Annotated in this window: 53 protein-coding genes and 1 pseudogene (1 of these 54 only partly in view); 28 read left to right on the top strand and 26 right to left on the bottom strand. The window is 74.4% G+C overall.

Translation table 11 applies throughout. From position 1 onward, the window contains the following. Positions 1-786, bottom strand: partial view of an NAD(P)-dependent alcohol dehydrogenase gene (locus HNP84_RS42550; protein ID WP_246519354.1) — the 5' portion only. It extends 228 nt beyond the left edge of the window; 786 of the gene's 1,014 nt are visible here — the first part of the coding sequence; its start codon is at positions 784-786; the stop codon falls past the left edge of the window. 99 nt (positions 787-885) lie between these two features. After that, positions 886-1,824, bottom strand: a complete 939-nt coding sequence (locus tag HNP84_RS42545; RefSeq protein WP_185055772.1) for an aldo/keto reductase — start codon at positions 1,822-1,824, stop codon at positions 886-888. A gap of 107 nt (positions 1,825-1,931) precedes the next feature. Here HNP84_RS42545 and HNP84_RS42540 point away from each other — a divergent pair, with 107 nt between their 5' ends. After that, positions 1,932-2,945, top strand: a complete 1,014-nt coding sequence (locus tag HNP84_RS42540; RefSeq protein WP_185055771.1) for a TlpA disulfide reductase family protein — start codon at positions 1,932-1,934, stop codon at positions 2,943-2,945. A gap of 12 nt (positions 2,946-2,957) precedes the next feature. Here HNP84_RS42540 and HNP84_RS42535 read toward each other — a convergent pair whose 3' ends face one another. From HNP84_RS42535 to HNP84_RS42525, 3 genes are read right to left on the bottom strand one after another with little or no spacing between them, the layout of a single operon-like run. Next, positions 2,958-4,262, bottom strand: a complete 1,305-nt coding sequence (locus HNP84_RS42535; protein WP_221337445.1) for an ABC transporter substrate-binding protein — start codon at positions 4,260-4,262, stop codon at positions 2,958-2,960. A gap of 18 nt (positions 4,263-4,280) precedes the next feature. Then, a complete protein-coding gene (locus HNP84_RS42530; protein ID WP_185055769.1) occupies positions 4,281-5,171 on the bottom strand; it encodes a carbohydrate ABC transporter permease in 891 nt (296 codons plus the stop codon). After that, positions 5,168-6,079: a carbohydrate ABC transporter permease gene (locus HNP84_RS42525; RefSeq protein ID WP_221337444.1), complete on the bottom strand. Its 912-nt coding sequence runs from the start codon at positions 6,077-6,079 to the stop codon at positions 5,168-5,170. The genes HNP84_RS42530 and HNP84_RS42525 overlap by 4 nt, the downstream gene beginning before the upstream one ends. Positions 6,080-6,269: 190 nt before the next feature. Between HNP84_RS42525 and HNP84_RS42520 the strand changes: the two genes are divergently transcribed. Next, a complete protein-coding gene (locus tag HNP84_RS42520; protein ID WP_185055767.1) occupies positions 6,270-7,196 on the top strand; it encodes a carbohydrate kinase family protein in 927 nt (308 codons plus the stop codon). Next, positions 7,193-8,497 carry an alpha-glucosidase/alpha-galactosidase gene (locus tag HNP84_RS42515; RefSeq protein WP_185055766.1) on the top strand — a complete coding sequence of 435 codons (1,305 nt, stop codon included), beginning with the start codon at positions 7,193-7,195 and terminating at the stop codon, positions 8,495-8,497. The genes HNP84_RS42520 and HNP84_RS42515 overlap by 4 nt, the downstream gene beginning before the upstream one ends. Here HNP84_RS42515 and HNP84_RS42510 read toward each other — a convergent pair. After that, on the bottom strand, positions 8,490-9,281 hold the full coding sequence (locus tag HNP84_RS42510; RefSeq protein ID WP_185055765.1) for a DeoR/GlpR family DNA-binding transcription regulator: 792 nt from the start codon (positions 9,279-9,281) through the stop codon (positions 8,490-8,492). The genes HNP84_RS42515 and HNP84_RS42510 overlap by 8 nt on opposite strands. After that, positions 9,278-10,594 (bottom strand): family 4 glycosyl hydrolase, encoded by a 1,317-nt coding sequence (locus HNP84_RS42505; RefSeq protein WP_185055764.1) that lies wholly within the window; start codon positions 10,592-10,594, stop codon positions 9,278-9,280. Before HNP84_RS42505 ends, HNP84_RS42510 begins: the two co-directional genes overlap by 4 nt. 1,412 nt (positions 10,595-12,006) lie before the next feature. On the opposite strand from HNP84_RS42505, the gene HNP84_RS42500 reads away from it, so the two are divergent. Both HNP84_RS42500 and HNP84_RS57095 read left to right on the top strand, forming a co-directional pair. After that, entirely contained in the window at positions 12,007-12,897 is an 891-nt protein-coding gene (locus HNP84_RS42500; protein ID WP_185055763.1) for an SIS domain-containing protein, read from the top strand. Further along, on the top strand, positions 12,894-14,669 hold the full coding sequence (locus HNP84_RS57095; protein WP_246519353.1) for a hexose kinase: 1,776 nt from the start codon (positions 12,894-12,896) through the stop codon (positions 14,667-14,669). The genes HNP84_RS42500 and HNP84_RS57095 overlap by 4 nt, the downstream gene beginning before the upstream one ends. Positions 14,670-14,687: 18 nt before the next feature. Here HNP84_RS57095 and HNP84_RS42485 read toward each other — a convergent pair whose 3' ends face one another. The 5 genes from HNP84_RS42485 to HNP84_RS42465 all read right to left on the bottom strand — a co-directional run bounded on the left by HNP84_RS42485 (position 14,688) and on the right by HNP84_RS42465 (position 19,528). Continuing rightward, positions 14,688-15,386: a 3-oxoacid CoA-transferase subunit B gene (locus tag HNP84_RS42485; protein WP_312926936.1), complete on the bottom strand. Its 699-nt coding sequence runs from the start codon at positions 15,384-15,386 to the stop codon at positions 14,688-14,690. Next, positions 15,383-16,072, bottom strand: a complete 690-nt coding sequence (locus HNP84_RS42480) for a 3-oxoacid CoA-transferase subunit A (protein ID WP_312926934.1) — start codon at positions 16,070-16,072, stop codon at positions 15,383-15,385. Before HNP84_RS42480 ends, HNP84_RS42485 begins: the two co-directional genes overlap by 4 nt. A 221-nt stretch (positions 16,073-16,293) precedes the next feature. Further along, positions 16,294-18,144: a hypothetical protein gene (locus HNP84_RS42475; RefSeq protein WP_185055760.1), complete on the bottom strand. Its 1,851-nt coding sequence runs from the start codon at positions 18,142-18,144 to the stop codon at positions 16,294-16,296. Beyond that, positions 18,132-18,884 carry an ABC transporter ATP-binding protein gene (locus tag HNP84_RS42470; RefSeq protein ID WP_185055759.1) on the bottom strand — a complete coding sequence of 251 codons (753 nt, stop codon included), beginning with the start codon at positions 18,882-18,884 and terminating at the stop codon, positions 18,132-18,134. The genes HNP84_RS42475 and HNP84_RS42470 overlap by 13 nt, the downstream gene beginning before the upstream one ends. Next, positions 18,881-19,528, bottom strand: a complete 648-nt coding sequence (locus HNP84_RS42465; RefSeq protein WP_185055758.1) for a TetR/AcrR family transcriptional regulator — start codon at positions 19,526-19,528, stop codon at positions 18,881-18,883. The genes HNP84_RS42470 and HNP84_RS42465 overlap by 4 nt, the downstream gene beginning before the upstream one ends. Positions 19,529-20,017: 489 nt before the next feature. Here HNP84_RS42465 and HNP84_RS42460 point away from each other — a divergent pair, with 489 nt between their 5' ends. From HNP84_RS42460 to HNP84_RS42450, 3 genes are all read left to right on the top strand, one after another. Beyond that, positions 20,018-20,404 carry an STAS domain-containing protein gene (locus HNP84_RS42460; RefSeq protein ID WP_185055757.1) on the top strand — a complete coding sequence of 129 codons (387 nt, stop codon included), beginning with the start codon at positions 20,018-20,020 and terminating at the stop codon, positions 20,402-20,404. Between the two features lie 85 nt (positions 20,405-20,489). After that, the gene (locus HNP84_RS42455) at positions 20,490-20,903 is read left to right on the top strand and encodes an ATP-binding protein (protein WP_185055756.1); all 414 of its coding nucleotides are present in this window, start codon (positions 20,490-20,492) and stop codon (positions 20,901-20,903) included. Between the two features lie 29 nt (positions 20,904-20,932). Then, complete coding sequence (locus HNP84_RS42450; protein ID WP_185055755.1) at positions 20,933-21,181, top strand: hypothetical protein; 249 nt, start codon at positions 20,933-20,935, stop codon at positions 21,179-21,181. A 208-nt stretch (positions 21,182-21,389) separates the two neighbouring features. On the opposite strand, the gene HNP84_RS42445 is transcribed toward HNP84_RS42450, so the two are convergent. Then, entirely contained in the window at positions 21,390-21,572 is a 183-nt protein-coding gene (locus HNP84_RS42445; protein WP_185055754.1) for a hypothetical protein, read from the bottom strand. 6 nt (positions 21,573-21,578) lie between these two features. After that, positions 21,579-22,334 carry a TetR/AcrR family transcriptional regulator gene (locus HNP84_RS42440; RefSeq protein ID WP_185055753.1) on the bottom strand — a complete coding sequence of 252 codons (756 nt, stop codon included), beginning with the start codon at positions 22,332-22,334 and terminating at the stop codon, positions 21,579-21,581. Positions 22,335-22,396: 62 nt separating this feature from the next. On the opposite strand from HNP84_RS42440, the gene HNP84_RS42435 reads away from it, so the two are divergent. Continuing rightward, positions 22,397-23,173 (top strand): alpha/beta fold hydrolase, encoded by a 777-nt coding sequence (locus HNP84_RS42435; RefSeq protein ID WP_185055752.1) that lies wholly within the window; start codon positions 22,397-22,399, stop codon positions 23,171-23,173. A gap of 72 nt (positions 23,174-23,245) precedes the next feature. Here the strand turns inward: HNP84_RS42435 and HNP84_RS42430 are convergent, their stop codons facing one another. Continuing rightward, positions 23,246-24,598 (bottom strand): FAD-binding oxidoreductase, encoded by a 1,353-nt coding sequence (locus tag HNP84_RS42430; protein ID WP_185055751.1) that lies wholly within the window; start codon positions 24,596-24,598, stop codon positions 23,246-23,248. A gap of 71 nt (positions 24,599-24,669) precedes the next feature. On the opposite strand from HNP84_RS42430, the gene HNP84_RS42425 reads away from it, so the two are divergent. From HNP84_RS42425 to HNP84_RS42390, 7 genes are all read left to right on the top strand, one after another. Beyond that, positions 24,670-25,578: a LysR family transcriptional regulator gene (locus HNP84_RS42425; protein WP_185055750.1), complete on the top strand. Its 909-nt coding sequence runs from the start codon at positions 24,670-24,672 to the stop codon at positions 25,576-25,578. 82 nt (positions 25,579-25,660) lie between these two features. Continuing rightward, a complete protein-coding gene (locus HNP84_RS42420) occupies positions 25,661-26,647 on the top strand; it encodes a response regulator (RefSeq protein WP_312926931.1) in 987 nt (328 codons plus the stop codon). 147 nt (positions 26,648-26,794) lie between these two features. Further along, positions 26,795-27,130: an ArsR/SmtB family transcription factor gene (locus HNP84_RS42415; protein ID WP_185055749.1), complete on the top strand. Its 336-nt coding sequence runs from the start codon at positions 26,795-26,797 to the stop codon at positions 27,128-27,130. A gap of 1 nt (position 27,131) precedes the next feature. Further along, positions 27,132-27,647: an SRPBCC family protein gene (locus tag HNP84_RS42410; RefSeq protein WP_185055748.1), complete on the top strand. Its 516-nt coding sequence runs from the start codon at positions 27,132-27,134 to the stop codon at positions 27,645-27,647. A 122-nt stretch (positions 27,648-27,769) separates the two neighbouring features. After that, a complete protein-coding gene (locus HNP84_RS42405) occupies positions 27,770-28,441 on the top strand; it encodes a DUF998 domain-containing protein (protein ID WP_185055747.1) in 672 nt (223 codons plus the stop codon). A 74-nt stretch (positions 28,442-28,515) separates the two neighbouring features. Continuing rightward, complete coding sequence (locus HNP84_RS54250; RefSeq protein ID WP_246519352.1) at positions 28,516-30,069, top strand: NUDIX domain-containing protein; 1,554 nt, start codon at positions 28,516-28,518, stop codon at positions 30,067-30,069. Between the two features lie 37 nt (positions 30,070-30,106). Further along, complete coding sequence (locus tag HNP84_RS42390) at positions 30,107-31,042, top strand: phosphotransferase (protein WP_185055746.1); 936 nt, start codon at positions 30,107-30,109, stop codon at positions 31,040-31,042. Between the two features lie 76 nt (positions 31,043-31,118). On the opposite strand, the gene HNP84_RS55590 is transcribed toward HNP84_RS42390, so the two are convergent. The 3 genes from HNP84_RS55590 to HNP84_RS56510 all read right to left on the bottom strand — a co-directional run bounded on the left by HNP84_RS55590 (position 31,119) and on the right by HNP84_RS56510 (position 33,177). Continuing rightward, a complete protein-coding gene (locus HNP84_RS55590) occupies positions 31,119-31,250 on the bottom strand; it encodes a hypothetical protein (RefSeq protein WP_281396449.1) in 132 nt (43 codons plus the stop codon). A 207-nt stretch (positions 31,251-31,457) separates the two neighbouring features. Then, on the bottom strand, positions 31,458-31,817 hold the full coding sequence (locus HNP84_RS56515) for an STAS domain-containing protein (protein WP_185055745.1): 360 nt from the start codon (positions 31,815-31,817) through the stop codon (positions 31,458-31,460). Between the two features lie 136 nt (positions 31,818-31,953). Beyond that, positions 31,954-33,177, bottom strand: coding sequence for a cytochrome P450 (locus tag HNP84_RS56510; RefSeq protein WP_221337442.1), 1,224 nt, complete (start codon positions 33,175-33,177; stop codon positions 31,954-31,956). A 188-nt stretch (positions 33,178-33,365) separates the two neighbouring features. Between HNP84_RS56510 and HNP84_RS42375 the strand changes: the two genes are divergently transcribed. The 5 genes from HNP84_RS42375 to HNP84_RS42355 are packed head-to-tail and all read left to right on the top strand — an operon-like array spanning position 33,366 to position 37,652. After that, the gene (locus HNP84_RS42375; protein WP_185055743.1) at positions 33,366-34,517 is read left to right on the top strand and encodes an LLM class flavin-dependent oxidoreductase; all 1,152 of its coding nucleotides are present in this window, start codon (positions 33,366-33,368) and stop codon (positions 34,515-34,517) included. Beyond that, a complete protein-coding gene (locus HNP84_RS42370; protein WP_185055742.1) occupies positions 34,514-35,383 on the top strand; it encodes an amino acid ABC transporter permease in 870 nt (289 codons plus the stop codon). The genes HNP84_RS42375 and HNP84_RS42370 overlap by 4 nt, the downstream gene beginning before the upstream one ends. An 8-nt stretch (positions 35,384-35,391) precedes the next feature. Continuing rightward, complete coding sequence (locus tag HNP84_RS42365) at positions 35,392-36,144, top strand: amino acid ABC transporter ATP-binding protein (RefSeq protein ID WP_185055856.1); 753 nt, start codon at positions 35,392-35,394, stop codon at positions 36,142-36,144. Positions 36,145-36,201: 57 nt separating this feature from the next. Next, the gene (locus HNP84_RS42360; protein ID WP_185055741.1) at positions 36,202-37,191 is read left to right on the top strand and encodes an ABC transporter substrate-binding protein; all 990 of its coding nucleotides are present in this window, start codon (positions 36,202-36,204) and stop codon (positions 37,189-37,191) included. Beyond that, complete coding sequence (locus HNP84_RS42355) at positions 37,188-37,652, top strand: GNAT family N-acetyltransferase (RefSeq protein ID WP_185055740.1); 465 nt, start codon at positions 37,188-37,190, stop codon at positions 37,650-37,652. The genes HNP84_RS42360 and HNP84_RS42355 overlap by 4 nt, the downstream gene beginning before the upstream one ends. 52 nt (positions 37,653-37,704) lie before the next feature. Here the strand turns inward: HNP84_RS42355 and HNP84_RS42350 are convergent, their stop codons facing one another. From HNP84_RS42350 to HNP84_RS42325, 6 genes are all read right to left on the bottom strand, one after another. Beyond that, positions 37,705-38,157: a cupin domain-containing protein gene (locus HNP84_RS42350; RefSeq protein ID WP_221337441.1), complete on the bottom strand. Its 453-nt coding sequence runs from the start codon at positions 38,155-38,157 to the stop codon at positions 37,705-37,707. A 131-nt stretch (positions 38,158-38,288) separates the two neighbouring features. Next, positions 38,289-39,320, bottom strand: coding sequence for an ABC transporter ATP-binding protein (locus tag HNP84_RS42345; RefSeq protein ID WP_185055738.1), 1,032 nt, complete (start codon positions 39,318-39,320; stop codon positions 38,289-38,291). Then, the gene (locus HNP84_RS42340; protein ID WP_185055737.1) at positions 39,317-40,171 is read right to left on the bottom strand and encodes an ABC transporter permease; all 855 of its coding nucleotides are present in this window, start codon (positions 40,169-40,171) and stop codon (positions 39,317-39,319) included. The genes HNP84_RS42345 and HNP84_RS42340 overlap by 4 nt, the downstream gene beginning before the upstream one ends. A gap of 4 nt (positions 40,172-40,175) precedes the next feature. Further along, positions 40,176-40,970: a molybdate ABC transporter substrate-binding protein gene (gene modA, locus HNP84_RS42335; RefSeq protein ID WP_376772037.1), complete on the bottom strand. Its 795-nt coding sequence runs from the start codon at positions 40,968-40,970 to the stop codon at positions 40,176-40,178. 14 nt (positions 40,971-40,984) lie between these two features. Then, entirely contained in the window at positions 40,985-41,398 is a 414-nt protein-coding gene (locus HNP84_RS42330) for a TOBE domain-containing protein (protein ID WP_185055735.1), read from the bottom strand. A gap of 349 nt (positions 41,399-41,747) precedes the next feature. Next, positions 41,748-42,683: an ornithine cyclodeaminase family protein gene (locus HNP84_RS42325; RefSeq protein ID WP_185055734.1), complete on the bottom strand. Its 936-nt coding sequence runs from the start codon at positions 42,681-42,683 to the stop codon at positions 41,748-41,750. 86 nt (positions 42,684-42,769) lie between these two features. Between HNP84_RS42325 and HNP84_RS42320 the strand changes: the two genes are divergently transcribed. From HNP84_RS42320 to HNP84_RS42290, 7 genes are all read left to right on the top strand, one after another. Beyond that, entirely contained in the window at positions 42,770-43,636 is an 867-nt protein-coding gene (locus HNP84_RS42320; RefSeq protein WP_185055733.1) for a LysR substrate-binding domain-containing protein, read from the top strand. Positions 43,637-43,890: 254 nt separating this feature from the next. Next, positions 43,891-45,606, top strand: coding sequence for an ABC transporter substrate-binding protein (locus tag HNP84_RS42315; RefSeq protein WP_185055732.1), 1,716 nt, complete (start codon positions 43,891-43,893; stop codon positions 45,604-45,606). A gap of 24 nt (positions 45,607-45,630) precedes the next feature. Continuing rightward, positions 45,631-46,560, top strand: a complete 930-nt coding sequence (locus tag HNP84_RS42310; protein WP_185055731.1) for an ABC transporter permease — start codon at positions 45,631-45,633, stop codon at positions 46,558-46,560. After that, positions 46,557-47,402, top strand: coding sequence for an ABC transporter permease (locus HNP84_RS54235; protein WP_185055730.1), 846 nt, complete (start codon positions 46,557-46,559; stop codon positions 47,400-47,402). The genes HNP84_RS42310 and HNP84_RS54235 overlap by 4 nt, the downstream gene beginning before the upstream one ends. Next, positions 47,399-49,087, top strand: coding sequence for a dipeptide ABC transporter ATP-binding protein (locus HNP84_RS42300; protein WP_185055729.1), 1,689 nt, complete (start codon positions 47,399-47,401; stop codon positions 49,085-49,087). The genes HNP84_RS54235 and HNP84_RS42300 overlap by 4 nt, the downstream gene beginning before the upstream one ends. Beyond that, complete coding sequence (locus HNP84_RS42295) at positions 49,084-49,866, top strand: SDR family NAD(P)-dependent oxidoreductase (protein WP_185055728.1); 783 nt, start codon at positions 49,084-49,086, stop codon at positions 49,864-49,866. The genes HNP84_RS42300 and HNP84_RS42295 overlap by 4 nt, the downstream gene beginning before the upstream one ends. Positions 49,867-49,903: 37 nt before the next feature. After that, a complete protein-coding gene (locus HNP84_RS42290) occupies positions 49,904-50,320 on the top strand; it encodes an ester cyclase (protein ID WP_185055727.1) in 417 nt (138 codons plus the stop codon). Between the two features lie 98 nt (positions 50,321-50,418). Here the strand turns inward: HNP84_RS42290 and HNP84_RS42285 are convergent, their stop codons facing one another. Both HNP84_RS42285 and HNP84_RS57090 read right to left on the bottom strand, forming a co-directional pair. Further along, positions 50,419-54,933 carry an SDR family NAD(P)-dependent oxidoreductase gene (locus HNP84_RS42285; RefSeq protein WP_446697329.1) on the bottom strand — a complete coding sequence of 1,505 codons (4,515 nt, stop codon included), beginning with the start codon at positions 54,931-54,933 and terminating at the stop codon, positions 50,419-50,421. A 15-nt stretch (positions 54,934-54,948) separates the two neighbouring features. Then, positions 54,949-55,239, bottom strand: a pseudogene (locus HNP84_RS57090) (ketoacyl-synthetase C-terminal extension domain-containing protein); the annotation flags it as partial.

Here is a 55,239-nt window from a genome sequence, read left to right as displayed (position 1 = left end):
GCCCTGCAGCCATCGGCCCTTGCGCACCCCGCCCACGATGACCAGGGTGCCCGTGGGCGTGAGGGCGCGGCGCAGCAGCGACAGCGGGCGGTTGCCCGCGGTGTCGAGGATCAGGTCGTATCGGTGCGGCCGGTCGGTCACGTCCTCGCGGGTGTGGTCGATGACGTCCTGCGCGCCGAGCGAGCGGACCAGGTCGGCCTTCGTGCCGCGGCACACGCCCGTGACGTGCGCGCCGAAGGAGCGGGCCAGTTGCACCGCGAACCCGCCCACGCCCCCGCCCGCCCCGGTGACCAGCGCCTTCTGCCCGGCCCGCACGCCCCCGGCGTCGCGCAGCCCGTGCAGGGCGGCGCACGCGCTGGTGGGCACCGCCGCCGCCTGCTCGAAGGTGAGGTTCGCCGGCTTGGGCGCGAACGCGTCCTCGCCGCCGCGGGCGTACTCGGCGAAGGAGCCGTCGCAGGCCCCGAACACCTCGTCGCCCGGCCGGAACCGGGTCACGCCCGCGCCGACCGCATCGACGATCCCCGCGAGGTCGCGGCCGAGGACAGGGGTCTTCGGCCGGAACAGGCCGTAGCCGGCCAGCCGGACCGGGTAGGGCAGCCCGGTCAGGAGATGCCACACCCCCTGGTCGAGGCCGGCCGCCCGGACCCGGACGAGCACCTCGCCCGGCCCGGGGACCGGCCTGGCCACCCGCTCCGTACGCACCTCGCCGGGGCCGCAGTACCGCTCGCGGACCGCGGCCCTCATGGTCGCCGTCGCGGCCGTCGTCATCGTCGTCGTCATCGCCATCGTGGTCTCCGCCTCTCGCCGATGTCAAAAAAACCAGACATAGGCAAGGTAAAGCGAAGCGGACATGATGTCAATGATTTTTTACTTCGCCGGCCCGGCTCAGCTCGCCGCGTCCAGGCGGGCCCGCTGGTCCTCCTCCAGCTTCAGATCGGCGGCGGCGATCATCTCCTCAAGCTGCTCCAGCGTGCTCACCCCGACGATCGGCACGATGGCCGGGTCGCCGCCGATCAGCCAGGCCAGGACCACCTGGTTCGGCGTGGCCCCCAGCTCCCCGGCCACCTCGCGCAGCACGGCCATCCGCCGCGTCGTCCCGGGGTGGTCGAAGATCTCCTGGATCGGCCGGTCGGGCCGGGTGTAGGCGCCGAACATCAGCGTGTTGTACGCCCACAGCGTCAGGTCCGGCTCGGAGCGCACGTAGTCCAGCGCCTCGTCCGAGACCAGGGTGTGCCCGGCCTCCGGCAGCCGCACCCACGGGCGCGGGCGCAGGTAGGTGTGCCGGAGCTGGAGGTGCGTGTACGGCGCCCAGCCGTTGGCCCGCGACAGCGCGCGGGCCCGCTCCAGCCGCCAGGTGGGGATGTTGCTGGCCCCGATCTCCCGCACCACGCCCTCGCGGACCAGTTCGCCGAACGCCCCCAGCGTCTCCTCCAGGGGGACCGACCGGTCCTCGATGTGCGCCCAGTAGACGTCGATGCGGTCGGTGCGCAGCCGGCGCAGGCTGCCCTGCGCCGCCTCGCGGATGACGCGGGCGGACAGCCCCTCGGCCGAGTCCAGCGTCCGGTCCCCTGGCACGGTCGGCCGCGCGCCGCACTTGGTGCCGAGCACCATCGCGTCGCGGTTGCCGCGCGAGGCGAGCCACGCGCCGAGGGTGGCCTCGCTCTCGTCGCCGGTGCGGCCCTCGTTCCAGAAGGGGTAGTTGTTCGCGGTGTCCAGCATCGTTCCGCCCGCCTCGGCGAACCTGTCCAGGATCGCGAACGAGGTGCGCTCGTCCACGGTGGTGCCGAACGGAATCGTGCCCAATGCGATCGGAAGTCGTGTCATGGCACAAACCATGGGAGATGGAGCGAACTCCAGGTCAAGTGAGGTTGCATTGGAGAGTTCAACTATCTAATATCTAGAGAGTAGAACTATCCAATGGGGGGTGCGGCGTGATCACATTGCTGACCGGCGGTCGCGTGGAGCAGGTGGACGGACTCGTGGTTCCGGCGGGGGAGCCGGTGCTCGGCTGGGAGCGCAAGCCGCACGGCTGGTGCCGGGGCGAGGCGTGCATACCCGCGTTCCGCGCCGCCGAGGCCGAGACGCCCGAGGGCGTGGACCTGGTGCGGTTCGCCGGTCTCCTGAGCCGGCCCGTGGTGCTGGACCGGGAGGAGGGCGTGCTGGCGATCGGCGAGCCGGCCGAGCTGGCCGTGGACCACGCTCCCGGCTTCGCCCTGGACCTGCCCCAGGGCGGCAGGTTCGAACTGTCCGCGCTGCGCGGCTCGAAGGTCGCGCTGGTGTTCTGGGCGTCGTGGTGCGGCTGCCGCTACGACATCCCCGCCTGGGACGCGCTGCACCGGGAGCTGTCCGCCGCCGGCGGGTTCACGCTGGTCAGTGTGTCGCTGGACCGCGACCCGGCCGACGCGGCGCCGTGGATCGCGGACGTGGCGCACCCCGCGCTCATCGACGCCGAGGGCGTGGTCGCCGAGCTGTACAACATCGTCAACGTGCCGACCGTGGTCTGGGTGGACGAGGAGGGCCGGATCGCCCGCCCGCAGGACACCATGACCGCCACCGACACCTTCCGGTCGATGAACAACCTGTCCGCCGAGGCCGCCACCGCGGCGCTGCGCCGCTGGGTGCTGGCGGACGAGCCGGGCCTGACCGCCGAGGAGGCGCGGGCGCACCTGCGCCTGCCCACCGAGGAGGAGCGCACCGCCCGGCTGCACGCCCGCGTGGCCGCGTGGCTGTTCCGCCGAGGACGCACCGCCGCCGCGCGGCGCCACCTGGACGCCGCCGCGGCGCTGGCCCCGCACGACGTGTCGATCAGGCGGGGCCTGATGCCGCTCGACGGCGTGGACCCGTTCGGCGAGGCGTACTTCGAGCTGCGCGCCGAGCTGGAGGCCGCCGGGGTGCCGATCTACCGTCCGCTCCCGGACTGGCAGGCGCCCTCGGCGTCCTCCTGACCCGCGGGGCGCTCACTCGCCGGCGAACAGGGCGTTGACCTGCCGGTTCGCCGCGGTGAGCGCGGAGGTGGCGTCCTTCTGGCCGAGCCAGACCTCCTCCATGGCGGTGCCCACGATCTGGTTGATCTCGTCGCCGTGGTCGCTCACCGGCAGCAGGAAGGTGCCCTCGGGGTCCTTGGCCTGGTCCACGAAGAGCCGCACGTCGCGCCCGGCCGCCTCGTGTGCGGCCAGGGCGCGCTCGGTGGCGGAGGTGATGGCCGGGAAGACCACGGCGCTGTCGGCGACGATGTTCTGACACTCGGCCGAGCCGAGGAACTTCACCCACTTCCAGGCGGCGTCCTTGTGCTCGGTGCCGGAGTAGATCACATCGGCCAGGCCGTTGAAGGCGGACTTGCGGCCCTGCGGCCCCTTGGGCAGCGGCGCGAAGGCGAACTTCTGCTCGGTCGAGTCCAGGTACGTCTTGATCATCCACGACCCGGTGATGCCGAGCGCGGCCTTGCCGGAGTTCAGCACCGCGTCGGGGCCGAGCGAGCTGTTCTTGTCGTACGGGGTGGCGTACCCCTTGTCGGACAGGCTCTTGAACCAGGTCACGGTCTCGGCCAGCCGCGGGTCGTCGTAGAAGTACCTGGTGCCGAACGGGTTCTTGTCGATGAAGGTGAAGCCGTTGGAGACCGCCAGGTCGCCCCAGCCGTTCTGGCCCTGCGAGCCGTCGTTCAGCTCGGGCACGATGCCGCGCACGGCCACGTTGTCCTTGTCGAAGCCGGGCTCGTCGCCGCGCCTGCCCTCGGTGTCCACGGTCAGCCTGGCCAGGGCCTTTTCGAAGCTGCCGCCGTCGCGCGGGTTCCAGGTCAGGTCGCTGAGGTCCACACCGGCCTTCTTGACCAGGTCCACGTTGTAGACGATGGCGATGGTGTCCCAGTCCTTGGGCAGGCCGTAGCGCTTGCCGTCCTTGACCCACAACTCGGCCAGGCCCGGCCAGTACTGCGACAGGTCCACCTTCTCGGCCTGGACCATGGGCTGGATGTCCAGGAGCTGGCCGTTCTTGACGAACTGCGGGTAGTACGACGCCTGCATCGTGATCACGTCGGGGGCGTCGCCGGAGACCATCCGCGTGGTGAGGTTCTGCCAGTACTCGTCCCAGGCGTGCTGGTCGATCTTGATGCGGATGCCCGGGTTGGCCTTCTGGAAGGCGTCGGCGCACTGCTGGTACGCCCCCTGCTGCGCGTCGTCCCAGAGCGAGTAGGTCAGCGTGACCGAGCCGTCGCCGGCGCCGCCGCCCCCGCAGGAGGCCGTAAGAAGCACGGCAGTCGCCGCCATGAACGCCTTTTTCATCATTTATCCCTTCATGCCGGAGAACTGGATCGAGTCCACGAGCCGGCGGCCGAAGAAGACCACCAGCAGCAGGACCGGGACGACCGACAGCGCCGAGCCCGCCATCAGGCCGGTCCAGTCGGGGGAGGTGTTCGGCGACTGGCGCAGGAAGATGCCCAGGGCCGCGGTGAGCACCCGGGTCTCCTCGCCCGGCGCCACCAGCAGCGGCCACAGGTAGTCGTTCCAGGTCCACACCGCGGTGGTCAGGGCCAGGGTGAGCAGCGGGCCCTTGGTCATGGGCAGCACGACCCGCCAGAAGATCGTCCAGCGGCCGGCGCCGTCGATGAGCGCCGCCTGCTCGACCTCGCGCGGGATGCCCAGGAAGAACTGGCGCAGGAAGAACACCGCGAACGGCGTCATCAGCAGGCTGGGCGCGACCAGCCCCTGATAGGTGTTCAGCCAGCCCAGCTCCTTGACCAGCACGAAGTTGGGCAGCAGCGTGAAGATCGGGGGCACCATCAGCGCGGCCACGAACAGGCCGAACAGCGCGTCGCGGCCCCGGAAGCGCAGCCGGGCGAAGGCGTAGCCGCCCATCGCGCACAGCAGGGTCTGCACGACGGTGATCAGGCCGGTGTACACGACCGAGTTGCGCAGGTAGAGGAAGAAGTCCAGCTCGGCCCCGGAGCCCCCGGCCGCGCGGGCCTCCTCCCTGCCGACCAGGCCGAGCACCCGCTCGAAGTTGATCAGGGTGGGGTTGTCGGGCAGCAGTCCGGCGTTGTCGGCGGCCAGCTCGCGCCCCGGCGTGATCGCGGTGCGCAGCATCCAGTACAGCGGGAACAGGGAGATGACGACGGCGGCGATCAGGCAGGCCCACGCCACCACGCGGCCGATCGAGGGCCGGGTGTTTCTGCTCATGTCAGGTCCGAGGTGGAGGCGCGCAGCAGGCGCATCTGGACGAAGGTGAGCGCGCCGAGGACGAGCACCAGGCTCAGCGCCAGCGCCGAGGCGTAGCCCATCTTGAAGTGGGTGAACGCCTGCTCGTAGATGTAGAAGTAGATGACCCGGGTGGCGTTGACCGGCCCGCCCTTGGTGGTGACCGCCACGGTGTCGAAGAGCTGGAAGGAGGAGATCAGCGACACCACCAGCGCGAAGGCCAGGATCGGGCGGATCAGCGGCAGCGTGACCGACAAGAACGTGCGCACCTCGCCGGTGCCGTCGATCGCCGCCGCCTCGTAGATCTGCGGCGGGACCAGCAGCATCCCGGCGTACAGCAGCAGCGCGGTGTAGCCGGTGCCGCTCCAGGCGTTGATCGTGGCCACGCTGGGCAGGGCCAGGTCCGGCGAGGTGAGGAAGCCCTGGTTGTCCAGGCCGGCGGCGGTCAGCAGGTGGTTGAAGAAGCCGAGGTTGGCGTCGAGCAGCCACATCCACAGCAGGGCCGTGGTCACGCTGGGCACCAGCCACGGCACCAGCAGCAGCGAGCGCAGCACCAGCGAGCGGGTCAGGCGGTGCAGCAGCGCGGCCAGCAGCAGCCCGCCGAGGATCTGCATGCCGACGGTGAGCACCACGTAGTACGCGGTGACCTTCAGCGAGTTCCAGAACAGCGGGTCGCCGACCAGCGTCGCGTAGTTGTCCAGGCCGACGAACCGGGGCTCGGACAGCAGGTTCCAGTCGGTCAGGGAGTACCACGCGCCGCGTACCGCCGGATACAGGTAGAACACGGCGAACCCCAGGAAGACCGGCGCGAGGAACCCCAGCGCCGTCCTGCCGTCGCCGTGCCCGCGCCGCCGGGCACGGGCACGGGTCGCCGATTTCGCAAGCGTCATGGCCGTCATCGTCGCGGCATCTCCAGACCTCCTGGGCACCGGGTGAGCCGGTGGGGCGGGATGTTGCAGTCCATGATGGCTGCTTTCGATACCTTGTCAATACCTTCGATAATCCCGGCATTCACCGCGCTGTCCCCGCACATGCGCAAGACTTGACAAGTTATCGAAGGTGCTGGGAGCGTTCGGGGCCATGGCGACTTCAGACTTCGACCTGCTCGTCGTCGGCGACGCGAACCCGGATGTGATCCTCTCCGGCGCGCCGAGGCGCCCGGCCTTCGGCCAGCGCGAGGAACTGGTGGAGGCCGGGCACCTGGTGCTCGGCGGCTCCGGGGCGATCACCGCGGCCGGGGCGGCCCGGCTCGGGCTGCGCACCGCGTTCGCCGGGCGGGTGGGCGACGACGCGGCCGGGCGGTTCGTGCTCGACGCCCTCGCGCGGCGCGGGGTGGACGTCTCCGCCTGCGTGCCCGACCCCGGCGCCCCCACGGCGATCACCGTGGTGCTCGCCGACGGCCCCGACCGGGCCATCCTCACCGCGCCCGGCGCGCTGGACCGCCTCGACCCCGCCGACGTGCCGCCCGAGCTGCTGCGCGGCTCGCGCCACGTGCACGTCTCCTCCTTCTACCTCCAGCCCAAGCTGGCCGCGGGACTGCCGGGCCTGTTCCGGGCGGCGCGGGCGGCGGGGCGTACGACCTCGCTGGACACCAACGACGACCCGGCCGGCCGATGGCGGGGCCTGGAGGAGGTCCTGCCCGTGACCGACCTGCTGCTGCCCAACGACCGCGAGGCCCTGGCGATAGCCGGCCGTGCGGACGGCGATCTGGAGGCCGCGCTGCGCGACCTGGCCGCGCGGGGCGTCACGGCCGTGGTCAAACGAGGCCGCGACGGCGCCCTGTCGCTCGACGGCGACCCGGTCGCGGTCCCGGCCCCGGCCGCCACGGAGTTCGCCGACGCGGTCGGCGCCGGCGACTCCTTCAACGCCGGCCTGCTGGCCGCCCGCCTGCGCGGCCTGCCCCTGCGCCGCTGCCTGGAGGTCGCCGTGGCCTGCGGCACCCTGTCCACCCGCGCCGCCGGCGGCACCGCGGCACAGCCCACCTGGGAGGAAGCCCTCTCGTCATGAGAAACCCGAAGATCGTTTTCATCGGCGCGGGCAGCGTCGTGTTCACCCACGGCCTGCTCGCCGACCTGCTGGCCTACCCCGAGCTGCGCCAGGCCGTGATCGCGCTGCACGACATCGACCCCGAGCGGCTCCAGGTCGCCGAGGCGGTCGCGCACCGCATCGCCGCCGCGCGGGGCGCCACGCCGCGGATCACCGCCACCGGTGACCGCAGGGCCGCCCTCGACGGCGCGGACTTCGTCATCAACATGATCCAGGTCGGCGGGCACGAGGCGACCGTCGCCGACTTCGAGATCCCCGCGCGCTACGGCCTGCGGCAGACCATCGCCGACACCATCGGCGCGGGCGGCGTCTTCCGCGCCCTGCGCACCTTCCCCGTCCTGGACGCCATCGCCGCCGACATGGCCGCGGTCTGCCCCGGCGCGCTGCTGCTGAACTACACCAACCCGATGGCCATGAACGTCTGGTACCTCAGCGGCAAGGTGGCCAACGTCGTCGGGCTGTGCCACTCGGTGTACTGGACCATGCGCGGGCTCTGCGACCTGGTGCGGGTGCCGTACGAGGAGGTCGGCTACCTGGCCGCGGGCGTCAACCACCAGGCGTGGGTGCTGCGCTTCGAGCGCGACGGCGAGGACCTCTACCGCCGCCTTGACGCCGCCGTCGAGGCCGACCCCGAGCTGCGGCGCCGGGTGCGGGTGGAGATGTACCGGCGGCTGGGCCACTACCCGACCGAGACCAGCGAGCACTCGGCGGAGTACCTGCCCTGGCTGCTGCGCCACGACGCCGAGATCGACCGGCTGCGCATCCCCGTCGGCGAGTACGTGCGGATCAGCGAGGAGAACACCCGCGAGTACAAGCGCACCCGCGACGCCGTGCGCCACGGCGCCGAGCTGCCGGTCGAGGGCACCGGCGAGTACGCCCCGCAGATCATCCACAGCGTCGTCACCGGCGAGCCGCGGGTGGTCTACGGCAACGTCGTCAACGACGGCCTGATCGCCAACCTGCTCCCCGGCTGCGTCGTCGAGGTGCCGTGCGCCGTGGACGCGAGCGGGGTGCGCCCCACCCGGATCGGCGAGCTGCCGCCGCAGTGCGCCGCGCTCAACCGCACCTACGTCAGCGTCAACGAGCTGACCGTGCGCGCCGCCCGCGAGGGCCGCCCCGAGCACGTGCGCCACGCCGTCATGATCGACCCCAACGCCTCGGCGACGCTCTCGCTGGACGACATCTGGCGCATGTGCGACGACCTGACCCGCGCCCACGGCGACCTGCTCCCCGAGGCGCTGCGCACGACCCTGGTCAGCTAGCCAGCTCCACCTTCAGCCCCCGGTCGCGCAGCACCGCGACCAGCCCGGGATCGGCCGCCTCGCCGGTGATGAGCAGGTCGATCTCGGACAGGGGGCAGATCGGCGCCATGCAGGTGACGCCCAGCTTGGAGGAGTCGGCGACCACGATGCGCCGGGTGGCCGCGCGCAGCATCCGCTGCTTCATCTCGGCGTCGGGCAGGTTCACGTTGCTGATCCCGGCGTCGGGATGCACGCCGCCGCAGCCGAGGAAGACGGTGTCCACCCGGATGCCCTCGATGATCTTCCCGCCGAGCGGATCGACCAGGGAGTGCTGCTGGCGGCGCAGGCTCCCCCCGGTCACCACCACGGCGAAGCGGGGCAGCGCCGGCTCCAGCTCCAGTGCCGTGCGCAGCCCGTTGGTGAACACGGTGACCTCGGTCAGGTCGGCCCGCGCCACCAGCTCCCTGGCCACGTACGCGGTCGTGGTGCCCGCCCCCATCATCACGCTCTCGCCCGAGCCGACCAGCCGCGCCGCCGCCTTGGCGATCAGCGCCTTCTCCACCGCCGCCGTGCCCAGCGACAGCTCGAACGACGGCTCGGTGCGCGGGGCCGGCCCGGCGACCACCGCGCCGCCGCGCACCCGCCGGATGCGGCCCTGCTCCTCCAGCGCGTCCAGGTCGGCCCGCACGGTCACGCTGGACACCCCGAACGCCTCGGCCAGCTCGGCGACCCGGGCGAACTCCTGCTCCATCAGCATGCCGAGCATCCGCTCCCGGCGGACCTCGGTCGGCATCGACTCGGTCATGACCGCGCGCCCGCCGTACGCCGGATCGCCTCGGGCAGCAGGTCGCCGTGGGCCTCGATCATCTCCTCGCACAAGGCCTCGATCGCGGGCAGCGGCAGCGTGGCCGCGGTGTTCGGATCGAGCATCGCCGCGTGGTGCACGTGCCGCGGATCGCCGTCGAGCACCGCGCGCACGGTCAGCTCCACGACGTTCAGGAACGTGCGGTTGAGCGCCGCGCACTGCGGCGGCAGCTCGCCCACCGGCCGCGGATGGACGCCGCCGGAGTCGACCAGCGCCGGCACCTCCACGCAGCACCCCTCGGGCAGGTTGCCGATCAGCCCGCGGTTGGGCACGTTGACGTAGACCTCCTTCGGCTGCCCGGTGAGCATGGCCAGGATCGCCGCCGCGGCCGGCTCCTGGTGCTGCCAGCGGACCAGCAGCGGCCGGCCCGCCGACAGGGCGCGCCGCGTCTCCTCGTACTGGTGCAGGCTCCGCCCCGCCCGGCGCAGGTACTCCTCCACCGGCACGCCCAGCCGCGCGGTCTCGGCCGCGTGCCGCATGAACCACGGGACGTACTCGGCGGCGTGCTCGCTGGACTGGGTGGGGAAGTGGCCGAACCGCCGGTACATCTCCACCCGCACGTGCCGCTCAAGCTCGGGGTCGGCCTCCAGCACCGCGTCCAGCTCCGGGTACAGCGACCGCCCACCGGCCTCGAACCGCAGCACGAACGACTGGTGGTTCAGCCCCGCGGTCAGGAAGTCGATCTCGTCCAGGCCCCGGCCCACCAGGTCGGCCAGATAGGCATGGGTGTCGCACACCGCGTGGCACACCCCGGCGAACCGCTCGAACCCGGTCGCCTCGTACACCGCCCAGCCCGTCATCGCCATCGGGTCGGTGCAGCTCAGCAGCCACGCGGACGGGCACACCTCGGCCATCTCCCGGCCCAGCTCCACCATCACCGGGATGGTGCGCAGCCCCCGGAAGATCCCCCCGATGCCGATCGTGTCGCCGATCGTCTGCCGCAGCCCGTAGCGGTGCGGGATCTCGAAGTCCCGCAACGTCGCCTCGAACCCGCCCACGTCGAGATGCCCGACCACGAAGTCCGCCCCGAGCAACGCCCGCCGCCGCACCGCACACGTACGGATGCCCGCCCCCGCCCCCGCCTCGGCGTCCAGCGCCCGGACCAGCGCCTCCGCCGTGGCGAGATGCCCCGGGTCCTCATCGTGCAGCACGATCTCCAGCCCGCCCCGCAACGAGGGAGCCAGCACCAGGTCCGACACGACCCTGCGCAGCAGATCCACATCCGCCACGCCCACGAACACAATCCGCGCCATCCTCACCTCCCACCCCGCACGCCGCCCATCCTCCCACCCCGGCCCTCCACCCCGAAGCCCCTCCACCCCCCGCCCTCGCCGGGGAGCGCAAACCGGGACGGGATGCCAGAACCTCCGGAAACCCCACGCCCTCCCGCCACCTCCTCCCGGACAGGGACAAACCGTGGTCTGCATCGAGTCCGGCACGACCGATCCGGCCACCTCCTCCGGAACGGCGACACACCCGGCCCACACCGCGACACCGCTGCGGGCCGGGCGCTGCGGCGGGCATCGCGACGCCGCCCCATGGGGCAGGCGGACGCGGCGGTGGCGTGCCGCGGACCCGCTGCGTGCCCGGACGATGCGGCGCAGCGCGCCGCGGCACGACGCCGGAATCGCCTTCGACCCGGCCGGCACCCCCGCCGCGCGGGCCGCCCGGGCCGCCGCCGGGGCGCGGTGCGGCGCCGTCGCGTGTCCTATCCGGGTTCCGCGCGCTGTCCCGCGTCCGTTCCGCGCCGAGTTGGCCACGGCATCGTCCTGCGCCGGACCAGGCGCGGGCCGCCACGGGAGGCGGCGCGGCACGACGGACGTGGCGCAGCGCGGCCCAGCACAGCCCTGGGCGCATGGAGTGGCCCCGGGCTCCGGCACCGGCGCGTGCTGCGATGTGGTCCGGCCCGCACGCGTGTACGCGCGCACACTACTTGAGCGCCCCGCCCGCACGGCTGGTACGGCCGGCCCCGCCCGATGGTCGGCACGGCCGGCCCCGCCCGATGGTCGGCATGGCCGGCCCCGCCCGATGGTCGGCACGGCCGGCCCCGCCCGATGGTCGGCACGGCCGGCCCCGCCCGATGGTCGGCATGGCCGGCCCCGCCCGATGGTCGGCATGGCCGGCCCCGCCCGCACGGCCGGCACGGCCGGCCCCGCCCGATGGTCGGCACGGCCTGCACGGCCCTCCCCGGCTGCACGGCCCTCCCCGCCCGCACGGCCCTCCCCGCCCCCACGGCCGGCACGGTCCGCAGGGGAGGCGCGGGGCTCGTGGCGCGGTGGCGGGTGGGCCCGGTGTGGGAGTGGCCGCTGGGCTGTGGCACCGGCACGTGTCGGTGGCCGGGTGTGGGTGTGGAGGGCGCGTGCTCTGGCACCGGCGGGTGCCGCGATGTGGTCCGGCCCGCACGCGTGCGTGCGCGCTCACTGCTTGAGCACCCGGTTTCCGTGCGCACCATGCCGTCGCCCGTGCGCAGGGATATCGCTGTCAGGCCACATTCTTGCAACTGCGCGCACTGGCGATCACTGCGTGATCCCTGCGCTGGGCGGGCGTTTTGTGGCTGTAGGTGGCCGTCAGTGCTGGGTTGAACACGCAAGACCTGCGACTGGCTGCTTGACTTTGCAGTTTCTTTCGATAAATCATGCATCTCCGAGCAGTGAGGAGAAGACCTGTGAGCCACACCGAGATCGAGATCGCGTCGCAGCCCGCCTGCTGGGAACGTGCCGTGGGCATGGCGGTGCCGGCGGGGGCCTTGCCCGAGCGGGGGGAGCGGGTCGCCGTGGTGGGGTGCGGCACGTCGTGGTTCATCGCGCAGGCGTACGCGGTGCTGCGGGAGCGGGCCGGGCACGGTGAGACCGACGCGTTCGCGGCCTCCGAGGCGCCGGTTCACCGGCCGTACGACCGGGTGCTCGCGCTCACCAGGTCCGGCACCACCACCGAGGTGCTCGACCTGCTGCGCCGGGTGCGCGAGGGAGGGAGGACGCGCACGACCGCGATCACCGCCGACCCGGGGACTCCGGTGATGGGGCTGGCCGATCAGGTCGTCGTGCTGGAGTTCGCCGACGAGCGCTCGGTGGTGCAGACCCGCTTCGCCACCACCCAGCTCGCCCTGTTGCGGGCGCACCTGGGGGAGGACCTGAGCGGGGCCGTGGCCGACGCCGGGCGGGCGCTCGCGGAGCCGTTGCCGGCCGAGGCGCAGGAGGCGGAGCAGATCGCGTTCCTGGGCACCGGGTGGTCCTACGGGCTGGCGCGGGAGGCCGCGCTGAAGATGCGCGAGGCCTCGCGGTCCTGGACGGAGGCGTACCCGGCGATGGAGTACCGCCACGGGCCGATCAGCATCGCCGGGCCCGGCCGGGTGACCTGGATGCTCGGCGCCGCCCCGGCCGGGCTGCGCGAGCAGGTGGAGGCGGCGGGCGGCGCGTTCCTGGAGAGCGGGCTCGACCCGATGGCCGAGCTGATCCGGGCGCAGCGGGTGGCGGTGGCCCGCGCGCACGCGCGCGGGCTGGACCCCGACGAGCCGATGCACCTCACCCGCTCGGTGATCCTGAACTCACCGTCATGATCGTCACGGTCACGCTGAACGCCGCGCTCGACGTCACCTACGAGGTGGACGGGATCGACTGGGACGGCGTCAACCGGGTCCGGGCCGTGCACCGGCGGGCGGGCGGCAAAGGGGTCAACGTCGCCCGGGTGCTGGCGGCGCTCGGCCAGGAGGTCCTGGCGCTGGGCCTGGCCGGCGGCGCGACCGGCGAGGCCGTGCTCGCCGACCTGGCGGCCGGCGGCATCCCGGCCGCGTTCACCGGCATCGCCGGCGACTCGCGCGCCACGCTGGCCGTCTGCGGCGACGACCGTCGTACGACGCTGTTCAACGAGCCGGGGCCGGAGGTCACCGCGCAGGAGCTGGTTCGCTTCATGGCCGGGTACGAGCACGCGCTGGAGCGCGCCCGCGCCGTGGTGATCTCGGGCAGCCTGCCGCGCGGCGTGCCCGCCGGCGTGTACGCCACCCTGGCCGCGACCGCCGCCCGGCACGGCGTCCCGGCGATCGTGGACGCCGACGGCGAGACGCTGCGCCGCGCGCCCTCCGGACGCCCGGCGGTGATCAAGCCCAACGCCGACGAGCTGGCCCGCGCGGTGGGCGCCGGGCCCGGCGTGGCGGCCGGGGCCGAGGCCCTGCGCGGCGCGGGCGCCGGGGCGGTCGTGGTGTCCATGGGCGCCGACGGCGTGCTGGCCGTCACCGAGGAGGGCACCTGGCGGGCGCGCATGCCGTACCGGGTGCTCGGCAACCCGACCGGCGCGGGCGACGCGCTGGTGGCCGGGCTGACGCTCGGCCTGGTCCAGGGCGCGCCCTGGCCGGAGCGGCTGCGCCGCGCCGCCGCGCTCGGCGCCGCGGCGGTCGCCGCCCCCGTCGCGGGCGACTTCGACGCGCCGTCTACGCCGACGTCCATCCCGCCGTCGTCATCGAGTCCACCCCCAGGTAATCGAGCCCACCCCAGGCAGGAGACCGTCATGCCCCTCGCCGGAATCGCCGGCATCGTCCGCGACGCCCCCCTCGGGGTCGGCGCGTTCAACGTCATCCAGCTCGAACACGCCGAGGCCATCGTGGCCGGCGCCGAGGCCGCTGAGGCGCCCGTCGTGCTGCAGATCAGCGAGAACTGCGTCCGCTACCACGGCGCGCTGGCCCCGGTGGCGCTGGCCAGCCTGGCCGTGGCGCGGGCCGCGGCGGTGCCGGTCGCGGTCCACCTCGACCACGCCACCGACCGCGCCCTGGTCGAGGAGGCCGTGCACCTGGGCATCGGCTCGGTCATGTACGACGCCTCGGCGCTCGACGACGCCGCCAACGTCGCCGCCACGGCGGAGGTGACCCGGTGGTGCCACGAGCGCGGCGTGTGGGTGGAGGCCGAGCTGGGCGAGGTCGGCGGCAAGGACGGCGTGCACGCGCCCGGCGCCAGGACCGACCCCGGCGACGCCGCCGCGTACGTCGCCGAGACCGGCGTGGACGCCCTGGCCGTGGCCGTGGGCACCTCCCACGCGATGACCACGAAGGACGCCGTGCTGGACCTGGACCTGATCGCCGAGTTGCGCGCCGCGGTGCCGGTGCCGCTGGTGCTGCACGGCTCCTCGGGGGTGCCCGACGAGACCCTCCGCGCGGCCGTGGGCCGCGGCATGAAGAAGATCAACATCGCGACGCACCTGAACAAGGCGTTCACCCAGGCCGTACGCGACCGGCTCGCCGCCGACCCCGCCGTGGTGGACTCGCGCAAGTACCTCAAGGCGGGCCGCGACGCGGTCGCCGGCGAGGTCGCCCGCCTGCTCCGCCTGCTGAACGGACGCTGAGCCCGCCCCGGGCCGGGCTCAGGCTCCGGCGGCGTCCTCAAGCCGGCGTACGGGCACCTCCAGCCGCGCCGCCAGGTCCGCCACGGTGGTGCCGAAGGTCTCCAGCACCACCACGCCGTCCGGACGGATGAGGAAGGTGGCCTGCTCGGTGTAGACGCGGTCCACGCAGGCGACGCCGGTGAGGGGGTAGGTGCAGGCCGGGACCAGCTTGGCGGCGCCGTCGCGGGTGAACAGCGACATCATCACGTAGACCGACTTGGCGCCGATGGCCAGGTCCATCGCCCCGCCCACGGCCGGGATCGCGCCGGGCTCACCGGTGTGCCAGTTGGCCAGGTCGCCGCGCCCGGAGACCTGGAAGGCGCCCAGCACGCACACGTCCAGGTGGCCGCCGCGCATCATCGCGAAGGAGTCGGCGTGGTGGAAGTACGACGCGCCCGGCAGCTCGGTGACCGGGATCTTGCCGGCGTTGGTCAGGTCGGGGTCGATCTCGTCGCCGTGGGCCTGGGGCCCCATGCCGAGCATGCCGTTCTCGGTGTGCAGCACCACGCCGCTGCCCAGGTCCAGGTAGTCGGCGACCTTGGTGGGCTGGCCGATGCCGAGGTTGACGTAGGAGCCGCGCGGGATGTCGCGGGCGACGGTGCGGGCCATCTCGTCGCGGCTGAGCGGGCCCCGGCCGAGGTGCTCGGCGGTGCGTGCGCTGGGTGCGGTGAGGGTCACGATGCCTCCTGCTGCGCGGCGTGCGCCGGGCCGACCTCCACGAGCCGGTCCACGTAGATGCCGGGGGTCACGACGTTCTCGGGGTCCAGGGCGCCGACCTCGACCACCCGGCTCACCTGGACGACGGTGAGCGCGGCGGCGGTGGCCATCACCGGCCCGAAGTTGCGCGCGGTCTTGCGGTAGACGAGGTTGCCCATCCGGTCGCCGATGTGGGCGCGGATCAGCGCGACGTCGCCCCGGAGCGGGTACTCCAGCACGTACTCGCGGCCGTCGATCACCCGGGTCTCCTTGCCCTCGGCCAGCGGGGTGCCCGCCGAGGTCGGGCAGTAGAACGCGCCGATGCCCGCCCCCGCCGCGCGCATGCGCTCGGCCAGGGTGCCCTGGGGCACGAGCTCCAGCTCGATCTTCCCGGCGCGGTAGAGCCCGTCGAAGACGTAGGAGTCGCTCTGGCGGGGGAACGAGCAGATCATCTTGCGCACCCGGCCGGCGGCCAGCAGCGCGGCCAGCCCGGTGTCGCCGTTGCCGGCGTTGTTGCTGACCACGGTGAGGTCGCCCGCCCCCTGCTCGATGAGGGCGTCGATCAGCTCGACCGGCATGCCGGCCATGCCGAAGCCGCCGATGAGGACGGTCGAGCCGTCGCGGATGCCCGCGACCGCCTCGGCGGGTGTCGCCGCGACAGCGGTCACCGCGCCCCTCCGGCGGCGTGCGGCGGCGCTGCGGCCGGGGCCTGGGCGGAGGGGGCGCGAGTGGTGGGCGACACGGCGATCCTTCGTGTGTTCGTGATGCGTACGTATGTTCATGAAGCGAACGGGGTTGACTTTATGCGTTCCGCGGCGAGACCTCAAGCGAGCACCCCCCGCGCAGTGCGTCGCGCGGGGGGTGCGGGGGCGGTCGCGGCGGGGCGGTCTCAGGCGGCCCCGCCCCGGGCGGCGCGGCGGGCCCGCAGGAAGATCGTCAGGCCGGTGGCGTACATGCCGGCGCCGAGCAGGACCATGAAGGCCACCGTGGGCCAGCGCAGGTCCGGCGGCATGTACAGCGCCAGGAACCAGCTCTGCTCCGACGCCCCGCCCGACAGCAGCGCGCCGGCCACGATGCCCTGGGGGACCAGCGGGATCGCGCCGAGCGACATGCAGACCATGACGACCGCGCGCTGCCCGGCGGGCAGCTCGGACAGGCTGGACGACAAGCCGCCCGCCGAGCCGCCCGACGGCCGGCGTCCGGTGCGCATGATGTGCAGCAGCTCCGGCCCGTACGCCCGCAGCCGCCGCTCGGCGAGCAGGCCGAACCCCCACGCGAACAGCGCCCCGGTGACCAGCCCGACCGGCACGCCCGCCCACCCGTGGCGCAGCGCGACCAGGCCCGCCGGCACCGCGGTGAGCGCGGCCAGCACCAGCATCAGGTACGCCGTGCCGGTGATCGCGCCGTCGTCCTCGCTGACCCGCAGCGGGTTGCCGCCGCGGCGGTGCGGATCGACGCCCGGCACCAGGCCGTACACCGACACCAGCACCACCAGCCCCGCGCCGCCGCCCAGCGCCGCGGCCAGGACGGCCAGCGGCAACGCCCAGGGGCCGCCCGCGAGCGCCGCGCCGGCCACCGTGACCACGAGGGCCACCGGGGCGACGGTGAGCAGCCAGGCCAGTTGCCTGCCGCGCACGTCGCGGGCGCCGGGCGACATCAGCGTCAGCCACAGGGCCGTGCCGTCGCCGCCGTACAGGTTGGCCGACATGGCCGCGGCCATCAGCACGGCGAGCGGCCCCGCCCAGGGCAGCATCCCGCTCCAGCCGAGCACCAGCGGGGCGCCCGCGAAGCACAGCCCGTACGCCAGCGCGAAGGTGAGCTGGTGGGTGCGCGCCAGGTCGCGCGACCAGGTGCGCAGCTCCTTGGCCAGCACCACCCCCGTGCCCGTGGTGGCCCGCATCGGCCGGCGGCCCCGGGTCGAGGCGCGGGGCGCGCCCAGCCGCCGGGTGAGCAGCGCGGCCCACACCGCGAGCAGCACGGCGATCAGCACGGCCGTGCCCGCCAGCACCCCGGCCGCGTGCGCCCAGCGGCCCGCGGCGGCGGCCTCGGTGGCGACCAGGCCCCAGCCGGACGGCAGTGCGCGCACCACACCGGACGGCATCCGCGCCCCCTGCCCGAATGCCACCGCGAACACCCAGCCCTGGCCGAGGAACGCCAGGATCGCCCCGTTGACCACCCCGGCGGCGACCGCGCCCAGTCGCGAGCGCAGCGCGAGGCCCAGCGCGGCCACCGCGACCTTGGACAGCAGGACGAACACCGCGAGCGTCATAGCCGCCGCGGGCACCGCGACCAGCGCCGCCGCCGCTCCCTGCCGCGCGCCGTGGACCACCAGGCCCGCCAGCGCCAGCAGGCTGATCACCGGCGCGACCCCGGTGAACGCCGCCGCGAGCAGCCCCGCCGCCAGCCTGCGCGGCGGGATGCCGAGCGACGCGAAGTGCTCCGGGCGCAGCGTCTCGTCGCCGCCGCCCGCGAACACCGGCCCGAGGATCCAGCCGAACATCCACACCGCGTACGCCGCCGCCAGCAGGTCGGCGTCGGCCCCGCCGGGCAGGCCGCGCACCGCCAGGAAGACGGTTCCGCCCGCGAGGGCCAGGCCCAGCGCGCCCCCGCTCGTCACGAGCCCGGCGCGTTGCCCCCGCAGCGCGTGCCGCAGCGTCGCGGCCTTCATCCTGGCCATGGTCATCGCGACCGCGATCGTGGACGGCGGAGCGAGCCGCGCGCCCGCCGTCACGACAGCCACGACAGCTCCCGCACCCCGGCCTCGCCGTCGCCGACGAGCTCCACGAACCGGTCCTCCAGGCTGCCCTCGCCCCGGACCCGCTCCAGCGGCCCGGCGGCCGCCACCCGCCCCCGGTCGATCACCGCGACGTGGTCGCAGAGCTGCTCGACCAGCGCCATCACATGGCTGGACAGCACGATCGAGCCGCCCCCGGCGACGAACCCGCGCAGCAGCGTCTTCAGCGTCGCGGCGGAGATCGGATCGACGGCCTCGAACGGCTCGTCCAGCACCAGCAGCCTGGGGCCGTGCAGCAGCGCGGTGGCCAGCCCGATCTTCTTGCGCATTCCGGTGGAGTACTCCACCACCAGGGTCTTCTCGGCCTCCTTGAGCCCGAGCACCGACAGCAGCTCCTCCGCGCGCCCGGCGACCACGTCCGGGGGCAGCCCGCGCAGCAGCCCGAGATAGGTCAGCACCTCGCGGCCGGTCAGCCGCTCGGGCATGGCCAGCCCGTCGGGCAACACGCCGACCAGGGCCTTCGCCTGCCCCGGATCGGCCCACACGTCCACCCCGAAGATCCGGGAGCTGCCCTCGTCGGGCCGTAGCAACCCGACCGCCATGGACAACGTGGTGGTCTTGCCCGCGCCGTTCTGGCCGACGAGCCCGTAGAACGAGCCCTGGGGCACGGTGAGGTCCACATGGTCCACGGCGGTCTTCTCGCCGAACCTCTTGGCCAATCCGCTGACCTGCAGCGCCGCTGTCATTCCGTCTCCGGGGGGTGGTGGTCGGGGGGAGGGTGCCCGAAGGCCGGGTCGCGGGTGGCCAGCTCGAACAGCGTGGCGAACTCCACGGCCAGGTGCTCCAGGTCGAGGCCCGGGTCGCGGAGCATCCGGGCGGGCACGGCGTCGATCGCACCCCGGATCGCGATGGCCATGGCGCGACGGTCGAAGTCGCGGAACTCGCCGGTCTGCTGCCCCCAGGCGAGCACCTTCTCGACATCGGCCAACGCGATCTCGTGCTGCGCGTCGTACGGCCCCGGCCGGCCGCCCTCGCCCCGCTCGTGATTGATGATCTCGACCAGGGCGAGCAGCGGGCCGCGGTGCACCCGCATGAACTCCAGGTTCGTCGTGAAGTACACCCGCAGCGCCTCGGTCGCCGTGGCCGAGGCCACGATCCGCGGCTCCATCATCTCGGTGGCCAGCCTGGCCACCTCGGCCACGACGGCCTGGATCATCTGCTCCTTGCCGCCGAAGTGATAGGAGATCACGCCCGGACTGGCCTTCGCCAGCTTGGCGATCCTCGCCATGGTGGCGTTCGCGTACCCGTAGGACGAGATCGCCTCGATGGCGCACTGGACGAGCTGCGCCCGGCGCGCCTCCTCGATGAACGACCTCGCTTCTGATCGCACGTTCAAAAGATTAGTCGATCATTCAAATCCGCGGGAGGCCCAGCGCGTGGCCGCGTGCGCCCGGCGGCCGGATGTCCCCTGGGCCCGCCCGCCTCCGGCAGGTTCGCGCCGGTCGTGGCCGAGCGGCGGGCGGGGCTCGCCGCCGTCGCGCACCCGCTCGCGCCCCTGGCCGACGTGGTGTCGCGGCCGGCCCCGGCACTACCCCGAGAACCGCTGGGAGGCGCCGCGCGAGGTGGGCGGTGAGGCCGCCCTGCTGTCCGCCCGGCACGATCGCGGCCTGGCGCGGACACGCCCCTCCCCACCGATCCGGCCGCGGCTGCGGGCCGCCCTGGTCACGATCGCCGCGGGCTGATCGCGGGTCGCGGGGTGCGGACCGCGCCGCGCCATCGAACCTGCTGCGGCCAGTCCGCCGGTACGCCCACGCCAGCCCGGCCCGATTCCCTACGCTGCTGTCGCGTCCTCACTCGCCGGCGAAGTGAAGGAGAGGCCGTGACGGAGCCGATCGAGCTGTCCAGCCGCCGCCTGCCCGGGGGAGTCGTGGTGATCTCGGTGGCCGGTGAGCTCGACGCCCACACCGGGCGGCATCTGGAGGCGTACCTCGGCACGGTGCGGGAGCGGCCGGACGACCGGCTGGTCATCGACCTGTCGGAGGTGCCGTTCCTGGACAGCGGCGGGCTGCGGGTCCTGCTCGACGCGCACGTCCGGGCCCGCGAGCACGCCAGCCGCGTCCACCTGGCCGCGCCGCGGCGGCAGGCCGCCCGGGTGCTCACGCTCACCCGCGCCGACCGCTACCTGCGGGTGCACGAGACCGTGGACGAGGCCGTGAGCGCCGCGCTCGCCGACGCCCCCGGGGAGGACCCCGGCGGCACCTCCTGACCGGCCAAAACGCTCCCTCCTGTTACCTCTCTTGCCCCGGGGGCAGAAGGAAGGCCGCCGTACTGGAGCGGGAGGTGGGCGGAACGTGGACATCGGCGGGCACGTGGCGGCGCTGGGCGGCGGCCCCGGGGCCGATCGGCGGTTGTGGCGCATCAGCGACGATCTGGGCGCCCTGCGCGCGCAGGTGCGCACCTTCGCCGGCCGGGCCGGGCTGTCCGGCGACCGGCTCGACGATCTGGTGCTCGCGGCCAACGAGGCGGCGGTCGGCGTGCTGACGCAGGGCGGGGGAGGACTGCTGACGGCCGGGGCCGACCCGCTCGGCGTGAGCGTGGACGTGCTCGGCGGGGAGGCCGGCCCGCGCACCGGCCTGCTGTTCGGCCCTCCCGGCCCCGGGCCCGGCCGCGGCGGCCTGTGGCTGATCCAGGAGTTGTGCGACGAGGTGAGCCTCGACGACCTCGGCGGCCGCCTCCGCCTCACCATGTTCGTCGCCCGCCGCTGACCCGGGCTCCGGACGCGGAGGAAGTGCCGGTGGCGGTGCCGCAGGGCGCGTTCCACGCCATGCTCGACGTGTCGGGCGGCGGCGAGAACGGGCGCGAGGACGGGCGCGCGTTCGGCCGCCGCCTGATCGCCGAGCACGGCGTCGCGGTCGCACCCGGCGGCGCGTTCGGCGAGAGCGCACTCGGCATGGTCCGCACCTCCCTGGCCGCGGCCCCCGCGTCCCTGGAGACCGCGGTCACCCGCATCACCCGCGCGCTCGGCGCGAGCCCGCCGGGCTGAGCCCGCGCGGCATCACGGACGTGCGGCAGGCACATGCGGCGCGGGCACGCGGCGGCACATGCGGCACGGACCCTGTGGCGCCGACGTGTGGCGCGGTATGCGGCGCACGTTCGGCGCCGGACGTGCGGTCGGACATCGGCACGGGCGTGCGGCGCGTCCGGCGGGGCTCCGGGTGGGACCGATATCGCCTACGCCGATGGCCGGTGGGTCAGCGTTCGCCCTTGGGGCCCTCGGCGCGGTCGGTGCGCTTCTGCGGGCGCTGGGTCTCGTCCTGCCGCAGGATCTCGTTGGCGCGCTGGGTCGCCTCCTTGTCGCCGAGCCCTTCGTCCTCCAGTTGCTTGCGCAGCCGGCGGCGCTGCACCTCGTACTGGTGGCTGCCGGGTCGTGGCATGGCGGCTCACCCCCTCTCCTCGCCGTGCCCGGCCCGCCTACCCGGGGGCGGTGAGCAGTACACCTCCAGGCCGTCGAGCAGGCAGCGCAGCCCGAACTCGAAGCGGCGCTCGGAGACGCGCGCCACCTCGGTGTCCTGCCCCTCCTCGGCGGTGAGCTGGGCGGCCAGCAGGGGGTGGGCGGCGGTGGCCCGGCGGAGGTAGCCGCGCCAGTCGTCCGGGGTCGTACGGGTGGCGCGCAGCACGCCCTGCCAGGAGACCTCGGCCATGACCGCCCCGATCACGTGGTCGTTGACCGCCGCGAGCGCGTCGGTGAGCGAGGGCGCCCCGGCGCGCCGCAGGATGGTGAGCACCCGTTCCGACAGGGCCAGGGCGTTCGGGCCCACGTTGGGCACCCGGGCGGGAAGGGTGAGCGCCCACGGGTGGCGCAGCAGCACGGCGCGCTGGGCGCGGGCGCAGGCCGCCAGCTCCTCGCGCCAGCCGGGACCCTCCTCGGCTGCGGGCGACGGGGCCAGGTCCTCGCCCAAGCCCTCGCTCAGCGCCTCGCCCAGGACCTCGTCCAGGGCCAGTTCCAGCAATTCATCCTTGGTGCGCACATACCAGTACAGCGACCCGACCGTGGCCCCGAACTCGGCCGCCAGCTTGCGCATGGACAGGGCGTCGAGGCCGTGGGCGTCGAGGATCTCGATCGCGCGCCGGGTCATCAGCTCGCGGCTGATGCGGCGGTCGCGGCTCTGCCGGGGTGGTCTCAGCCAGACGGACACGGGCTCAGCCTAGCGGTCATTGAACATTGCTCAGTACTATTGAGCAGTGTTTAATGTCGGGCATGGACATCCATGTGACCGAGTGGGGCTCCGGACCGCCCGCCGTGTTCGTGCACGGTGTGCTCACCTGGGGCGCCGACGAGTTGTACGGCTTCGCCGCGCAGCGCCCCCTGGCCGCCCGGCACCGGCTGCTGCTCATGGACCGCAGGGGCCACGGGCGCAGCCCCGACGTCGGCGGCGCGTACGGCACCGACTACGAGGTGGACGCCGCCGACATCGAGGAACTGCTCGGCGAGGGCGCGCACCTGGTCGCGCACTCCTACGGCGCGGCCGGGGCGATGCTCGCCGCCGTACGCCGCCCCGAGCTGGTGCGCTCGCTGACGCTCATCCACCCCGGCGTGCTGCGGCCCGCCGAGGAGCATCCGGTGATCGCCGAGACGCTGCGCCGCAACCGCCGCGCCACCGCCGAGCTGCCGCCTGACCTCACCCCGGCCGACTACCTGCGCCTGTCGGTCGCCGGGGTCGGCATGCCGGTCCCCGAGGCCACGCCGGAGCGGCTGCGCGCCGCGCGCTCCGCCATGCGCGAGCGCCCCTGCTGGGACGCCGACATCCCGCTCGGCCCGCTCGCCGCGATGCCCTGCCCCAAGCTGGTCATCTCGGGCACCTGGGATGGCGCGCCGGAGGAGTACCGCAAGCTCGCGGGCGAGCCGCTGATGGTCGCGGCGGAGTTCATCGCCTCCCGGATCGGCGCCGGGCACGTGACCGTGCCCGGCTACTACCCGCACGTGCAGGAGCCGGGCCTGGTCAACGCGGCCATCGAGGACCTGTGGCGCGCGTAGGGCCACGCGGGTCCGCCTCTCCGGCGGGTCGCCGGGCGCGGAATGCGGGAGCGCGGAACGCGGGGCCGCGGGTCAGCGCGCGGGCGGGATGTTGCGGTTGAAGCGGAACATGTTGCCCGGGTCGTACGCCGCCTTCAGCGCGGCCAGGCGCTCGTAGGCGCCGGGCGCGTAGCCGGCGCGGCTCTGGGCCTCGCCCGCTTCCTCGCCGTAGCCGTACAGGAAGGCCAGGTTGTGGCCCAGCGTCCAGGGCGCCAGCGCGCGGCGGGCGAGCGCGAGCCGGTCGCGCACCTCGTCGGGGCCGGTGCCGCCGGGGCCGTGCCCGGAGATGATCCGCACCGCGAACTCCGCCTCCCGGTGGCCAAGCGCGGCCGGGCCGTCCTTGCGCAGGGCGCCGCCGAGGTGGCGGATGTCCACCACGCACGGGACGGGGGAGCCGGGCCCGGCCGCCTCCAGCAGCGCGCGCAGCCCCTCGGGGGCGAGCCGTGAGAGCAGGGCGTTGGTGGCGGCGTACGCGTGGGGGTGGTCGGGGTCGGCGTGGATCGAGCCGCACTCGGCGTACGGCATGGCGCGCAGGTCGTCCCGGAGCGCCGGGCCGATGGCGCGCAGCGGGGCGACCAGCCGCTCGCCCTCGGCGGCGGGCCCGCAGTACGCGATCCGGAAGGAGGCCGTGTAGCGGCCCCGCAGCGGGGCGGGCACCTGCGGGATGTCGGGCAGGCCGAGAAGGGTGACCGAGGAGGTCATCTCCTCCGGCACGCCGGCGCTCCACTGCCGCCAGGTCTCCAGCGCCTCCTCCACGAGCGGCGCGTCGAAGACGAGCTGACCCCCGTATAGCGTGGGGACCGGGAACAGCTCGCACTCCAGGGCGGTGACCACGCCGAAGTTGCCGCCGCTGCCGAGCACCGCGCCGAACAGCTCATCGTCCGGCTCCAGCCGGCGGGCGCGGCCGTCGGCGGTCACGATCTCGACCGCCCGCACGTGGTCGGCCGCGTAGCCGTGGCGGCGGGCCAGCAGCCCGAGCCCGCCGCCGAGCGTGTAGCCGACGACGCCCACCGAGGGCGAGGACCCGTTGAGCGGCGCGAGGCCGTGCCGCGCCGCCGCCTCGATCACCGCGCCCGCGCGCACCCCCGCCGCCACCCGGGCGACCCGGGTGTCCGGGTCTACGCGCAGCCCGTTCATCCGGCGCGTGCCGATCAGCACTCCGCCCTCGGTGGCCGCGGACAGGCCGTGCCCGGTCGCCTGCACGGCCACGCCCAGCCCTCGCCGTCCCGCGTACGCCACCGCCGCCCGCACGTCCTCCGCGTCCGCGGCGCCGACCACCAGCGCGGGGCGGTGCGCGTAGGCGGTCTGGAAGCCGGAGACCTCCTCCTCGTAACCCTCGTCACCCGGACGGAAGACCGGCCCGGTGAATCGCGTGTCGTTCCCCATGCGGCCAGGATGTCAGCGGCCCGCACCATAAGTCCAAGAGCAGGTCATGCTGCGATCTAGAATCACCGATTATGGAACTCCGGCAGCTTCGGTACTTCGTCACCGTGGTGGACGAGGGCGGGTTCACCCGGGCCGCCGCCCGCCTGCACCTCGCGCAGCCGGGCCTGAGCGCGCAGATCCGCCGGCTCGAACGGGAGCTGGGCCACCCGCTGCTGGACCGTTCCGGCAGGTCGGTCACGCTGACCGAGGTGGGCGAGGCCGTCCTGCCGCACGCCCGCGCCGCGCTCGCCGCCGCCGACGCCATGCGGCAGACCGTCGCCGAGTTCGCCGGGCTGCTGCGCGGCCACGTCACGATCGGCCTGGTCAGCGGGGCCGCCACGCACGACCTCGACGTGGCCGCCGTCCTGGCCCGCTTCCACGACGACCATCCGGACGTCGAGATCACCCTGACCGAGGACTCCTCCGACCGCATGCTCGCCGCCCTGCACCGGGGCGAGCTGGACGTCGCCCTCGTCGGGCTCACCGGGGAGGACCCACCGCCCGGGACCGGCCTTCAGGTGGTCCTCGACGTGCCGGTCTTCGCCGCGGTGGCCCCCGGCGACCCGCTCCTCGCCGGCGGCGCCGGCGCCGTGCCGCTGGCGGCGTTGCGCGACCGGGCGCTGATCAGCCTGCCGCGGGGGACCGGGCTGCGCGGGGTGCTGGAGCGAGCCTGCGCCGAGGCCGGGTTCCGGCCCCGGATCGCCTTCGAGGCCGCCGCGCCGCCGCTGCTGGCCCGGCTGGCCGCGCTCGGCCTCGGCGTCGCGGTGCTGCCGGGGCTGACGGCCGAGGAGGCGCAGGGGTTCGGCGTGCGCGCGCTGGCGCTCACCGACCCCGCGCCCCGCGGCCGGATGGCGCTCGCCTGGCGGGCCGCCGGTCCTGCGGGCCCGGCTGCCCGCGTCCTGCTGACGCGGCTTCGCGCCGCCTTCCCGGTGCCACACTGAGCCTGTCGAGCCCCCGGGGCATCGAGCACGAACTCACAGTGCACCGGGGCGGGCGGCCAGCCGCGCGCCCAGGTGCGCGTGCGTGCCGAGCAGTGTCGTACGCCAGGCCGCCGCCGTACGCGCGACCGCGCCGACCGAGGAGCTGCAGCACAGCCGCGAGCGCCAGGTCACCGGCGTGGCCGAGGAGCGGCGCCGGCTGCGCCGCGACCTGCACGACGGGCTGGGCCCCACCCTGGCGGCCGCGGCGCTGAAGGTGCAGGCGGTGCGCAACCTGATGGCCCGCGACCCCGGCACCGCCCGCGAGGCCCTGGACCAGGTCCGGGCGGACCTCGGCGGCATGCTGGGGGACGTGCGGCGGCTCGTGCACGGCCTGCGGCCTCCCGCCCTGGACCAGTTCGGCCTGGCCGGCGCGCTGCGGTACGAGGCCGGCCGGTTCCGAGACGACCGCCCCGTCTACCGCGACGGCCTGCGCATGCTGCTCGACTCCACCGGCCAGGCCGAGGTGGTGGGCACCGCCGCCGACGGGGAGGAGGCGGTCGCCGAGGCGGCCCGGCTGCGGCCCCAGGTCGTGGTGATGGACCTGCGGATGCCACGCCTGGACGGCGTGCGGGCCACCGAGCGGATCGTCGCCGGCTGCCCCGGCACCCATGTGCTCCTCCTGACGATGCACGAGGACGACGAGAGCGTCTTCGCCGCCATGCTCGCCGGCGCCCGCGGCTACCTGCTCAAGGGGGCCGGCCAGACCGAGATCCTGCGCGCGATCACGGCGGTGGCCGGCGGTGAGGTGATCTTCGGCCCGGCGCTGGCGGAACGGATCACACGTTACTTCGCCAGGCTCGCCGCCGCCGCGCGCCCGCCCCGCGAGGAGCCCTTCCCGCAGCTCACCGCGCGGGAGCGGGAGATTCTCGACCTCATCGCGGCCGGGCTGTCCAACCGGCTGATCGCCGAGCGGCTGTCGCTGTCGCCGAAGACGCTGCGCAACAACGTCTCCAACGTCTTCGCCAAGCTCCAGGTCGCCGACCGCGCCCAGGCCATCGTCCAGGCCCGCCAGGCGGGCCTGGGCCGGTGACCGCCGGGAACCGGCCCTCGGTCTCGTAGACCCTCAGCGGCGACGCGAACCCGGCCGCGTCGCCCCGTCTCGCCAGGTTGACCTGCTCGCGACCATTACGCGGCGAACCCGCTTGAACGTATTCCCATATGGGCATATGATCGGGGCATGGCACGAGCACCGACGACGACCGACGCGTTCAACGCAGTGGCCGAGCCTCGGCGCCGGCAGATCCTCGACATCCTCATCGGCGGGGAGCGCTCGGTGACCGACCTCGTTGACCTGCTCGGGCTGGCTCAGCCGCAGGTGTCCAAGCACCTGCGGGTGCTGCGCGAAGTGGGTCTGGTGGACGCGCGCGACGACGGGCGGCAACGGCTGTACCGGCTCAACGGGCACGCGCTCAAGCCGATCCACGACTGGGTCACCAAGTACGAGCAGACCTGGTCGGAACGGTTCGAGCAGTTGGACGCCGTACTGGAAGAACTCAAGAACGAGGAGGAATGAGATGACGAGCACGACGAGCACGACGAGCGCCACCGGGACCGCGATCGTCACCCTGCCTGCCGACGAGCAGATCCTGATCACCCGCGAGTTCAACGCCCCCAAGCGCCTGGTCTACCGCGCGTGGACCACGCCGGACCTGGTCAAGCGGTGGTGGGCCGGGCACCGCGGCACCATGACCAGCGTCGAGATCGACCTGCGGGTCGGCGGCAGGTGGCGCTACGTGATGACCGTCAACGACGGCGCCGAACTGGCCTTCCACGGCGAGTACCGCGAGATCGTCCCCGAGGAGCGGATCGTCACCACCGAGATGATGGAGACGCCCGGCGTCCCGGACTCCGACGAGGGCGCGCCGGTGAACACCATCACCTTCACCGAGCACGACGGACGCACCACGCTCACCCTCCTGACGCAGTGCCGGGACAAGGGGCTGCGCGACATGATCCTCGCCTCCGGAATGGAGGTCGGCATGCAGGAGCAGATGGACCTCCTCGAAGAACTCGCGCTCTCCCTCCGCTGATGTAACCACCCGGTCGCACCGATCACCCCGGGTGGCGTCGATGCCGGCCGCCCGGGGTGTTCCGTGCTGCGCGCGATCACCCCGGACAGCGCAGCGACCAGTCCGAAGAGAAAGGAATTCCGATGGCGCAACAGACCTCCTCCGCGGTGCCCACCACCGCGCCCGGCGCAGTGCCCGCCAAAGTGCCCGCCACTGGCCGCTTGCTCGCCTGCGGAGTCGTGGCCGGGCCGCTGTTCCTCGTGGTGTGGTTCGCCCAGGCCGTGACCCGCGACGGCTTCGATCTCACCCGGCATCCCCTGAGTCTGCTCAGCCTCGGCGATCTGGGCTGGATACAGATCACCAACTTCGTGCTCGCCGGCGCGCTGTTCGTGGCATCGGCCGTCGGACTGAGACGGCGTCTTCACCCGGGACGAGGCCACCGATGGGGGCCGATCCTGGTCGGCCTCAACGGAATCGGGCTCATCATGGCGGGGATCTTCCCCACCGACCCAGGCGCCGGTTTCCCGCCGGGCGCCCCGGCCGGCGCCCCCGAGATGAGCCTGCACGGCATGCTGCACGAGCTCGGTTTCGTGATCACCCAGGTGGCGTGGTTCGCCGCCTGCGTGGTGTTCGCCCGGCGATTCTCCGGCCTCGGCGACAAGAAGTGGGCGCGGACGTGCGCCGCCGCACCGGTCGCGGTTCTCCTCGTCCTCGCGGTACCGCACATGGACAGCCTCAGCGTGCGACTCGTCCTGGCCACGGCGATCCAGTTCGGGCTTCTCGCCGCGCTCGCCCGGCACCACAACCGAGCGTGATCGTCCCCGTCCTCGGCTCCGGGGGCCGGCCGCGCCACAATTGGGGCATGCACGGGGACGGGCGGGAGAGGCCGATGCGGGTTGAGGTCCCGGGCGCGTACCGGACCGCCGGCGCGGGGGAACGGGTCGCGCTGTTGCAGCGCAAGCTGCTGGAGGAGACCGGCGAGTACCTCGGGGAGGGGACCCCGGAGGAACTCGCCGGCATCCTGGAGGTCGTGTACGCCCTGGCCGCGGAGCGGCACGGCCTCGGCCGCGAGGACCTGGAGAGCGTCCGTGCGGCCAGGGCCGCCGCGCGCGGCGGCCTCACCCGCGATACCGTCCTGCGCGACGAGCCGCCGCCGGTTCGCCACAGCGTGCGCGCCGTCCTGCTCGACGGCGACGACCTCGTGCTGTTCCGGCGGGTACGCCCCGGCCGCGCGCCGTACTGGATCACCCCCGGCGGGCGGATCGAGCCCGGCGACGCCTCGCCGGAGGCGGCGCTGCGCCGGGAACTGGACGAGGAGCTGGGCGCCACCACGGGCCCGGTGCTCCCACTGGTCACGCTCGGGGAGCCGGGCGCGCGCTACTCCGTCTTCGCCTGCCGCCTGCGCTCCCTGGACCTGTCGCGGCGTACCGGCCCGGAGTTCGACGACCCGGCGGCGGGCACGCACGAGATCCGGCGCGTCCCGTGCACGCCCGAGGCCATCCGCGCGGTCGACCTCGTCCCCGAGGCCCTGGCCGGGTTCCTGGCCGCCAACGCCGCCGCGATCCCCGCGCTCCTGGACGCCGCGACCGCCCCGGGCCGCTACCGCCCGGTCGTGGACGTCCACCTGCTGCTGGTGGACGGCGAGAAGGTGCTGCTCGGGCGGCGCCGCGACACGGGCTACGCGGACGGGGAGTGGCACATCATGCCCTCCGGGCACCTGGAGGAGGGCGAGTCGGTCCTCGACACCGCCGTGCGGGAGGCGAGGGAGGAGCTGGGCGTGCGGGTGAGCCCGGCGGACATCGAGCCGGCGCACGTCATGCACCACCGCAACGCCGGAGGAACGGCGCGGATCGGGCTGTTCTTCGTCTGCCGCCGCGGCTACGGCACCCCGGTCAACGCCGAGCCGCACAAGTGCGCCGAACTCGGCTGGTTCCCCGCGGACGCGCTGCCGCCGGACACGGTCCCGTACGCCGCCGCCGGCGTCCGCGCCGTGGCCGAAGGGCGCGGCTTCTCGCTGCACGGCTGGCACACCCCGTCCCCGGCCGAGCTGCGGGCCGAGGCCGCCCGCGCGGGATACGGCGAACTGGCCGTCGCCGTCGTCGCCCGGCGCGGCGACGCCGTCCTGGTGCTCTCCGACGCCGAGACCGACCGCCTGCCGTCCCGGCTCCTGGCACCCGGCGAGTCCCTGGAGGCGGCCCTGGAGAAGGCGCTGGAGAAGGCGCCGTACGCCGGGCCGCGTTTCGTCCGCGCCGAGGACTACGTGCCCGTCACGGGCGGTCAGGGGCGCAGGTTCTACTTCGCCGCCGAGATCCCCGAGGGGGCGCCGATCCCGCCCCTGGCCCGGCTGCTGCCCGCCGCCGCCCTCGCCGAGGCCCGGCTGCCCGTCGCGGAGCGGCACGCCGTCCGCGACGCGCTGGCCGGCGACATGCGCGCACGTCGTTGACCCGGCCCCGCCCAGGCGCGGCAGTAGCATCGTCCGCATGGGCGAGAGCGGGGAGCGTGGGGTACGCCTGGCGACCGCGGCGGGCAGACGGCTCGGACTCCGCGTGGAGGAGCCGCGGGTCCTGCACGACGTGTTCAACACGCTGGTCCACCTGGCGCCCGCCCCGGTCGTGGTCCGCGTCCCATCGCTGACGTTCGCCTCCGCCGCCGAGCAGGAGGCCAGGCAGCGCCGTGAGCTGGCCGTGGTGTCCTGGCTCGCCGACCGGGGCGCCCCGGTCGTGCCGCCCAGCCCGCTGGTGCCCCGCGAGCCGGTCCCATGCGAGGACACCTCCCTGACCTTCTGGCAGTACGTCGAGGAGGTCGATCCGATCGCCGCCGCGCCTCCCGGCACGCTGGAGGAGCGCTTCGCCGAGCAGACCGCCTGGACCGTCCGGCTGCACCGCGAGATGGCCGGCTACCCCGGCGAGCTGACCGTGCTGGCCCCGCTGGTGCCCGGCGCGAAGACGGCGCTGGCCGAGCTGCGCGCCCGCCCTCACGTGCTCGCCTCCGGCGGGCTCACCCTCGCCGACCTGGACCGCGCCGAGCGCGAGTACGCCGAGGTGGAGGCCCTGGCCGCCGACTTCACCGGGCACTTCCCCGGCGCCCGCGTGCAGGCGGTGCACGGCGACTGCCCGTCGTTCAACGTGCTGCGCACCGCGCACGGCCACCTGTTCTGCGACTTCGAGGACGTGACGCTGGCCCCGGTCGAGTGGGACCTGGCCGGCCTGGGCCCGAGCGCGCTCGACCGTTACGAGCAGGCGGGCGGCAGGCGGGTGGACCGCGCCCTGCTGACGCTCATGGAGGGCGTCAGAATGCTCCAGGTGGTCGCGGCCCTGGCGTTCGCGTCGAAGATGCCGGACCTGGCCGCGATGCTGGCCGACACGCTGCGGCAGTGGCGCGTGAGACCCCCGCTCTCCCTGGACGCGACCGGTTAGCGTCCGTCCAGGCGGCGGTGACGGGCGTGGCCACCGAGCGCCACGGCCGAGCGGTCAGGAGGCGGTCAGGAGGCGGTCAGGCGAGCGCGGCGTTCAGGTTGCGGCTGCGCAGGTAGTTCTGGATCAGAAGCTGGACGAGGTGGGCGACGAGGGCTTCGACGACCACGACGGCCGCCTTGGCCAGCAGCGAGCCGAGGAAAGCAGGCATTGGGAGAACCTCACAGGGGACGATGTGCGTCTGTCGCAATGCTCGCTGGTCAGGGGTTACGGCGCAGGCGCGAGTCCGGTCACATTTGGTGAACGTTCGATGAACGATGTGACCCCTGGTCAAGGCTCGGTCAAGGGGCGGCCACGGGGTGGCCGGTGACCGGGCAACAACCGGCCAAGGCCCTGCTCAAGGTGGATGAAGGGCCGATCAGGGGCCGATCAGGGTGAGCAGGCGGCGCACCTGGGGTGGCGGGTCGTGCAGCTCGATCCGGCCTTCGCGGCGCATGAGGAGCAGCGTGCGCAGGCCCGCCACGTCGATGAACGTCACGTCGGCGAGGTGAACGGGCAGCGGCTCCCCGCCCGCGCGGGGGGCGGCCGGGGGATGGGCCAGGGTCCTGGCCAGGGCGGCGGTGTTGGATGCGTCGATCTCGCCGAGCAGGCGGATCGCCGGCGGGGCCGGGGGCACGGTGCAGGTGATGCGCAGCCGCTCTTCCGCGTGCAGCACGCGGGCGGGCGTCGCGCGGGAGGACGCGGCGTGGTGGCGTGCGACGACGCTCTCGCTGGTCACGGTGGGCCTGCGAGCGGGCGTGGGATGACGGGCATCGGTCCCCTTACTGCCTCGGGTGCTCTGGGACGGTGACAGCCGCTCAGGCCAGACTAAGCGCCGAACGGCGTTACCGGAAAGGTGCTTCGCTAAAGGATCTTCAGGTGATTCGCCCCGGCCCTGACCCGGCCCGATCGATCGCGACGGTCAGCCCGCGGATCTCGTACCCGCCGATCTCGTCCTTGAAGGAGACGCGCGGGGCCGTGGCCATCCGGATGCCCTCCAGGGCGAAGAGCCGGCTCAGGAAGACGTCGGTCTCCAGGATCGCGATGCCCGCCCCGGGGCACCGGTGCGCGCCGTCGCCGAACGACAGCGCCGCCGCGCCCGCGCCCGTGCCGGCGTCGATGGGACGGCCGGGGCGCACCGCCAGCGGGTCGGGGCCGACCGCGCCGGGGTCGGTGTTGGCCGCGTCCACGAACACCTCGACCAGCTCGCCCGCCGGCACCGTGACCGGGCCGTCGGCGCCGGTCAGCTCCAGCGCGGCCGTGGTGCGCCGCTTCAGCCGCGCCACCACCGGTTCCAGCCGCAGGATCTCGTTCAGGATGGCCAGGCGCTCGGGCTCCTCGCCCGCGCGGTACCTCTTCAGCAGCGCGTCGTCGGTGAACAGGTGCCAGGCCGCGACACAGATGAACTCGCGCGTGGTGACCATGCCCGCCGCGGCGAAGGTCAGGCACTCGCCCAGGATCTCGGCGGCCGAGCATCCCTCGGCGATCAGGTGCGAGATGACGTCGTCGCGGGGCTCGCGGCGGTGCGCCCTGATGGCCGGCCGTACGTCGGCGAGGTAGATGCTCAGCCAGTTGACGTTCTGCCGCATCATCCAGTACAGGCCGTGCGGGCTGGTGAGCCCCGGCCTGCCGAACTTCTCCGGGAAGAAGCGCTCCAGCCTGCGCCGGATCCCCGGCCTGCTCTCGGTGAGGCCGACGACGGCGCCGACCACCTCGATCGCCATGCCGAAGCTCAGCTCGGAGAGCTGGGCCTCGCCCGCCTCGCGCAACCTGGCCAGTTGCCTCTCGGCGGCGCGCACCATCAGGCCGCGGTACTGCTCGTCCACCCGGCGGGGGGTGAAGTGGCGCGCGGTCTGGCGCCGGTGCTCGCGGTGCTCGGGCCCGTCGCGGTACAGGACGGGGCGCCGCACCTTGGCGGGCAGCTTCTCGACGGTCTCGATGCCCAGCCCGGCCTGGACGGTGCCGGTGCTGCGCAGCACGGCACGGGCCTGGGCGTACCCGCGGACCTGCCAGGTGCCGTCGGCGGCGCGGGCGACCGGGCACGAGCCCAGGGCGCCGGGGCGCCTGATCTTGCGGGTGTCGCCGCTGTCGTCGCTCACTCCGGAACGTCTCCGTCTCCACGGCACCGGCTGCGCGTCGGGCGTCCGGTCGGGGCATCCGAGCGCGATCATACGTTCCCGGGCGCCACGGGAAAAGAAAACCCACTAAACAAGTAGGACTTGACGGGAATGCGGGTGGCGTGCTGGAGTGGATGGCGTCCACGATCGCCAGAAAGGGCCGGCCAACCATGCCTGTGGAGTTCCTCGGGATCGGCGGCACCAACGACGGCTCGGAGATCGCGCCGCGTTCGGGCCCCTCCTTCGACAAGCAGTACACGCTCAAGCTGGCGCGCGCCCACCACGACCACGGGTGGGACCGCGTGCTGTTCGCCTACGGCTCGGGGACGCCCGACCCCGCCCAGGTGGCCGCGTACGTCGCCGCGCACGTGCCGGGCCTGCAGATCCTGCTCGCCCACCGGCCGAACGTGTCCTATCCGACGTACGCGCTGAAGACCTTCGCCACCCTGGACCAGATCAGCGAGGGGCGGCTGACCGTCCACTTCATCACCGGCGGCAGCGACCACGAGCAGCGGCGTGAGGGCGACGTCCTGACCAAGGACGAGCGCTACGCCCGCACCCGGGAGTACATCCAGATCGTCAAGAAGGGCTGGACCAGCCGCACCCCCTTCGACCACGAGGGCGAGCACTACTCCTTCCGCGACTTCGTCTCCGACGTCTTCCCGGTGCAGCGGCCCCGGCCGCGGATCTCCTTCGGCGGGTCGTCCCCCGCCGCGTACGCCGCGGGCGGGGCCGAGGCCGACATCTACTGCCTGTGGGGCGAGCCCCTGGCCGAGACCGCGCAGCAGATCGCCGCGGTCAAGGAGGCGGCGCGGGCGGCGGGGCGTACCGACGTGCCGCGGTTCCAGGTGGCCTTCCGGCCCGTCATCGCCCCGACCGAGGAGCTGGCCTGGGAGAAGGCGCACCGCATCCTCGCCGCGCTGCGCAGCGCCGGCGCGGGCCTGCGCACGCCGTCCGGCCCGCCGCAGAACGCCGGCTCGCGCCGCCTGCTGGAGGTCGCGGCCACGGGAGAGCGGCACGACCGGGCCCTGTGGACCGCGACCGCCGCGGCGACCGGCGGCGCGGGCAACTCCACCGCCCTGGTCGGCACCCCGGAGACGGTCGCGGCGGCCCTGCTCGACTACTACGACCTCGGCGTGGAGATCCTCTCGGCCCGCGGTTACGACATCCTCGGCGACGCCATCGACTTCGGCCGCCACGTCATCCCCATCGTGCGCGAGGAGGTCGCCAAGCGCGACCGCGAGGCCGCCGAGCGGGCCCGGGTGGCCGCCGAGCGGGCCAAGGCGTCGGTCCCGCAGGCGCGGATACCGCTGACACGATGACGCTCCCCCGCATCGAGAGCGCCCCCGCCCGCCACGACGAGGGGCCCGCGCCGAAGGTCGTCCCCGCCCGGCACCTGTTACGGTGGCCGGCCGCGCTCGGAGTCCTGATCCTGCTCGCGATGGCGGCCAACGCGCTGGTCACCAACCCCGCCTGGGAGTGGGACGTCGTCGGCGCCTACCTGTTCGCGCCGTCGGTGGTCCGCTCGGTCCTGCTCACCCTGGAGCTCACCGCGCTCGGCATCGTGCTGGGCTTCGCCCTGGGCACGGTGCTCGCGCTGATGCGCCTGTCGCCCAACCCGCTGCTGTCCTCGGCGGCGTTCGGCTACGTGTGGCTGTTCCGGTCGCTGCCGCTGATCCTGCAACTGCTGTTCTGGTACAACCTGGCGCTGCTGTATCCGCGGCTGTCGTTCGGCATCCCGTTCGGGCCCGGCTTCTTCGACATCGGCACCATGGACCTGGTCAGCCCGCTGGCCGCGGCCACGCTCGGGCTGGCGCTGCACCAGGCGGCCTACGCCGCCGAGATCGTGCGCGGCGGCCTGCTGTCGGTGGACCCGGGCCAGCGCGAGGCCGCCGCCGCGCTCGGCATCCCGCGCGCCCGCAGGTTCTTCCGCATCATCCTGCCGCAGGCGATGCGCTCCATCGTGCCCAACGCCGGCAACGAGATCATCGGCCTGGTCAAGGGCACCTCGGTGGTGTACATCATGGCGCTGCCCGAGCTGTTCTACCAGGTGCAGGTGATCTACAACCGCAACGGCCGGGTGATGGCGCTGCTGCTGGTCGCGGCCATCTGGTACCTGATCCTGACCACCGTGCTCTCGATCGCGCAGCACTACGTCGAGCGCCACTACGGACGGGGGCGCGCGTGAGCGTGGCGATGGTGGAGCTGCGCGGGGTGCACAAGAGCTTCGGCTCCCTGCACGTGCTGCGCGGCGTGGACCTGGACGTGGGCCGGGGCGAGGTCCTGGTCGTCCTCGGGCCCTCGGGCTCGGGCAAGTCCACGCTGCTGCGCACCATCAACCACCTGGAGAAGGTGGATCGCGGCACCGTCCGCGTGGACGGCGAGCTGCTCGGCTACCGCAGGTCCGGCGACCGCCTGTACGAGCTGCGCGAGCGCGAGATCCTGCGCCGGCGTACGCAGATCGGGTTCGTCTTCCAGAACTTCAACCTCTTCCCGCACCTCACCGTGCGGCAGAACATCACCGAGGCCCCGGTGCACGCCCAGCGCCGGCCCCGCGCCGAGGCCGACGCCCTGGCCGTCCGGCTGCTGGAGCGCGTCGGCCTGGCCGACAAGGCGGACGCGTACCCGGGCACGCTCTCCGGCGGGCAGCGGCAGCGCGTCGCCATCGCCAGGGCCCTGGCCCTGGAGCCCAAGGTGCTGCTGTTCGACGAGCCCACCTCGGCACTCGACCCGGAGCTGGTCGGCGAGGTCCTGTCGGTGATGAAGGACCTGGCCGGCGGCGGCACCACCATGATCGTCGTCACGCACGAGATCGGGTTCGCCCGCGAGGTGGCCGACACGGTCGCGTTCATGGACGCCGGCCGCGTCCTTGAGCTCGGCCCGCCCGCCCAGGTGCTCGACGACCCCGCCCACGAGCGCACCCGGGCCTTCCTCACCAAGGTCCTGTAGTCCCGCCCCCTCACGGCCCGCAACGGCCCGAAACGGCCCGTCACACCAAGGATTGTCATGCGCCTTCCCTCCGCGCGCCTCGCGCTGCCCGCGTTACTGCTCCTGACCGCCCTCGCCGCCTGCGGCGAGGAGCCCTCCCTGGCCCCGAAGGGCGCGGCGTCGAGCGAGCCGGCCCCGCAGGTGTCCGGCCGCACGATCAACGTCGGGCCCGACCAGGACCGGATCACCACCCCCAAGGTGGACGCCATCGCCGCCAAGGTGCCCGCCGCCATCGCCGAGGACGGCGCGCTGACGGTCGGCTTCAGCGCGGAGGGCGCCGCGCCGCTGGTGTTCGCCGCCACCGACGACACCACGCTGATCGGCGTGGAGACCGACATCGCCCACCTGGTCGCCGACGTGCTCGGCCTCAAGGTGGACGCGCAGACCAGCTCCTGGGAGAACCTGTTCCTGGCCGCCAGGTCGGGCAAGTACGAGATCGTCTTCAACAACGTCACCGTCACCGAGGAGCGCAAGGACATCTACGACTTCGCGACCTACCGGGTGGACCAGCTCGGCTGGCAGGTGATCGACTCCAGCCCGATCCGGCGCATCGACAAGCCCGCCGACATCGCCGGGCTGCGCGTCTCGGTGGGCTCGGGCACCAACCAGGAGAAGATCCTGCTCGACTGGGACAAGCAGAACCGGGCCGCCGGGCTCAAGCCGGTGGAGATCCAGTACTACGAGAAGTACGGCGACGTGCTGCTCGCGCTGAAGTCCGGCCGCGTCCAGGCGTACTTCGGGCCCAACCCGACCATCGCCTACAACATCGCGGTCAGTGGCGGCTCCAGGATCGTCGGCACCGCCTCCGGCGCCGGCCCCGGCCTCCAGGGCCTCATCGCCGCGATGACCAAGAAGGACAACGGCCTGATCGAGCCGGTCGCCGAGGCGCTCAACGAGGTGATCGAGAACGGCTCGTACGCCAAGGTGCTGGACCGGTGGGGCCTGGCGAACGAGGCCGTCCCGGAGTCGCGGATCAACCCGCCCGGCCTGCCCAGGCAGGCGGGATGAGCGCGCTGTCGTACACCGTGCGGCTGGTCGGCGCGGAGGACGCCGTGGTGGCGCCCCTCCTCGCCGGCCTGCACGAGGAGTACACCACCCGGTACGGCCCCAACGACGAGCTGAACCGGTACCCCGCCCGGGAGTTCGCCCCGCCGCACGGCGCCTTCCTGGTCCTGGTGGCGGGGGACGAGACCGTCGCGGGCGGGGCGTTCCGCCGCTACGACGAGCGGACCGCCGAGCTGAAGCGGGTGTGGACCCATCCCGGCCACCGCCGCCGCGGGCTCGGGGCCGCGGTGGTCCGGGAGCTGGAACGGGAGGCGGCGCGCCGGGGGTACCGCAGGATCTACCTCACCACCGGCCCGCGCCAGCCCGAGGCCGCCGCCCTCTACCTGGCCTGCGGCTACGAGCCCCTGTTCGACCCGCACGACCGCGCCGGGCTGAAGGCCCTGCCCTTCGCCAAGGCACTGTGACGCCCGGCCCTCGCGAGGGTTCACCGCGAGGTCAGGACCGGCTCCGTCGGGGTCAGCTCGTCCAGGTCAGCCCGTCCAGGTTGACCACGATCGCCTCCTGCGTGCTGCGCGCGATCACCACGATCGCCTCCACCTCGGGGTCGGGGTTCTCCTCCCGGTGCGGCACGTAGGGCGGCACGAAGATGTAGTCGCCCGGCCGGGTGTCGATCCGCACCTCCACCGGCCGGTCCCCCTCGACGTCGAGGAAGACGAACGACGGGGTGCCGGAGACGACGTAGATCGCGGTCTCCGACTCGCCGTGGTGGTGGTTGGCCGAGACGGTGGCGGGCGCGACGTGGGTCTGCCCCATCCACAGCCGGCTGGAACCGACGGTGGCGCCGCTGATCGCGGCCCGCCGGCGCATGCCGCCGGTCTGCGCCGTCTCCGTGGTCAGCCCGGCCGGGGCGATGTGGTGCAGCTTGCGGTGGAACGGGTCGGCGGGGATGCCGGGGATGTCAACGGGCATCGGGGCCTCCATGGACGGCGGGTGGTCGGTGCTCGGGCGCCGGCGGTCACCGGGGTGGTCACCCCACATCGTGGTACGTCGGCAGGCGCGCCGGCCACCCGCCTGGCCCGCGAGCAGGGCCCGGCCGGCCCTCACGCCGGGTAGGCGTGCGTCTCGGCGGCCTTGAGCGAGGCCCACACCTCGCGGCCGGGGGCCAGGTCCAGCTCGGCGACCGCGGCGGGGGTGATGTCGGCCACGGCGGTGATCGGCCCCTCCAGATGGACGCGTACGTTGTCGCCGTGCCGCTCGATGCCGTCGATCCGGGCCCGCCACAGGTTGCGCGGGCTGCCGTCGGGACGGGTGCGGTACAGGGCCACGGCGGCGGGGGAGAAGGCGACGAACGCGGGGCCCTCGACCTGCTCGACGGTGCTGAAGGCCAGCTCGCCGACCTTGATCCGGGCCCCGTCGCCGAGGCCGCGGTAGAGGTTGAGCCCGACCAGGCGGGCGACGTAGTCGGTGCGCGGGCGGCGGGCCACCTCGCCGGGCGCGCCCTGCTGCACGATCGCGCCGTGCTCGATCACGATCAGCCGGTCGGCCAGCACCATCGCGTCCAGCGGGTCGTGGGTGACCAGCACGGTCGCGCCGTCGAAGTCGGCCAGGTGGCGGCGGAGCCGGGAGCGGATCTCCAGGCGGGTGTGGGCGTCCAGGGCGGCCAGCGGCTCGTCCAGCAGCAGCAGGCGCGGGCGCACGGCCAGCGCGCGGGCGAGGGCGACCCGCTGGGCCTGCCCTCCGGAGAGCTGCCGCGGCCGGGCCGCCGCGTGCGCGGCGAGGCCGACGCGCTCCAGCAGCTCGGCGGCGGTACGCCGGGCCTCGGCGCGGGACGCGCCCTGGCAGCGCGGGCCGAAGGCCACGTTGTCCAGGGCGGACAGGTGCGGGAAGAGCAGGTAGTCCTGGAAGACCATGCCGATCGGGCGGTGCTCGGCCGGCAGCGTGTGCAGCGGCCGGCCGTCCAGGACGATCTCGCCCTCGGACAGGGCGAGCAGCCCGGCCAGGGCGCGCAGCGCGGTGGTCTTGCCCGCGCCGTTCGGGCCGAGCAGCGCCACGACCTCGCCGGGGGCGACCTCCAGGGTGATGTCCAGGGTGAAGGCGGGCCGGGTGACGACCAGGCGGGCGTGCAGGGTCATGGCGCGGCCACCCAGCGGTCGCGCAGGCCGGCCAGGATCGCCACCGAGACCGCCAGCAGCACGAGGCTGAGCACGATGGCGGCCTCGGGCTCGGTCTCCAGGGCCAGGTAGACGGCCAGCGGCATGGTCTGGGTGGTGCCGGGGAAGTTGCCGGCGAAGGTGATGGTGGCGCCGAACTCGCCCAGCGCCCGCGCCCAGCACAGCACCGCGCCGGCGACCACGCCGGGCATGATGAGCGGCAAGGTGACGCGGCGGAAGACGGTCCAGCGGGAGGCGCCCAGGGTGGCGGCGGCCTCCTCGAAGCGGCGGTCGGCGGCGCGCAGCGCGCCCTCGACGCTGATCACCAGGAACGGCATCGCCACGAACGCCTCGGCGACGATGACGCCCGCGGTGGTGAAGGGCAGGGTGACGCCGAACGTCGCCTCCAGCCACTGCCCCACCAGGCCGCGCCGGCCGAGGACGAGCAGCAGGGCGACGCCGCCGACCACCGGGGGCAGCACCAGCGGGACGGTGACCAGGGCGCGCACCAGCCGCCGCCCGGGGAACTCCACCCGGGCCAGCAGCCAGGCCAGGGGCACCCCGAGCAGGAGGCAGGCGGCGGTGGCGACGGTGGCGCTCACCAGCGACAGCCGCAGCGCCTCCAGCACCTGCGGCTCGGCGAGCCGCTGCAGCAGTGTGGACCAGGGGGCCCGGATCAGCAGCCCGGCCAGCGGCAGCACCAGGAAGGCCAGCCCGAGCACGGCGGGTGCCACCAGCATCCACGGCAGCCGTCCGGAGACCTCCCGGCCCCCCGTACGCGCCGCGCCCGCCCCGCCGCCGGGGGCGGGGCGCGAGCCCTGCGAACCGCTCATCGGGTCAGGGCGCCTCGAACCCGGCCTTGATGAGCACGTCCTTGCCCCGCTGCGACAGCACCAGGTCCACGAACCGCCCGGCCAGGTCGCCCGCGGGCGCCTTGGCCAGGGCGGCGATCGGGTAGTCGTTGACCGCCTGGCCGGCCTCGGGGAAGGCGATGCCCCGCACCTCGCCGCCCGAGGCGATCACATCGGTCGTGTAGACCAGCGCGGCGTCCACCTCGCCCAGCTCGACCTTGGTCAGGGTGGCCTTGACGTCCTGCTCCAGCGTGACCGGGGTGACCTTCAGCCCGGCCGCCTCCAGCGCCTTGACCGCGGCGGCGCCGCACGGCACCTGCGGCGCGCACAGGGCCACCTTCACCTTCGGGTCGGCCAGGTCCTTCAGCTCGTCCACCCCGGCGGGGTTGCCGGCCGGGACGGCGATCTGCAGCCGGTTGCGCACGAACGTGGCCGGCGCGCTCGCGAGCCCGGCGTCGGTCACGGTCTTCATCGTGGCCGGGCTGGCGGCGGCGAACACGTCGGCGGGCGCCCCCTGGACGATCTGCTGGGCCAGCGTGGCACTGGAGCCGAAGTTGAACCGGACCGTGGTGCCCGGGTTGGCGGCCTCGAACGCCTTGCCCAGCTCGGTGAACGTGCCGGTCAGCGACGCCGCCGCGAACACCGTGACCTCCTTGGCGCCGCTCGCGGGCGCCGAGGGCGAGGCCGAGGCCGCCGGACGGCCGGAGCCGCACGCCGTCACCCCGGCGAGCGCGAGCACGGCGGCGAGGGCCGTGGCCCATCGGGACAGACGCCTGGACACCAAGGGGGGCTCCTTCACTGACCGGCGGCCACGCGCTCGTGGCCGGGGATCTCGACGACGACATTGGTGGACTTGACCACGGCGACCGCCACGACGCCGGGCTCCAGCCCCAGCTCGTCGGCGGCCTGCCGGCTCATCAGCGACACCACCCGGAACGGCCCGGCGGCGATCTCGACCTGCGCCATCACCGCGTCCTTGATCACCTCGGTGACGATCCCCCGGAACCGGTTGCGCGCCGAGGACCGGCCGCCCTCGTCGCCGGTCGCCACCTGGGCCCGCGCGAACGCGGCCAGATCGGCGCCGTTCACCCGCCGGTGGCCGTGCTCGTCGCGCTCGGCCGGCAGCCGGCCGGAGTCGATCCAGCGGCGGACCGTGTCGGCGCTGACGCCGAGCAGCGCGGCGGCCTCGCTGATCCGAAAGGTCGTCACGAAGTCTCACCCTACCTCTCGCATGTGCCAATCTGAACACCCGTACGTCACCGCAGAAGCGGCGAGATACCGGACTTTCCCCTGGCATTCGCAAGAGCGGTGCGGGGTGAGGGCCGGGGGTGAGGCCGATCACCCGTTCCCAGGCCGGAGAGAAGGGCAGGGGTCGTCGGGGGCGAGGCCGAGCGCCTTGCCGGAGGCGAGGTGCGGGCTCAGGAACTCCGGATCGTCCGGGGCGGCTTGTGGGCCGCCGGGCCGGGGCCGGCGTGCGGCGCGCGATCATCGGCGCCTCCGGCAGGTCGCCCGCCCCGGAGCTCCTGGACCGGTTCTCCGGGCCAGGTCACGGCGGCGGTCAGTCCCACAGCGGCACGGTGCGGCCGAGGCCGGAGCGCGTGGCCGCGGTGTACAGGGCGCGGGCGGCGGCGACGTCCTGGACGGCGGTGCCGGTGGAGTCGAACACCACGATCTCGGTGTCGGACAGCCGCCCCGGCGCGCCGCCGGAGACCACCTGGCCGAGTTCGGCCCGCACCGGGGTCTCGGGCCGGTGGTGCAGCTCGCCGGCCTCGGCGCACTGATGGGTGACGTCGGTGACCAGGGCGGACGCGGCGAGCAGGTCGTCGCGCAGCTCGCGCTTGTGCGGGGCGTCGGAGCCGACCGCGGCGACCAGCGCGCCGGGGCGTACGTCCTCGCGGCCGAGGTAGGGCTTCTCGGCGGGGGTCAGCGTCACCACGATGTCGGCCTCGCGCGCCGCCGCGCCCGGGCAGGTGGCGGCCTCGGCGCCGTGCTCGGCGGCGAACTCGCGGGTCCTGCCGGCGTCGCGGCCCCACACCAGGACGCGGCGGATCGGGCGCACGGCGGAGACGGCGGCGATGTGGGCCGCGGCCTGGCCGCCCAGGCCGCACACGGCGAGCGTCGCGGCCTCGGGCAGGGCCAGGTGGCGGGCCGCGACCGCGGTGGCCGCGGCGGTGCGCAGGCGGGTGACGGTGGCCGACTCCAGCAGCAGCAGCGGTTCGCCGTTGCCGCTGTCGAACAGCGCGATCAGCCCGGTGATGCTGGGCAGCCCGAGCATCTGCGGCCGGTCGTAGAAGCAGGCGCCGATCTTGACGCCGACCGCGTCGCCGGCGCCGCTCGCCTTGATGTGGAACTCGCCGGGCGGGCTGTCCAGGTGCGCCAGCACGCTGGGCAGGGTCTCGCCGGCGGCGTACGCGGCGAAGGCGTCCTCGATCAGGTCGATGTAGTCCTCGGCGTCCAGCAGGTGCTCCACTTCGGAGCGGGTGAGCATGAGCATGCGGCGACCCTGTCAGGAGAGGGGAGACGGATGTAACAACCAATATTCTAGGTAGAAAAAGTGGGTTTTTGCGCTAGCATGGCCGTATGGCAGCTTTGCTGGACCTCGCTCAACTGCGGACGTTCGTGGCGATCGCCGACTGCGGAGGCTTCGGGCGGGCGGCCTCCGTGCTGCGTACCAGCCAGCCCACCGTCAGTCAGCATGTCCGCGCCCTGGAACGCGTCGTCGGCCGGCCCCTCGTGGAGCGCGACGGCCGCACGACCCGGTTCACCCCGGCGGGGGAGGTGCTGCTGGCCGAGGCCAGGCGGCTGCTCGCGGTGCACGACGAGGCGATGGGCAGGCTCGGTGTGGAGCGCGCGCCCACGCTCACCTTCGGGGCCACCGAGCAGGCGGCCGACCGGCTGCTGCCCGACCTGCTCGGCGAGCTGCGGCGCGGGTTCCCCAAGCTGAACGTGCTGTTCCGGCTCGATCGCACCACCGAGCTGCTGGAGGCCGCGCGCCGCGGCGCGCTCGACCTGGCCATGATCGTAGGAGCCGTGCCCGGTGGGACGGCCGTCGAGGTCGGGGCGCTGCCGCTGTGCTGGCTGGCCGCTCCCGGCTGGGCGCCCCCGCCGCGCGGCGATGAGATCCCGCTGGTCGCCTTCCAGGAGCCGTGCGGTCTGCGCCGGCAGGCCGTGCGGGCGCTGGAGGACGCCGGGTGGCTCGTTCAGGTCACCGCCGAGGCCACCAACTTCGGCGGCGTCCTCGCCGCGGCGCGGGCCGGGCTCGGCGTGGCCCTGATCCCCGCACCCGAGGACGCCCTGCCCGGCCTGGCCGGGGTGGCCCGCTTACCGGACCAGGGCGCGGTGCCCGTCCACCTCGCCGCGCGCGAGGGCCTGCGCCCCGACGTGCAGGAGGCCGCGAGCGCGGTCCTGCGCCGCTTTTTCGCCGCGCGGGAGCTGACCGCGGCCTGATCCCCCTGTACCGCCGTACGGCCGGCGCGGGCCGTACGGCTTTTTCATGCCCATTCAATCGCAAAATCGAATGGGACCCCATCGGTGATTCAAATGAATATGCGATGTGCTGCGGGAATGCTTGGATTGCCCGCTTGAGCAGGGATGATGCCGGTTGACTTCCGGCATTGGCCATGGTGTGATCCGCGCAGGAAGTGGCGGCTTCACCGTCATTCACCACCCATGTGCGTGTGCGAACAGAAATGGCTCAACCGATGTCGCCGACCGAAAATCCGGTAACCTCCGCGGAAGCCCCGGCCAGGCCGCGGCGCCGCCTGCGCTCCCGCAGGCCGCTCATCACCGCCGCCGCCCTGGCCGTCGTGGTCGCCGCCGCGCTCGCCGTCACCGTCGCGACCCGCGACGACCCGGGACCGGCCGCGCGCGGCGCTGCGGCCTCCGGGCCGGTCGCCGGGGGAACGCTCCGCTTCGCCGTGGCCGGCACCCAGGTGACCCTCGACCCCGCCGTGGCCGCCACCGCGGTCACCGGCCTGATCGACCGCAACATCTTCGACTCGCTGGTGGCGCAGACCGCGCCCGACCGATTCGAGCCCTGGCTGGCCTCGAAGTGGACGGTCTCGGAGGACGGCCGGACCTACACCTTCACCCTGCGCGAAGGCGTCACCTTCCACGACGGCACCCCGCTCACGGCCGAGGCGGTCAAGGCGACCCTCGACCACGTGGTGGACCCCAAGACCAAGTCGGCGTACGCGGCCTCCCTCATCGCGCCGTACGAGAAGGCCACCGTGCTGGGCGACCTGGAGGTGGAGGTCCGGCTCAAGCGGCCGTTCACCCCGTTCCTCCAGGCCCTGTCGGTCCCCTACCTGGGCATCCAGAGCCCGGCCGCGCTGGCCAAGCCCGCCGGCCAGTACGTCCCCGTCGGCACCGGCCCGTTCGCCTACGTCTCCTGGGAGAAGGACCGGCGCGTCACGCTGAAGCGCAACCCCGCCTACTCCTCCCCGCCGGCGGGCGCCGCGCACCGGGGCCCCGCCCACCTCGACGGCCTGGTGTTCGAGTTCGTCTCCGAGGACGCCACCCGCTACGGCGCGCTGACCAGCGGCCAGGTGGACGGCATCGCCGGAGTGCCCCCGGTGAACGCCAAGGCGTTGCAGTCGCTGCCCGGGTTCACCCTCACCGCCCAGGAGACGCCGGGCCTGAACTACAACCTCTACTTCAACCAGACCCGGGGGCCGCTGCGCGACGTCAGGGTCCGGCGCGCGCTGTCGGCCTCCGTCAACGTGCCGCAGTTGATCCAGAACATCTACTTCGGCCACTACAAGGCCGCCCGCAACCCGCTCAGCGCCACCACCGCCGCCTACGACGCCTCCGCCGAGCAGGCCCTGGCCTCCTACGACCTCGACGAGGCCGAGCGGCTGCTGGACGAGGCGGGCTGGAACGAGACCGGCCCCGACGGCTACCGCGTCAAGGACGGCAAGACGCTCACGCTCACCTGGCCGTACTGGGCCGAGGGCAACAAGGAACAGCGCGACGTGCTCGCCGAGGGCATCCAGGCCCAGGCCAAGCTGGCCGGGATCAAGATCGAGCGGCCCACGGTGGACACCGGCACGTTCGTCGAGAAGCACCTCATCGGCGGCGGCTACGACCTGGTGGACGTCAGCTTCGCCCGGCCGACCCCCGACGTGCTGCGCTTCGCCTTCGCCTCCGGCAACACCTACGCCAAGGCGGGCGGCAACGTGGCGCTGGTCGACTCCGAGGAGATCGACCGGTGGGTGGAGGAGGCCGCCGCGACCTCCGACCCCGAGACGGCCCGGCGCGACTACGCCAACGTCCAGCGCGAGGTGCTGGAGCAGGCGTACGTGCTGCCGCTCTACACCCCGGTGCAGCTCACCGGCTTCTCCACCGCGGTGCGCGACGTGGCCTTCGACGCCCAGACCTACCCCGTCTTCCACGGCGCCTGGCTGAAGCGGGCCTAGCGAGTGAGGCCGCACCTTCCCCCGGTGGCCCGCCGGGCGGCGCGCAGGATCGGCCTGATCCTGTTCGTGCTGTGGGGCGCCGCCACGCTCGCCTTCGCCGGGCTGCGCCTGGTGCCCGGCGACCCCGCCCGCATCATCGCGGGCGGGGTCCAGGCCAGCGCCTCCCCGGCCGTGCTCGACGCGATCCGGGCCGAATACGGCCTGGACCGGCCCTGGCCCGTGCAGTACCTGATCTTCATGGGCCGGCTGCTCCGCGCCGACCTCGGGGCGTCCTACCAGCTCAACCGCCCGGTCGCCGAGGTGATCGGCGAGCAGTTGGGCGCCACGCTGGCGCTCGCGGCCGGCGCGGTGGCGGGCGGCCTGGCCCTGGCCGTCGCCCTGGCCGTGCTCACCGCGGGCAGGCCGCGCGCCCGCGCCCTGGCGCGGGCGCTGGAGTTCTGCGCGATCTCGACCCCGGCCTTCTGGACCGGCATCCTGCTGCTCGCCGTGTTCTCCTTCCACCTGCACTGGTTCCCGGTGCTCGGCGAAGGCGGCGTACGCGCGCTGGTGCTGCCGTGGCTGACGCTGACGCTGTCCATCGCCGGCGTGCTCGCCCAGGTCACCAGGGAGGGGATGGAGCGGGCGCTGGACCAGCCGTTCACGCTCACCGCCCGCTCCCGCGGCGCCGGCGAGAACCGCGTCCGGCTGCGCCACGCCCTGCGGCACGCCGCGCTGCCGCTGCTCACCCTGTCCGGCTGGGTGCTCGGCGAACTGCTCGGCGGCGTGGTCGTGGTGGAGGCCGTCTTCGCCCGGCAGGGGCTGGGCCAGGTCATCGTGACGGCGGTCGCCGGGCGCGACTTCCCGGTGGTGACCGGCGTGGTCGTGCTCGCCGCGCTGACGTTCGCCCTGATCAGCGCGGCGCTCGACGTGCTGTACCGCGCGGTGGACCCGCGACTGCGCCGGGCGGCGACGTGACGGCCGCCACGTTCACGGCGGCGCGGGCCGTCCGCTCCCCGGTGGGCCCGGCGGTGGTGCTCGCCGGGGCGTTCCTCGCCCTGGTGTGCGCCGCGGCCCTGGCCCCGGACCTGTTCGCCTCCGCACCCGACCGGGTGGACCCGGCGTACGCGCTGCGCCCGCCCGGCGCGGACCACCTCTTCGGCACCGACCAGCTCGGCCGCGACGTGTTCGCCCGGGTCGTGCACGGCGCCCGCGCCTCCCTGCTGGTGGGCCTGGGCTCCACCGCGCTGGCCGCCCTGGCCGGCTCGGCGTGGGGACTGCTCGCCGCCCTGGGCGGCCGGGTCGCCGACGAGGTCTGCATGCGGCTGGCCGACGTGTTCCTGTCCTTCCCCAGCGTGCTGATGGCGCTGCTGGTCGTGGCGGTGCTCGGCCCCGGCACCCGCAACGTCACCATCGCGATCACGATCGCGCTCGCCCCCGGCTTCGCCCGGGTCGTCCGGGTACGCGGCGCGGTCGTGCGCGACGCGCCGTACGTGCGGGCGGCGGTCAACCTGGGCGTGCCGCCGTGGCGCATCCTGGCGCGGCACGTTGCCCCCAACGTGCTGGCGCCGCTGCTGATCCTGGCCACGATGAACGTCGGCGCGGCGATCACCGCGGGCGCCTCGCTCAGCTTCCTCGGCCTGGGCCCGCAGCCGCCGGAGGCGGAGTGGGGCGCGATGCTCGCCCAGTCGCGCGACTACTTCGACGCCTCCTGGACACTGGCCGTCTTCCCCGGCGCCGCCGTCACGCTCACCGTGATGTCGGTGACGATCGTCGGCCGCGCGCTCCAGGCCCGCTACGAGGGGCGGGAGGCCCGGTGACCGGCCGTCCCCTCGTCACCGTCGAGAACCTGTCGGTGGAGTTCGCCACGCGGCGCGGGGTCGTGCCCGCAGTGCGCGACGTCAGCCTCACCCTGCGGGCGGGCGAGTGCCTGGCCCTGGTCGGCGAGTCGGGCTCCGGCAAGAGCGTCACCGCGCGCACCCTGATCGGGCTGGCCGGCGACGGCGCCACGGTCCGCGCCCGCACCCTGGAGTACGACGGGCGCGACCTGCGCCGCTTCACCCGCCGCCAGTGGCGCCGGCTGCGCGGGCGGCACGTCGGCTTCGTGCTGCAGGACGCCCTGACCTCGCTGGACCCGCTGCGCCGGGTCGGCGACGAGGTCGCCGAGCCGCTGGAGGCCCACGGGCTGGCGCGCCGCGACGAACTGGAGGACCGGGTGCTCGCCCTGCTCGCCGAGGCGGGCGTCCCCGACCCCGGCGCGCGCATCCTGCAGTACCCGCACGAGCTGTCCGGCGGGCTGCGGCAGCGGGCGCTGATCGCCTCAGCCATCGCCGCCGGGCCCGCGGTGCTCGTCGCCGACGAGCCGACCACGGCGCTGGACGTCACCGTGCAGGCCCAGGTGCTCGACCTGCTCCGGGCCAGGAAACGCGCGGGTACGGCGGTGTTGCTGATCAGCCACGACCTCGCGGTGGTCGCCCGGCTCGCCGACCACATCGCGATCATGCGCGAGGGGACCGTGGTCGAGCGGGGCCCGGCCGCCCGGGTCCTGGCCGCGCCCGAGCACCCGTACACGCGCGAGCTCATGGCCGCCGTGCCGAGCCTGGACGGGCCGCGCCTGGACCGGCCCAGCCTGGACGGGCAGCGCCTGGACGGGCAGCGCCCGCCTGCCCCGGCCGCCCGCCCGGACGGCGGGACCCCGGTGGTCGAGGTGCGCGGGGCCGTCAAGCGGTACCGGTCCCTGGACGGGGCCGTGCGGACCGCCGTGCGGGAGGTCTCGCTCCGCCTCGGCCGGGGCGAGGCGCTGGGGATCGTGGGCGAGTCGGGGTCGGGCAAGACCACGCTGGCCAGGCTCGTCCTCGCCGAGACCCACCCCGACGCGGGCGCGGTGCTGTTGGACGGCGAGCCCTGGTCCGGCCTGCGCGAACGCGACCGGCGCGGGCGCAGGTCCCGCATCCAGCTCATCGACCAGGACCCGCTCGGCTCCTTCGACCCGCGCTACACCGTCGAGCGCGTCGTCGCAGAAGCCCTCGCCCCCGGCCTGCCGCGCGCCGCGCGCCGTGAGCGCGTCACCGCCCTGCTCACCGAGGTCGGGCTGGGCCCGGAGCACCTGGACCGCCGTCCCGCCACCCTGTCGGGCGGGCAGCGCCAGCGCGTGGCCATCGCCCGCGCCCTGGCCCCCGGCCCCGAGGTGCTGGTCTGCGACGAGCCCGTCTCGGCGCTGGACGTGACCGTGCAGGCGCGCATCCTGGCCCTGCTGGCGCGCCTGCGCGCGGAGTCCGGGGTGTCACTGCTGTTCATCTCGCACGATCTCGGCGTCGTGCGGCAGGTGTGCGACCGGGTGGCGGTCATGAAGGACGGCCGGATCGTCGAGTCCGGCGACGTCGAGACCGTCTTCGCCGCGCCCCGGCACCCGTACACCGCCGCGCTGCTCGCCGCCGTCCCGCGCCTGGAGCCCGATGCCGGGCGCGGCCACGCCACCACCGCCGACCAGAAAGGACGATCATGACCACCTTCGCCCACGCGCCGGGCCCCCGCTCCGCGGTGGTGACCGGCGCGGCCTCCGGGATCGGCCGCGCCGTCGCCGAGCTGTTCGCCGCGCGCGGCACCGGCGTCGTCGCGGTCGATGTCGACGAGGCCGGGCTGAAGCAGTTGGCCGGGCTCGACGGCGTGCTCACCCTCGCCGGCAGCGTGTCGGAGGAGGACGTCTCGCGCGAGGCGGTGGCCCTGGCCGTGCGCGAGCACGGCCGCCTGGACGCCGCCGTGCTCAACGCCGGCATCGGCGGCACGCTCCCGTTCGAGGAGCCCGGCGCGGTCGCCGCCGCGGACCGGATCTTCTCCGTCAACCTGCGCGGCCCGATCCTGGGCATCCGCGCCGCCGTCCCCGCCCTGCGCGCCGCGGGCGGCGGCGCCATCGTGGTGACCGCCTCGGTGGCCGGCATCCGCGCCGACCCCGGCAACTGGGCCTACAACGCCTCCAAGGGGGCGGTGCTCAACCTGGTGCGCGCCGCCGCGCTGGACTACGCGGTGGACGGCATCCGGGTCAACGCCCTGGCCCCCGGCCTGACCAGGACCCGGATCAACGCCGGGGTGCACGGCGACCCCGGGCTGCGCGAGCTGGTCACCCGCAACATCCCGCTGCGGCGCTTCGCCGAGCCGGCCGAGCAGGCCGAGGCCGCCTGGTTCCTCGCCTCGCCCGCCGCCTCCTACATCACCGGCACCACCCTGGTCGTGGACGGCGGCCTCGACGCCAACCTCGGCCTCCTGCCGCTCCCCGAACCCCGCTGACGCCCGCCGAACCCCGCCGAACCCAAGGAGCATCCGCATGAGCGCCACCGATATCAACCGGGCCGTGGCCCGCCGCTTCTACGACGAGGTCGTCTCGCAGGGCAAGCTGGAGGTCCTGGACGAGATCGTCGCCGACGACGCGCACGACCACGCCACGCCGTCCGGCTCCGGCCTGCGCTCGGGCCGGGCCGGGTTCGTCGAGCACGTGACCTGGCTGCGCGGCGCCGTCGAGGGCGTGACCGCCACCGTCACCGACACCGTCGCCGAGGGCGACCGGGTGGTGGTCTACTGGACGATCGACGGCGTCCAGCGCGGCGAGGTCTTCGGCGTGCCGCCCACCGGCCGCCGCTTCACCGGCCAGAGCATCTCCACCATCACCTTCCGCGACGGCCGGATCGTGGACTACGCCGTCCTGCCCGACCGGCTCGGCATCGTCGCCCAGCTCACGGCCTGAGCCGCCCCGCGAGACGTCCGCGGGCCGGGGCGCCGCACCCCCGGCCCGCGGACGCGTTTGCGGCGGGACCTGCTCCGACGGGATCTGTTCCGGCGGGATCAGCCGCCGAACCGGGCGGCGAACGCGCGCACCGCCTCCGCCGTGCTGCCCGCGTGCTCCTCCAGCGTGGTGAAGTGGTCGCCGGGGATGTCGGCCACCTCGTGCGGCACCGGCCAGTACGCCCGCCAGTCGCGCGGCCCGTCCACGGCGGTGCCGGGCAGCGGCTCCAGGGCGCGCAGCAGCAGGATCGGCGCCCGCACAGGGCCTGGCCGCCACTGCGCGAACAGCCGGTTGTAGGCGCCCATGGTGGTCAGCCGGGCGTCGTGCAGCTCCAGCTCGAACCGGTCGATGCGCTCCAGCATCCCGCCGACCATCGCGCCGGTCCACCACTCCATGCCCTCCTGGGCCGCGGCGTCGATCGGGTAGCTGTCGATCAGCGCGATCCCGGCCGGGAAGATGCCCTCGTCCTCCAGCGCCTGGGCGACGGCGTGCGCCACGCACCCGCCCATCGACCGGCCCACGATCACGAACGGCCCGTCGCCCACGGTGGCGCGCAGGGCGTCCACGTTCATCCGGATCAGCGTGCCGAGGGAGTCGGGCAGCGGCTCCTCGCCGTCGCCGGTGAACCCGGGGGACGGGATCACGTGCACGTCCCGCTCGCCGGCGAACGCCTGCGCGAACCGGGCGTACTCGTGCGGGCCGGAGATCGCGCTGAGCGCGGGGAAGCACACCAGCGACACCGGGGCGGGCCCGGACGCCGGGCGTACCGGGGCGGGGGCGTGTCCGTGCCGCTCGGCCAGGCCGAACCGCTCGCGCACCGGCGCGACCGCCAGCAGCAGCTCGGCCGCCTCGCGGTGCTTGCCGCCGTCGTGCAGCCGCCGGTGGATCGCGGCCAGCCCTGGCGCCGCCGGCGTGGTCCGGGCCGGCCGCGGCGTCCCGGCCGGGACCAGCTCGCGCGCCGCGTACGCCGCGAGGGCCCCGGGCGTGGGGTGGTCGAAGGTGAGGGTGGCGGGCAGGCGCAGCCCGGTGGCCGCGCCGAGCCGGTCCCGCAGCTCGACCGAGGTGAGCGAGTCCAGCCCCAGCTCGATCAGCGCCTGCCCGGCCGGGATCGCCGCCGGGTCCGGGTGGTCCAGCACCGCGGCGGCCTCGGCCCGGACCACGTCGAGCAGCGCGGCCTCCCGGCCGGCCTCGTCCAGCCCGGCGAGCCGGGCCGCGAGCGGTTCCCCGGCTCCGCCCGCCGAGGCGGCCCGCCGCGCCGGGCGGACCAGTCCGCGCAGCACCGGCGGCACGTCCCCCGCGGCGCCCGCCGCCCTCAGGTCGAGCGGCGCGGGCGCCAGCACGGGCGCGTCGTGCCCGCCGAAGACGGCCTCGTCGAACAGGGCGAGCCCGCCGCCTGCGGCGATGGGCCGCAGCCCGCGCCGGGCGATCCTGGCCCGGTCGGCGGCGCTCAGGTGCGCGGTGACGCCGGTGGTCTCCTCCCACAGGCCCCAGGCCAGCGAGAGCCCCGGCAGGCCGAGCGCCGCCCGGTGCGCGGCGAGCGCGTCCAGGAAGGCGTTGGCCGCGGTGTAGGCCGCCTGCCCGGCCCCGCCGAGGGTGGCCGCGACGGAGGAGTACAGCACGAACGCGTCCAGGGGCAGGTCCCGCGTCAGCACGTGCAGGTTCCAGGCGCCGTCCACCTTGGGGGTGAGCACGGCGCGCAGGCGCTCGCCGGACAGGCCGGGGATCGTCACGTCGTCCACCACGCCGGCCGCGTGCACCACGGCGGTGAGCGGGCGGTCGGCGGGGATGCGGTCGAGAAGGTCCCGCACGGCCCGGCGGTCGGCGACGTCGGTGGCCGAGACCGTGACCGCCGCGCCCAGATCGGCCAGCTCCCGCACCAGGTCCGCCGCTCCCGGCGTGTCCGCGCCCCTCCGCCCGGTGAGGTGCAGGTGACGCACGCCGTGGCGGGTGACCAGGTGGCGGGCCAGCAGCGCGCCCAGGCCGCCGAGCCCGCCGGTGACCAGCACCGTCCCGTCCGGCTTCCAGGACCGCCCGCCGCCGCCCGCCGGGTGCCGTTCCAGCCGGGGGGCGAACGCCGCCCCGTCCCGGATCGCGACCTGCGGCTCCTCCGCCGCGACGGCCCCGCGCAGCTCCAGCGCCGCGTCTGCGTCCAGGAGCGCGACCCGGTCCGGCAGCTCGGCCTGCGCCGAGCGCACCAGCCCCCAGACCGCCGCCGCGGCCGGATCGGGGGCCTCCCCGTGTACGGAGACCGCGTACCTGGTCAGCACCACCAGCCGGGACCCGGCCCAGCGCGGGTGCCCCGACCACTCCCGCAGCGCGCCGAGCACCCGCCCGGCCAGGTCGTGCGCCGCCTCCGCCGGGCCCGGGGCGCCCTCGCCCCGCAGCGCGGGCAGCACGACCAGGGAGGGCAGCGGCTCCCCGGCGTCCACGGCGGCGCCCAGCGCGGCGAGGTCGTCGTACCGCGCCACCGCGGCGCCGTCCGCGCGCAGCGCCTCGAAGACCGGCAGGGACGCGTCCCCGCCCAGCACCGCCCACGACTCCCGCCCGGCCGGGCGTGCCGGCAGCGGCGTCCAGACGGGCCGGAACAGCGCGTCCCGGTACGGCGAGCGGGCCGCGGCGAGCTGGTCGCCGCCCACCACCCGTGCCGTCAGCGCGCCGATCTCGACGACCGGAGCGCCGGTCGGATCGGCGGCCTGCAACGCCAGCCGGTCCGGGTCCGAGGTCACCACCCGCACCCGCAGCCCGGCCGCGCCCGTGGCGTGCAGCCGGACCCCGCTCCACGCGAACGGCAGCCGGCTGCTCCCCTCCGGCACGTCCGCCAGGCCCAGCCACGCCGGCAGGTGCACGGCGGCGTCCAGCAGCGCCGGATGCACGCCGAACCCGCCCGCCTCCCCGCGCCCGTCCTCCGGCAGGCTCACCTCGGCGAACAGCTCGTCCCCGCGTCGCCAGGCGGCGCGCAGCCCGCGGAAGGCCGGCCCATAGCTCAGCCCGGCCCGCTCCAGCTCCGCGTACGCCCCCGTCACGTCCACCGGCTCGGCGCCCGGCGGCGGCCACGCCGCGGCGAAGGGGAACGCGGGCTCCCCGTCCCCGCCCGCGGAGGCGACCGCCGTCGCGTGCCGGGTCCACTCTCCGTCCGAGCCCTCGGGCCGGGAGTGGATCTCGATGGTGCGCCGCCCGTCCTCGGCCGCGCCCGCGGCGACCTGGACGTGCACCGCCCCGGTCAGCGGCAGCGGGGCCTCGGCGACCAGCTCGTCCAGGACGTCCAGGCCGAGCCGGTCGGCGGCGTGCAGGGCGAGTTCCAGGAACGCCGTGCCGGGCAGGATCGGCGTGCCCTGCACCGTGTGGTCGCGCAGCCAGGCGTGCGTGGCGGGGGAGAGCCGTCCGGTGAGCAGCAGCCCGTCTCCCGCGGCCGGTGCCGCCACCGCCCCGAGCAGCGGGTGCTCCGCGGCGGCCAGGCCCAGCCCGGCGGCGTCCCGCGGCCCCCGCGACGGCGGGTCCACCCACAGCCGCTCGTGCTGGAACGCGTACGTCGGCAGCTCCACCCGGGTCACCGGCGTCTCGCTCGTCCACGCGACCGGGACGCCCGCGGCGAAGGCGGTCGCCGCCGCGGCGAGCGCGGTACGCCCGTCCTGCCGCCCCTTGCGCAGGACGGGCGCCGCCGTGACCCCGCCGCCCAGCAGTGCGGTGAGCACCCCGTCGGGGCCGATCTCCAGGTACGCGGTCGCCTCGGTGGCCCGCGCCGCCTCGTGGAAGCGGACCGGGTTGCGCAGGTGGTCGGCCCAGTAGTCCGGGGTGAGGTCGTGTTCGGGTCGTCCAGTGAGGTCGGAGACGAAGGGGATGGCGGGCGGGTGGAAGGTGATCTTCTTCAGTTCGTTCCGGAAGTCGTCGAGGATCGGGTCCATGTGGGGGGAGTGGAAGGCGTGGCTGACCGTCAGGTATTTGATCTTGTGGCCGCGTGCTCTGAAGCCCTCGGCGATGGCGTGCACTGCTTCGGTGTCGCCGGAGATGACGGTGGAGGTGGGGGTGTTGAGTGCGGCGATGGCGACGCCGGGGTGGCCGTCGATGGCCGTGGTGATGTCGTGTTCGGTGGCGTTGATGGCGGCCATGGCGCCCTGGCCTTCCGGGAGGGAGGCCATGAGCTGGGCGCGGGCGGTGATGAGGGTGATGGCGTCCGGCAGGGTGAGGATGCCGGCGGTGTGGGCGGCGGCGATGGCGCCGATGGAGTGGCCCGTGACGACATCCGGTTGGATGCCCCAGGTGGTGAGCAGGTGGGTGAGGGCGGTTTGGAGGGTGAACAGGGCGGGCTGGGTGTAGCGGGTGTTGTCCAGCAGGTCGGGGCGGTCGAAGACGATCTCCTGCAACGGCAGGTCGAAGGCCGCGGCGATTTCGTCGAAGCGGGCCGCGTAGGCCGGGTGGGTGTCGTAGAGGTCGCGGCTCATGCCGGCGTATTGGCTGCCTTGGCCGGTGTAGAGGAAGGCGAGGCGGGGGTGGTCGTGGGCGTGTCCGGTGGTGAGGGCGGGGTGGGGGCGGTCGTGGGCGAGTGCGGTGAGCGCGTCGGTGTGGTGGTGGGTGATGACGGCGCGGTGGGGGAAGAGGGTGCGGGTGGTGGCCAGGGCTCGCGCGATCCGGGCGGGGTGGTGGCCGGGGGTGAGGTGCGCGGCCAGCTTCGCCGCCTGGTCGCGCAGCGCCGCCGGGGTGTGACCGGACAGGATCCACGGGATCGGCTCGCCCGGCTCCTCCGCGGGCGGCTCGGGCTCCGCCGCGGGCGCCTCCAGGATCGCGTGCGCGTTGGTGCCGCTGACGCCGAAGGCCGAGATGCCCGCGCGGCGTGGGCGGCCGGTGTCGGGCCAGGGGCGGGCCTCGGTGAGCAGTCGCACGTC

Source organism: Thermocatellispora tengchongensis (genome assembly GCF_014202315.1).
Taxonomy (GTDB): Bacteria; Actinomycetota; Actinomycetes; order Streptosporangiales; family Streptosporangiaceae; genus Thermocatellispora; species Thermocatellispora tengchongensis.
This window is presented reverse-complemented; position numbering and strand designations above follow the sequence as displayed.

Excerpts from the sequence above, each read along its gene's own strand:
- HNP84_RS42415 (WP_185055749.1), top strand. The coding sequence starts at position 26,795 with ATGGCACGAGCACCGACGACGACCGACGCGTTCAACGCAGTGGCCGAG.
- HNP84_RS54250 (WP_246519352.1), top strand. The coding sequence starts at position 28,516 with ATGCGGGTTGAGGTCCCGGGCGCGTACCGGACCGCCGGCGCGGGGGAA.
- HNP84_RS42515 (WP_185055766.1), top strand. The coding sequence starts at position 7,193 with ATGAGAAACCCGAAGATCGTTTTCATCGGCGCGGGCAGCGTCGTGTTC.
- HNP84_RS42535 (WP_221337445.1), bottom strand. The coding sequence starts at position 4,262 with ATGGCGGCGACTGCCGTGCTTCTTACGGCCTCCTGCGGGGGCGGCGGC.
- HNP84_RS42505 (WP_185055764.1), bottom strand. The coding sequence starts at position 10,594 with ATGGCGCGGATTGTGTTCGTGGGCGTGGCGGATGTGGATCTGCTGCGC.
- HNP84_RS42410 (WP_185055748.1), top strand. The coding sequence starts at position 27,132 with ATGACGAGCACGACGAGCACGACGAGCGCCACCGGGACCGCGATCGTC.
- HNP84_RS42520 (WP_185055767.1), top strand. The coding sequence starts at position 6,270 with ATGGCGACTTCAGACTTCGACCTGCTCGTCGTCGGCGACGCGAACCCG.
- HNP84_RS42470 (WP_185055759.1), bottom strand. The coding sequence starts at position 18,884 with ATGACAGCGGCGCTGCAGGTCAGCGGATTGGCCAAGAGGTTCGGCGAG.
- HNP84_RS42345 (WP_185055738.1), bottom strand. The coding sequence starts at position 39,320 with ATGACCCTGCACGCCCGCCTGGTCGTCACCCGGCCCGCCTTCACCCTG.
- HNP84_RS42375 (WP_185055743.1), top strand. The coding sequence starts at position 33,366 with ATGCCTGTGGAGTTCCTCGGGATCGGCGGCACCAACGACGGCTCGGAG.
- HNP84_RS42390 (WP_185055746.1), top strand. The coding sequence starts at position 30,107 with ATGGGCGAGAGCGGGGAGCGTGGGGTACGCCTGGCGACCGCGGCGGGC.
- HNP84_RS42350 (WP_221337441.1), bottom strand. The coding sequence starts at position 38,157 with ATGCCCGTTGACATCCCCGGCATCCCCGCCGACCCGTTCCACCGCAAG.
- HNP84_RS42360 (WP_185055741.1), top strand. The coding sequence starts at position 36,202 with ATGCGCCTTCCCTCCGCGCGCCTCGCGCTGCCCGCGTTACTGCTCCTG.
- HNP84_RS42295 (WP_185055728.1), top strand. The coding sequence starts at position 49,084 with ATGACCACCTTCGCCCACGCGCCGGGCCCCCGCTCCGCGGTGGTGACC.
- HNP84_RS42445 (WP_185055754.1), bottom strand. The coding sequence starts at position 21,572 with ATGCCACGACCCGGCAGCCACCAGTACGAGGTGCAGCGCCGCCGGCTG.
- HNP84_RS42355 (WP_185055740.1), top strand. The coding sequence starts at position 37,188 with ATGAGCGCGCTGTCGTACACCGTGCGGCTGGTCGGCGCGGAGGACGCC.
- HNP84_RS42510 (WP_185055765.1), bottom strand. The coding sequence starts at position 9,281 with ATGACCGAGTCGATGCCGACCGAGGTCCGCCGGGAGCGGATGCTCGGC.
- HNP84_RS42545 (WP_185055772.1), bottom strand. The coding sequence starts at position 1,824 with ATGACACGACTTCCGATCGCATTGGGCACGATTCCGTTCGGCACCACC.
- HNP84_RS42405 (WP_185055747.1), top strand. The coding sequence starts at position 27,770 with ATGGCGCAACAGACCTCCTCCGCGGTGCCCACCACCGCGCCCGGCGCA.
- HNP84_RS42525 (WP_221337444.1), bottom strand. The coding sequence starts at position 6,079 with ATGACGCTTGCGAAATCGGCGACCCGTGCCCGTGCCCGGCGGCGCGGG.
- HNP84_RS42365 (WP_185055856.1), top strand. The coding sequence starts at position 35,392 with ATGGTGGAGCTGCGCGGGGTGCACAAGAGCTTCGGCTCCCTGCACGTG.
- HNP84_RS42320 (WP_185055733.1), top strand. The coding sequence starts at position 42,770 with ATGGCAGCTTTGCTGGACCTCGCTCAACTGCGGACGTTCGTGGCGATC.
- HNP84_RS42325 (WP_185055734.1), bottom strand. The coding sequence starts at position 42,683 with ATGCTCATGCTCACCCGCTCCGAAGTGGAGCACCTGCTGGACGCCGAG.
- HNP84_RS42435 (WP_185055752.1), top strand. The coding sequence starts at position 22,397 with ATGGACATCCATGTGACCGAGTGGGGCTCCGGACCGCCCGCCGTGTTC.
- HNP84_RS42370 (WP_185055742.1), top strand. The coding sequence starts at position 34,514 with ATGACGCTCCCCCGCATCGAGAGCGCCCCCGCCCGCCACGACGAGGGG.
- HNP84_RS42315 (WP_185055732.1), top strand. The coding sequence starts at position 43,891 with ATGTCGCCGACCGAAAATCCGGTAACCTCCGCGGAAGCCCCGGCCAGG.
- HNP84_RS42340 (WP_185055737.1), bottom strand. The coding sequence starts at position 40,171 with ATGAGCGGTTCGCAGGGCTCGCGCCCCGCCCCCGGCGGCGGGGCGGGC.
- HNP84_RS57095 (WP_246519353.1), top strand. The coding sequence starts at position 12,894 with ATGATCGTCACGGTCACGCTGAACGCCGCGCTCGACGTCACCTACGAG.
- HNP84_RS42530 (WP_185055769.1), bottom strand. The coding sequence starts at position 5,171 with ATGAGCAGAAACACCCGGCCCTCGATCGGCCGCGTGGTGGCGTGGGCC.
- HNP84_RS42290 (WP_185055727.1), top strand. The coding sequence starts at position 49,904 with ATGAGCGCCACCGATATCAACCGGGCCGTGGCCCGCCGCTTCTACGAC.
- HNP84_RS42430 (WP_185055751.1), bottom strand. The coding sequence starts at position 24,598 with ATGGGGAACGACACGCGATTCACCGGGCCGGTCTTCCGTCCGGGTGAC.
- HNP84_RS42425 (WP_185055750.1), top strand. The coding sequence starts at position 24,670 with ATGGAACTCCGGCAGCTTCGGTACTTCGTCACCGTGGTGGACGAGGGC.
- HNP84_RS55590 (WP_281396449.1), bottom strand. The coding sequence starts at position 31,250 with ATGCCTGCTTTCCTCGGCTCGCTGCTGGCCAAGGCGGCCGTCGTGGTC.